The sequence below is a fragment of the Sphingomonas sp. UV9 genome, assembly GCF_004101245.1.
GTDB lineage: Bacteria > Pseudomonadota > Alphaproteobacteria > Sphingomonadales > Sphingomonadaceae > Sphingomonas.
On the sequence record NZ_SCIN01000005.1, the window covers coordinates 1 to 57,671 of the forward strand.

Genomic DNA, 57,671 nt, shown 5'->3' on the forward strand with positions numbered 1-57,671 from the left:
GGGGGTAGAGGCGGGGGTAGAGGCGGGGGCAGGCGTAGGGGCAGGGTTCTCTGCTGCGGACACCGCTTCCAGGATCGGCCCCTGGGCGGCGTGTCCGCGATAACCCGCGTCATGCTCGACCGAATTCGAAGCGGCCAAGCCCTGGCTTCCGGGCCTTGCCTCACTTGAACCTTGGGCGATGGTTCCGGGGACCCGGTTGGGACTGCGCATGGCGGCATCCTGAGGTGAAGGCGTGCAGGTGGCGAGTGCCGCGGAGAGAGGTAGCAAAATGCGGAGCATCGCGTTTTTCCGTCGGCTTGAGCGGCCTTCGATACGCCAACGGTGACATTGAGTCACGGCTGTTCCGGACGAGGGGAGGGGGACGCCCTACGCGGTCGAACAGAGCCAGGAAGGCCGGAATTCGCCAGCAATTTAGCCTTTATCTGCAACAGCTTCCTCAGTTCGCCTTCTGCCGGAGCGCTTTGTGAAAAATTTATGTCGCTTCTGCGTCGACAGCGCGATCTTGCGCTTGACCAACGTGAACATACAATGACAGAATTGAAATAATTAAAGCCAATTACGAACGAATCTGCCTGCCTAAGTGCACATTGCACAGCATGAACGATGCGATCGTGTCACAAAGGGGGAGTCTTCATGAATATTTCCGGTCTGAGCGGTATTGCACCCACCGATGGCGTGGTTAACGACGTGGTAATCGGTATCCGGGAACCGCTGACGGAAATAGACTCCCTGCCGACCGAGAATTTCCTGGCCGGATCCCCGGATCGCCTGGCAGGTATCGATCGCACGCCGAGTGGCGACATGGGTCCGGGCTCGTGGGATCCACTGGCGGAACTTGCTCATACGACGATCGTCGCAGGATGCGGTTGCGCCGCGTGCCAGGGATTCAGCGATGCGGATGGGGGCGTCAAAGGCGTCAACCCGATCGATGCCAATCCCGAAGGCAATAACATCGGCGTGCTGCTGCCGCTGGTCACCAATCCGGACGGAAGCCGCTCGTTCACGGGCAACCGCAACATCGACGCGACCCTGATCGGCGCCAAATGGGGCACGCTGAACCTTACCTACAGCTTCCCGACGTCCGGCTCGAACTACAACGGCAGCGGCTATGACAGCAACGGCGTCAGCCTCTACCACATAGACCTGGGCACGCAGCAACAGGCCGCGGCGCGCGCGTCCTTCGCCCAGCTCTCGGCCGCAACCGGCCTGACGTTCACCGAAATCACCGACACCGACACCGTCCACGCCAACATCCGCATCTCGCAGAGCGGCGATCAGGACGTCGGGTCCGCCTATGGCAACTTCCCGTCCGACACGCGCGGTCTGTCGGGCGACATCTGGTTCGGCCGTACCAACCAGCCTTATTACGATCTCGCCTTCAAGGGCACATGGGGCTACGCCACCATGATGCACGAGATCGGCCACACCATGGGGCTGAAGCACGGGCATCAGGACTACACCAACAGCGACCTGTCCTTCTATTTCGGCGGTGCGCCGCGCTTCGGCACCCAGTCGCTGACCCCGGATCGCGACGGCCAGGCCTGGTCGCTGATGACCTATACGCCGGCGCCCGGCACCGGCGGCTTCGCTGGCGAGAAGATCAACCAGCCGCAGACCTACATGCAGTATGATCTGGCCGCGCTTCAGTACATGTACGGCGCCAACTACACGACCAATGCCGGCGACAGCGTCTACACCTTCAGCCAGACGACCGGCGAGATGTTCATCAACGGCGTGGGCCAGGGCGCACCGTCGGGCAACAAGATCTTCCTCACCGTCTGGGATGGCGGCGGTACCGACACGATCGACGCCAGCAACTATTCCAACGGCATCACCATCGACCTGCGGCCGGGCGAGTTCTCGACGTTCGACCAGTCGCAGCTTGCGAACAACCTGGCCTATCAGGGCCTGACGTCGCTGGCGCCCGGCAACATCGCCATGTCGCTGCTCTACAACAACGACACGCGGTCGCTGATCGAGAACGCCACGGGCGGCGCAGGCAACGACATCTTCGTCGGCAACGTCGCCAACAACGTGCTCGACGGCGGCGCCGGCAGCGACACGGTGATCTTCACCGGCACCACTGGGGTGAACGTCACGCTGAACGACACCGGGGCAGACGTCGTCGTCAGCCACGATGGCGAGACGGACACGCTGCGCAGCATCGAGAATATTCAGGGCACCATCGCCAACGACGTCCTGATCGGCAACAGCCAGAACAACACCCTGAGCGGTGGCGCCGGTGGGGCGGATACGCTCTCGGGCGGGGCAGGCGACGACCGCCTTATCGGTGGCGGCTTCACCGCCATCACGACCGTCTCGGCCCCCTCCCAGCCGGATATCGCCAAGCCGCAGACGACCAACAATGACAGCATCGCGACGGCGGTGAGCATCGCCGGCGCCTATGACGTCGACGCCAATGCGAACATCACGAACGCGACCAGCATCCCGCATGCAACCATCAACGCCGTAGCGGCCGGCGGCGCGCTGGAATATTACCGGATCGATGTAACTGTCGCCGGGTCGCAGGCGATTTTCGACATAGATGGCGCTGGCACGCTCGATGACAGTTTTATCGAACTGGTTAACGGCGCAGGTACCGTGCTGGCCAGCAACGACACGGGCACGGGCGATCCGACCTACCCTGGGCATGACGATGCCTATCTGACCTACACCTTTGCAGCAGTAGGAACCTATTACCTTCGTGTCGGACAATGGACTGGCTCTGCCATTGCCCAGCCGCTGACCGCCGGGCAGAGCTACCAGCTGAACGTGTCGCTCCAGAACGCGGCCGTGGTGACCACCACGGTTACCGCCACCAACACCAGCAGCATCGTCGCGGACGGCGGCGAGGGTAACGACTTCCTGCAGGGCACGATCGGCAACGACATCCTGAACGGCGGCACCGGCAACGACACCGCGTCGTTCGCCACCGCGTTCAGCGGTGGTTCCACGACGGGTGTGACGGTTGACCTGAACGCACAGGGCGCCGCGCAGAACACGGTGGCGGCAGGATCGGACACCCTGACCGGCATCGAGAACCTGATCGGTTCGCAGTATAACGACACCCTCATCGGTGACGCGAACGCCAATATCATCGAAGGCGGCCTGGGCAACGACACGCTGAGCGCCGGGGCCGGCGATGACACCGCGTCTTATGCGGGTTCCGCAGCCGGGGTGACGGTCAGTCTTGCTCTACAGGGCGCGGCGCAGAACACAGGCACCGCGGGCACGGACACGCTTACCGGGTTCGAGAATCTGGTTGGCTCCGCGTTCAACGACACGCTTAGCGGCGATGCTGCGGCAAACACCGTTTCGGGTGGCGCAGGCGACGACACGCTCGCCACGGGCGGAAACGTGGGCGGCACCGTGGATCTGCTGGACGGCGGCACCGGGTCGGATACGGCCTCGTTCGCAGGCTATACCGCGGGCATTACGGCGCGACTGAACGGTGCGAACGACGGGGCTGCCAATATCGCCGGTGCGGCGATCGCCACGTTGCGCGGCATCGAAAACCTGACGGGCGGTGCCGGCAACGACATCCTGATCGGTGACGACAATGCCAACGCTCTCGAAGGCGGCCTTGGTGATGACGTCCTCGACGGCGGCGCGGGCATCGACACCCTGCTCTTCACGGGCGCGACCGGGGTAACGGTCAACCTCACCGCGCTGACTGCCCAGGGTCTGGGCAACGACACCGTTATCAACTTCGAGAACGTCCGGACCGGCTCGGGTGCCGATAGCGTCACCGGCGATGCGGGTAACAACATCCTGTTCGACGGCGGCGGCAACGACATTTACGACGGTGCGGCAGGGGCGGACACGGTCGACTATTCCGCTTCCACCTCGTCGGTTACCGTCAACCTCAACACGACCACTGCCCAGACGGTCGGTGCGTTCGGCGGTAGCGACACGATCACCAACGTGGAGAACGTGATTGGTGCGGCGAACTTCGCCAACAGCCTGACCGGCGGCAACACCACGGCGAACCGGTTGGTCGGCGGCGCGCTTGCCGACTTCGTCATCGGCGGCGGTATGTCCGACACGCTGATCGGTGGTGCCGGCAACGACGTCATGTTCGGCGACTACGTCAACACGTTCAACACCGGGGCAACGACCGCGGACGGCGACGACGTCCTAGAAGGGGGTGCCGGCAACGACACCCTCGTCGGCGGCATGGGTAACGACACCCTGCGCGGAGGCGACGGCGACGACGTCCTGGTGGGCGGCATCGCCAACGCAATCGCAGCCGGGCTGACCGCGGTCTACACCAACGACGGTGGGAACGACACGTTCGATGGCGGCGACGGCACCGATCTGGCCTACGCCTATTACACGGATCGCGCGGGCGGGGTCAGCTTCGATCTCGGCAATCTGGTGGGCGATAGCGCGATCACGATCGACGGCATCGCCGCAGGTTCCTTCACAAGCGTCGAACGCGTCGTCTTCCGCGGCGGACTCGGCAACGACGTCGTGCGGGGCGGCGGTACGCTGGACACGCTGGTCGGCAACGCCGGCGACGACGTGCTGGACGGCTGGTACGGCAACGACACCCTGTCGGGCGGACTCGGCAACGATACGCTGATCGGGGGCGAAGGCCTGGATACCGCAACCTATGTGAACTCGACGGCGGGCGTGAACGTGGATCTCCGGATCAAGGGCGTCGCGCAGGATACCGGCGGCGAGGGCACCGACACGTTGGTCGGCATCGAATACCTGACCGGCTCCGGCTTCGGCGACACGCTACGCGGCGATGACGATTTCAACCTGATCACCGACAATACGGTTGCCACCACGACAGCGGCGCTCAGCCAGACGGATTCCCTGTTCGGCTATGGCGGTAACGACAGCATCCTGGTGACGCGTGCGAATGCGACCACCGCTGGCACCGCGACCGCAGCGACCAACATCAACATGGACGGCGGTGACGGTAACGACTTCATCGAACTGCGCGGTGGTACGCTATCGACTGCGCTGGCGACGAACGCCGCAGGCCTTTCGGGCACGACCTATCTGGCGCTCGGCGCGACCTCGAACGATCGAAACGTCGATGTCGTCACCGTCGATGGCGGTGCGGGTAACGACCGCATCGTCCTGACCGGCGTCGCCAGTGCCACGGTCAACGCCGGGGACGGTGCCGACATCGTCAGCATCAGCATGCGCGGCGCATCCAGCGTCAACAACTACCAGCTCGCGCTGGGGGCTGGCGCGGACATCATCCAGTTCGGCGTCGGCGCCACGGCAGGCACATCGACGGACGTGGCGACCACGGCTCGTACCAACCGCGTGGCCGACTTCGAGGGCGGCAACGCCGGCGACAAGTTCGAGATGACGGACTTTCTCAATCGCGGGCTGACCAACTACACCGCCAACAGCAACGCCTTTGCCAGCGGCCATCTGCGGCTGGTTCAGCTGGGCGGGGACCTGCTGATGCAGGTCGATCGCGACGGCGCGGCGGGCAACGTCAACGGCTTCGTGACCATCTTCGCGATCGGCAACGGCTATACGGGCGGGTTCACCGCGTTCAACTTCGACGGGTTTATCGGCGACCTCACCCTGTCGGGCTTCTCCGCCGATGAAACCATCACCGGCGCAACCGGCAACGACGTCCTCAACGGCGGTGATGGTAACGACACCCTGATCGGCCTGGCCGGCAACGACACGCTGGATGGCGGCAACGGCAATGACATCCTGCGCGGCGGCGCAGGTAACGACACCCTGATCGGTGGTGCCGGGATCGATACCGCAAGCTACAGCGAAGCGACGTCCGGGGTACGCGTGAACCTCCTCGTCAGCGGCGCGCAGGTCACGGGCGAAGGCACCGACACGCTCGTCGGCATCGAGAACGTGACCGGGTCGGCGTTCAGCGACGTCATCACCGGCGATGCAGGGGCCAACGTCATCGACGCGGGTGCCAGCAACGACGCGGTCGACGGTGGTGCCGGCAACGACACGATCTTCGGTGGCGCGGGCGACGACATGCTCATCGGCAATCTTGGCGCCAACACGATCGATGGCGGCGACGGCATCGACACCGGCGTGTTGCTGGAAAAATACGCCGATTACACCGTCACCCAGACGGGCGCAGGATCGGCGACCATCGTCCATAACGGCGCGATCGAGAGCAACAGCTTCACCAATGTCGAGCGCTTCCGCTTTGTCGACGGTGTGGTGCTGACGCTCGGCGGGGGCGGCAACGACCTGTTCGACCTGTCGCAGAAGACGGGCGCGGTGGCGCTGGCGACGGGGGCGGGCAACGACGCGATCCTGGCAGGCGGCGCGCTGATCGCTGCAGACCGGATCGACGGCGGGGCCGGCACCGATCAGATCGGTCTCAAGGGCGACTATACCGGTGCCAATCGGCTGGTGCTCGACGCAGCCACGCTCAGCAATGTCGAGGTGTTGGCCGTCTTGGCGGATGGCAGCTACGACATCACCAGTGCGGACGCTACGGTCGCGGCCGGCCAGGTGTTCACCGTGTTCGGCGGCAACCTGACCAGCGCCGACAGCCTGAGCTTCGACGGTTCGGCAGAGACCGATGGCTCGTTCCTGATGTTCGGTGGCCTTGGCACCGACGCGCTGACGGGCGGTGCCGGCGACGACGCGTTCTTCTTCGGCCCGGGAGGGTTCGGTGCGAACGACGTGGTCGTGGGTGGCGCCGGGACCGACCAGCTCGGGCTTGACGGCTTTGCCGGCAACCTGTCGCTGCGTGCCGACAATGCCGATGTCGAAGTGCTGGCCCTGCTACGCGAGCCGAACGGCGCAAACACCTATGGGACGCTGTTCGTCGAGGACAGCTGGGTGGCAGCCGGCGGGACCAAGACGATCACTGCGGTGACCAGCTTCCAGGGTCAGGCGGGCTCGGTCATGGCCGATCTCGTCATCGATGGCAGCCAGGAGACGAACGGCAACCTGCGCATCCTCGCAGGGTCGGGCAACGACACGATCTTCGGCGGTGCCGGCGACGACACGCTGTTCGGCGGTCTGGGTCGCGACAAGATTTCGGGTGGTGCGGGTTCGGACACCTTCGTGTTCAACGCCGCAGCGGAATCGAACGTCACGGTCGGCAATAATGGGGCTGCTGTCCTGAACTACGACACGCTGTTCGGCTTCACGCAGGGATCCGACGTGATCCAGGTAAACGGCCAGACCTACGGCACCGCCACGGCAGGCCAGAACGGTCGGCTGGACGATGCCACCTTCAACGACGATCTTGCTGCAGCCTTTGGTAACATCGGCGGCAATGCGGCCGTGACGTTCACCGCAACCTCGGGTAATCATGCAGGCGAGACCTTCCTGGTCGTCAATACCGATGGCGTCGCCGGCTATCAGGCCGGCAGCGACCTCGTCCTGCACCTTGCCCCAGTGGGCGACCTGACGCCGCCTTCCGTTATTCTGTAAGCATCACCAAGGGAGATCAATCATGACCATCACCACCAAGACACCCGTCGCCCGCAAGCCCTGGGTACGCCCCGCAGTCCAGAAGATCGCGGCAGGGCAGGCCGAGGTCGGCACCCGCACCGCGGGTGACGGTACGTTCACCACGTCCTGATCAATCCACATCCGCAAGAAAGGCCGGCGCGATACCCATCGCGCCGGCCTTTCTCGTATCTGCGTCCAAACGGGTCGCGGTGCGCGACGGATGTCGAAACCGCGGTTTGTACGTTCGGGACGTGCGTGCGGACACGGCACAGAGCCTAAATGGTCCGGTCGGCAGAGACGGCCCGGACCTATCAGGGGTGACGCCGTTTCCGCTTCCCAGTGCAGACGTCGATGCCGGACGACTCCTGGCGGACGGAGCGCCTCGTTCTGACCAAGAGACCACAATTGAGGATTCCCCGGTTCTCATCCGGCTTGATGCCGAGTTTCCGGCGGTAACCGTACAGAGCAGACCTCGAACGCCATGACGGGTTCGTGGTACGCGGTGAGAGTCGAATGGCCGTGCGCGCGCCCGACGGCACCAAACAACCAGCAGCTATTCGGGATCGCCAAAATCGCTATTTGTGCCTGTTTGGCAGCCGACAGCTCTCCACTTTCGTCGCTGACCAGCGCGCGCCAACAGATCGAGCATCTCGCGAGCGCCATCGATGCTGTGCATACCGCTGGGGCTATTAGTTTTATGCCTGCCCCCGTTAACTCTAGTACTCCGGGTAAAACCCGGATACAAATGTGATAACGAGCGAGTTACGTAGCAAAACTAACTGATAAGGCGCGTTATTCTATATATTCTAGCGTGTCTAAATAGGGTTTTTACTTTTGACGACGATCATATCTACTACGATCATGGCAGGCGCGCTGGTCGTTGCTGGCGCCGGGTATCGCATATTCGTTATCAAGCGGCGGCGACGCCAGAAGGAACGTTGGCTGCGCTGGCGTGCGGAAGTCCAGCAAAACTGGGACAATCGCCCCGGCGCCTAGTGACGCGTGCCGCTCCACGGCCTCGCGCCCAAAGCTGCCTCGCCTCATTTGCCTCTGCCTTTGCCGGCACCGCAATCCTGGCGGACGGAATGCCATGTTCCGCAACGTCACTTCGCCGTTCAAAGGTGATCCATCCGCCATCCACCGCCCCGGCAGCCCGCCATCCCCCGGCGATGCTCGGAAAATGCCGAGAAGGCCCCCATTGGAGGATTTCAGGTAGAGTGGACGACACGCCGAGCAAAATGTTGCCAGCAAAGCGTCGTCAAACCTTGTCGTCAATACCGATTGAAACAGCTCACAGACTAAATATCATACCACCTCTGTTTTGCGGCATCATTGGTATTGTTTTGATATTGCGAACGTGACAGCATGTGCCTGTCCAGGGGTCGGGATGGTACTGCCGAGCAATGTCAGCGAGGTCACGGGGCGTTAGATCCCGATGAACGAGCGACGTTAATGTTCACGAATGCTTCCGGACAGGGTCGGAGGTAGTCGATGTCGCGCAGCATCATCCATGTGACCCTCTTGGCAACAGAGGGGGTGATAGAATGGTTTCGTTCAAGGGGTTGATGACCACGACATGTTGCGCGGCTGCGTTGGTCGCGTTGCCGACCTTGGCTCAGGCCCAGTCGTCGGATACCGGCGCTTCGAACATGGGCGCTTCGAATATAGCTTCGGATACAGGCGCCGGCGACGGTGTACAGGATGGCGTTGCGCAGGATGACCGGGCCGCGATCGGTGATCCCGTCGCTTCCGCCAAGCTGGCCGCAGACACGGAACGGGCCGGAAAACAGCGCGAAGGCGGGAACATCGTCGTGACCGGTACGCGCATCACGCGCCCGAACAACCGCTCTGCCGCACCGATCGTCACCACGACGGCCGCGGAGATCGCCGCACAAGGCGCCACGACGATCGAGGAGGTGCTGAACCGTCTGCCGCAGGTGCAGGTGAACTCGGAACAGAATTTCAGCGATTCCGAAGGTCGCCAGCGCATCAAGCTGCGCAGTCTGGGCTATGAGCGGACGCTAACGCTGATCGACGGCCTGCGAGTTGGTCTCGCCAATACGGTCGACGTCGGCATCATCCCCAACGCGCTGGTCGAGCGGATCGACGTACTGACCGGCGGTGCCTCGTCCGTTTACGGCTCGGATGCGGTGTCGGGCGTCGTCAACTTCGTCCTGAAGAAGAACTTCGAAGGCATCCGGCTCGACGCGAACTACAGCTTCTTCAACCATGACAATGGTAGCAATGACGTCACCGACGCGGCAGATCGCGCCGGTTTCAACGCCAAGCGCGGCTTGACCAACGATGGCGGACGCTCGGACGTGAGCTTGGCGGCGGGCGCCAACCTGTTCAACGACCGCGTGAATATCACCGGCTTCGTCAACTATCGTCAGTCCAATCCGGTCGAGCTGGTCGATCGGTCCTATTCGGTCTGCGAGGCGGTCCAGCCGTCCAACACCTCGCCGCTCGGCTGCTCCCGCGCGAGCTTCACGCCGGCGGGTACGATCATTCCGCAGTCGGGGCCGCGGGCCGGGCAGATCCTGGTCAACAATCCCAACGGCAACGGCACCTTCATTCCGATCAACAGCGGACCGCCGGGCACCTCTGCCAACCCCTATGACAATTGGGCGGTGCAGCGCGCCTTCAATCGCATCAACGTTGGCGGTTTCCTGACCGCGAAGATCAGCGACGATATCGAGCTTTATGGCAACGGGCTGTTCTACCGCGACAAATCCTACAACACCCAGCTCAACCGCACCTTCAACTTCGGCGCGTACGGCACCGACCCGTTCCGGGTGAATTGTGACAACGCGTTCCTCTCGAGCGCACAGGCGCAGGATTTGTGCGGCGCCAATGCAGGCGTCGCCGGGCAATATGCGCCGATTGACGTACGCTATCGCTTCGACGGTCTGCCGTTGACGCGCCAGCAATTCACCAACGAAGGGTATCGCATCGTCGCGGGGCTGCGCGGGCGTGGGCTGAACGACGTGTGGTCTTACGATGTCGCTGGCATGATCTCCCGCGCGCGGCTCGACACCATCGACGTACCGTTCGCGCGCTTCGACAACATCAATCGCTCGCTCGACGTCGTCCGCGTCAATGGCACGCCGACCTGTCGTGCGGTCGTCAACGGCACCGATCCGACATGCGTGCCCTTCAACGCATTCGCACCGTTCAACCAGGATACGGCGCTCAACCAGTATCTCTATGGCGGCGCAACCGGTGGGATCAGCACGCGCATTCCGCGGCTGCTGCAGTTCGTCGGCACCGTCAGTGGCGATCTGGGCAAATACGGCATCACTTCGCCGCTCGCGGAGCAGGGCATCGCGATCGCCCTGGGGGCGGAATATCGCGAGGAGATGGAACGGACGATCGTCAACGAGATCTTCCAGCAGAACAATGGCGGCGAGAACCAGCGCTTCACGCAAAGCATCCTGGAAGCCAATGCCGAGGTGCAGGCACCGTTGATCGAACACCGCCGGTTCGCAGAGCTGTTGCAGGTCAATGCTGGCTACCGCGTGTCGAAATACAACCGGCTCGACGGCAAGTTCGACACCTGGAAGGTCGAGGGCCTCTGGTCGCCAGTGGCCGATATCACGCTACGTGCGTCCTACAACAAGTCGCAGGCCGCACCGGGCGTCAGCACTGCGCAGGGTGCCGCCAACATCTTCTGGAACCAGGGATTCTATTCCGACCCTTGCGCGCCGCGGATCGATCCGTCGAACCCCAATGGTGGGCGTCTGGCGCCGTCCGCGACGTTGCAGCAGTGCCGCAACACCGGTCTTCCTGACAATCTCTACGGTAGCGCCTCGCTGGTCTGCCCCGATGATCGGTGCACGGTGCGCGAGGGCGGCTTCAACCTGACGCCGGAAAGCGCGTATACCAAGACGTTCGGCGTCGTGCTGCGCCCGCGCTTCCTGCCCGGCCTGACGGTGTCGATCGACCGGTGGTTGATCGACCTGAAGGACCAGCTCGACTTCCTCCAGCCGCAGAACATCATCGGCGAGTGCCTGGCCACCGGGAACGAGTATTTCTGTCGCGGCATCGTCCGCAACCCCGGCACCGGCACGCTGTCGAGCTCGCCCGCGACCAGCCCGGCGACGGGTTGGGTGGCCCGCGGCTCGGCCAACGGCTACAAGTCCCAGTCACACGGTTGGGATTTCCAGGGTCAGTACAATGTCGGCCTGGGCGGCGTCGGGCGGCTCGACATGAGCTTCAACGGTACGCTGATGACCCGGGTAGGCTCGCAGTCATCGCCGACCATCGAGCCGCGCAATTGCGTGGGGTATTTCGGCAATCTCTGCGGAGAGAGCATGCCGCGCTGGGCACACCAGTTCCGCACCACCTGGACCGCACCCGACCGTACGACCAGCCTGTCGATCAACTGGCGTCATCGCGGCGCGATGCTACTCGACATCTACGCGCCCGAAGATACCGGCATCCCCGCACAGGACGCGAGCGCACGACGGGATCAATATCCCGGCGCCGGCTCGTACAACTGGATCGACGTCGCGCTCAGCTTCGACATCAACAAGCAGATGACGTTCCGCTTGGCCGCGAACAACGTGTTCGACCGCGATCCGCCGCTTATTCCGGACAGTCGTTCGCGGATCGGGCTGCTTCGCGGCAATACCGTGATGGGGTATGACCTGCTCGGGCGGCAGCTCGTCGCAGGCGTCTCGCTGCGGCTGTAACGTCTTCGGATGATGTCCGATGCCGGGGTCCCGATCGATGTCGATCGGGACCCCGGTCATTCCGCTACCTGGCGTCAGCGCCCACTGCACCGATATTGGCCGTCATCGTAGCACAATGAAATGCGTGTTGGCATCCGACCGCATTAGCGGCTCGAAGCCGGATCAGCCGATAGGCAGGTGGACCGCAACGAGGTCCAGCATCATCGGGTGGGGAGCGATCATTTCGACTGGTGCCGCGGCCACCTGGAACGCGGCGGATGGGACGATCTGCATGACAAGGTCCTGTCCGGCCTGATAGCCGTCGATCCCATTGGCATCGACCACCAAGAACGTCTCGCCCTGATGATTGCCGGCGTTGGCGTTGAAGAACACCGCAGACCCGCTAGTCAGGCTGCCGCGTACCGCGTTGCCGAGGTCGGTGTCGAAGCTCGCATCGTCGAGCTGGCCGGTGACATCGGTGCCATACGTGTTGCGAACGACGCCCGCGGCCTGGACGACGTCTGCACCACGGGTGAAACCGACCAGCGTGTCGTATCCCGTGCTCGAGGACTCGCTGGCGGCATTGTAGACGAAGACGTCGTTGCCCGCTCCGCCGGCCAGCGTGTCGCGACCGGCTCCGCCGAACAGCAGGTCGTTGCCGCTGCCACCCGTCAGCGTGTCGCTGCCCGATCCCCCGAAGATGTTCAAATTGCCCTGCGCGACCGCGCGTCCGTCGACGACCAGATCGGTCGTGACCGGCAGCCCCCAGACCGTCTTGGTCGCGCCCCCGGTAACGAAGCTGTCGGCAATGGTGATGGTGTAGTCGTTCGCGGCATTGCCCGGCTGTGCCGGCCCTGCAAGCAACGCCACAGTCTCGACACCCGCACGGTTATCGAGCGTGATGGCGTAGTCGCCGTCGAGCGCCAGCTGATCGTTGCCGGCGCCCCCGACCACGACATCGGTCGCGCTCCAGCGATCCGCCCCGAACAGAAAGCCGTCATTGCCCGCCCCCCCGGTGAGTGTGTCGACACCTAGACCACCATACAGCGTCAGCGATCCCGACGCGACGGCGGACCCGTCGACGGTGAACGCATCGCCCGCCGCCAGATTGGTCCCGAACACCGTGAAATTGCCCGCAGCGCCGATGACGCCGTCATTGAGGACGATATCGTAGCTGAAGCCCGACAGAGCAGCGAGAACCTCGACATCGTTCAGCGTGGTGGCGGTCAGCACCAATCGATTGGCACCGGTATAGTCGCCCTGCAGACCGACCTGATCGATACCCGAACCGCCGTCGATCCGGTCCGCCCCGGTCAGCGCCGAACCGAAGAAGAACGCATCCGCCCCGGCTCCACCACTCACGCGATCAACGCCGCCATTCGACAGATCGAAATAGTCGGTGCCCTGCGTGCCGCCATACATGTCGTTGCCGGCAGTCCCGAGGATATGGCTGGCGCCATCCGGGGCAGGGGTCGCGATCCCGCCGATCGTGATCGTCGCGGTCGCGGTCGACCCGCCGCTGATCGTGTAGGTGAAGCTGTCGGTGGTCGTCGCACCCGCTGCCAGCGTGCTGAACGCGCCATCCGGATTATAGGCAAAAGTACCGCCCGACAGCAGCGTGATGAGTGCACCCGACGAGAGGCGTACGGCTTGGCCGATGCCCGCCGCGCTGCCGTTCAGCGCAACGACGCTGAGCGACGCATCGCCACCGGTGTCGTTGGCGAGCACGGTGCCGCCATAGACCGAGATCGCGGTGATCGCGAACCCGTCGGCGACCGCGACGGCCGGACCGGTGCCGCTCCGCACGATCCCGATCAGCGCCAGCGCCTGGTCGTGATCGGTCGTCGACAGCCCGTCGTTATAGCCCGCATTGTAATGGACGATGTCGAAGCTAGATCCGGCATACAGCCCGGTCGACACGATGATGTTGTCGAACGACTGATAATAGCCGTCGAAATAATAGGTGTACCGCTCTTCGACCGGCAGTTTGTAGATCAGGTTGGACAGCGCGCCGGTGTTACCCGCGGGTGCCAGCGTCTGAAGCGCGGTTTCGTAATAGAAGCCGTTGAAGTCGCCATTGACGACGAACTGGTGCGACGGATCGCGCGCGAGGATCGCATCGACATAGGCCTTGGCCGCGGTCGCCTGCGCGGTGCGGGCGGCGTCGCCGGCATTATTGGGAGGCTGGTTCGCGCCGTACAGCGCGTCCGACCCGCCGCGCGAGGTCGAGTGCAGGTCGATCGCGGTGAACACCTGACCGTTGAACACGAAATCGGCGACGGCGGGCTTGCGCGTGCCGTTATAAGCGTCGGCCTGGATCGCGGTCGCCGATCCCTCGACATAGCTCACCCGCTCGGTGTTGAAGAGGAAGCCGTTGCGGATGTTGCCGTTGGGCGCCCCGCCGCTGATGTTGGTCGCGGTCGGCGCGACCTCAACATAGCGATAGGTTGGACCGCCCGCCGCGGCGATCGCGTCGATCAGCTTCTGTGCGGTCGCGGCGCCCGACAGGTCGGTGCCGGCATTCTCGCCATCGGCGTCCTGGACTTCCTGCACGCCGATGATGTCGGGATTGTGCAGCGCGTTGACGATCTCGTTGGCGTGGATCGTGAAGCGCGCATCGACCGCGGCCTGCTTGACGGCATAGGTGGCGTCGGTATCGCCGGTCGCTCGCGTTGCCACGGGCGCCAGGTTTTCCAGGTTGAAGCTGGCATAGCTCAGGCCCGATGCCGTCCCGACCAGATTGGTAGTCTCGCGGGGCAGGGGGGTCGCGGTGGTCGCGGCGCTGACCGGGCCGGTCGGGTCGACCTCGTATTCGCCCCCGAAGTAATTCACGATACCGGTCACGTCGTTCAGCGTGTCGCCTTGGTGGTAAGCGCCTGCTGCGGAAATGCCCTGGTAGATCTTGATCGTCTCGGGGTTCACGTCGCCCGCCGAGATCGTCATGCCGCCCCGGCTGTTCAGACCCGTAGCGCCCACGCCCAGCGACGCGACGACATAGGTTTCGCCATTGGCGTTGGTATCGGCGACGACCCGCGGCGCGCGGACAGTGACGCGCATCCCCTCGAGCGATTCATAGAAGTCGGCGCCGTCGGTGGTCGGATCGTAGCTGGTGAGGCGATCGTCGTCGATCACCTGGGTGGGCGGCGCGCGACCGGTGCCGTCGGTCGCGATCAGCACCGCGGCCGGCAGCGCGACCGACGGGTTGGTGACCGTGATCGCGGTCGGGCTGTTGAGTTGCGTGATCGTCAGGTTGGTCGTCGCCGACGCGAATTCGGCGACCGTACCCGACAGCGTGATCGCATTGCCCACCGAGACCGTCGGCGGGGTCGTACCGGTCGAAACGAAGATCGCGTCCGACGTGCCGTCATTGCCGTCGCCGTTCGGATCCTGAATATAGAAGCCGTTGCTGCGCACCGAGGTGACGACGCCGCTGGTGGCGACGACCTGACCGGTGAACAGCGAGCGGTGACCCAGCCCCTGGATATCGTAGATCGCGATCGGGCCGGTATCGTCGTTGAGGATCGTCGCGGTCGCGCTTGGGGCGGGAACGACGAAGCCGACCGGATTGGTCAGGTTGACGACGAAGGTCTCGTTGGCCTCGTTGACCCGGTCGCCGTTGACGAGGATCGTGATCGTCTTGCTCGTCTCGCCGGCCGCGAAATTGACCGTGCCGGTCTGCGCAACATAGTCACTGCCTGCCTGCGCGGTGCCGTTCGCTGTGGCGTAGCTGACGCTCGCGGTACCGACGCCGCTGGAACGCGTGACCGTAAAGACCGCTGCGGTGGCGCCGCCATCACCTTCGAGAAGGCTGATGTTGCTGATCGCCGCGGTGGGATCGGTGCTCAGGCGCGCAGTGACCGAGACATTATCGATGCCGACCTCGTCACGGCTGCCGCTGCCGACCGACGAGACGTGGATCCAGCGCAGATAGAGATAGCCGCCATCGGCGACCGTGCCGGCAATGCTGACCTGTTCGTTCTGGCTGGTGAAATTGGCGGTGGTATTGTCGATCGCCGTCGGGGTCGTGAAGCTGGCCGCGGCCACGCTCGTGAAGGTCGTGCCGTCGGTCGAATAGGCAAGCTGCATGTTCTCGCCGCGCGTCGCATTGTTGCGATACGCCCAGTCGAATCCGATGTCGAAGCTAGTTGCCGTCGCGCCGCTGGTGTTCTGGATGCGCGCCTCGATGAAGCCGCCTGCTTCGAGCTCGGCACCGGTCGGCTGGAGGATCAGCGCACGATCGTTGACCGGGGTGTACACGCCCGCGGTCACGGGATCACCGCTGATCAGGCCACGACCAAAATCGCCTCCCGATGCGCCGGTGAAGCCGTAGGACGGGTTGGTCTGGTCCGACAGGCCGACGACGCGCCAGACGTTGGAATCGAGCTGTCCGCTGCTCGCCGCGGCGCCGGGCGCGAAGCCTGATGCAGAGAAATCGGCAAAATTGGTCGTGAAGATCGAGGCGGTCGCAGGCACCGCGTCATCATTGGCGATCGTGCCGGTCGCCGCACCGCCCGCGATGATCGCATTGGTCGGGTTGGTCAGCGTCACCAGCAATGTCTCGTTGCGCTCGAACACCGTATCGCTGTTGATCACGACGCTGACGGTGGTGCTGGTAGCGCCGGCCGCGATCGTGAAATTGCCCGCCAGCGCGACATAGTCGCTGCCCGCAGACGCCGTGCCGTCCGACGTCGTCGCCTGGAAGCTGATCCCGCCGGTCGGAGCAGGCGCGCTGGCGGTCACCGTGAAAACCAGAACGCTCGTGCCTGCATCACCCTCGATGATCGAGGCGTTGGCGATCGACAGCCCGGGCAGGTCGTCGTTGAGGATCGTGCCGGTCGCGCTCGCGGTGGTGATCGTCTGGCCTGCGCCGGCGCCCGACAGCGTGACGGTGAAGGTCTCGTCGGGTTCGCTCACGGCGTCGTTGTCGACCGGCACCAGGATGGTGGCCGTGGCTGCATTGGCGGCAAACGTCACTTGGCCCGCAGGCAGCGTTCCGCCCGCGAAATCATTCGCCAAGGCGGTGTCGTTGCTCCCCAGCGACACCGCATAGGACAGGGTCGCGGCCTGGCTGAGATCGCCGGTGCGGGTGACGATCAACGGGATGCTGCCGGTCGCTTCGCTGGCGCTGCCCGCAGCGATCGCGAACGCGGAATCGTCGTTGAGGACCGTGTTGGTCAGCGTGGCCGGGCTGACGTCATAGCCGGCGCTGGGGGAGGACAGGGCGAGCACGAACGTCTCGTCGGTCTCCGTCAGCGTGTCGCCCGCGACCGTGATCGTCACCGTCGTGCTGCTTTGCCCTGCCGCGAAAATCGCAGTGTTGGTCGTCGCACCGACGAAATCGGCCGCGTCCGCGGTACCGCCCGCGACGACCGCATAGGTCACCGTAGCAGCCGCGGCGGTGCTGCCGGTCCGGGTCAGCGTGAAAGAGTAAACGGTGTCGGTGCCGGTGCCTTCGCTCTGGCTGACCGTCGTCGTCTGCAACGCGATCGTCTCGTTCGCGACCGGGGCAGCCTGCGGTGCGAACGCGACGCCGCGAAAGGCGGTGTTGGTCGCGGCGGTGGCCAGGCGCGTGCTGCCCCCTGCCAGAATGCCGTTATAGCCCGTCGCATCGCTGAACAGATCGAGTGCAGTGGCGGTCGTCCCGAACAGCGTCACGGCGCTGCCGTTGACCGATCCCGTCAGACCGGTGAGCCCGCTGTCCGCGATCGAGCCGTTCGACGTCCACAGCCCCCCGACCAGCGAATATTTGAACAGCCCGCCGCCCGACCGGCTGTCGGCAACGTACAGCGTATCGACGCCGTCGACCGCGGCAGTCAGATCGGCGAAGAAGAAGGCACCCGGCGCCGATGCGGCGATACTGGGCGAAGTCGACGAGCCATCGCTCGCGATGTTGGTGACGATCTGACCTGCGGTCGTCGGCGTACCGGTGCCGACAGTCGAAATCCGGAACGTACCGGACATCGCGCTTTCGTAGAGTTGGCCGTCATAAAGGCTAAGCCCGCGCACGTTGACGGGGCCGGTCGCACTGGTGTTGAGCTGGGTCACGGCCGCGCTGCCGAACGTCCCGTAGGAGACGCCGGTCGTCGATGTGCTGACGTAGAAATTCGCGCCGTCGTTGCTCGCAATACCGCGCACGTTGCCCGCACCGATTGCCACCGAGGTCGACGTGTCGACAATGCCGTCGACACCCACGCGACCGATGACGCGGCCGGTTGCGCTCGACAGCGCGGTAGCGTTTGCCGTCGCTACCGCCGTGTCATAGCCGGTCAGCATGAGGAAGCGGCCGTCGGCGCTGCGGGTAAGGAGGCCTTCGAGCGCCGAATTGCCGATCGCGGTCAGCGTCTGGTTGGTGATCCCGCCAAGGCTGATATCGGCGGTCGGCAGCGCGATCGACTGAACCAGGATCCCGGCCGACGTATATTCGTCCAGGAACACTGCGGCGGTTGCGTTCGACAGCGCGGAGCTACCCGATCCGACCCGATAAACAACGACATTTCCTGCGACAAATGCACCCACGACCGATCCCCCCGATTATGTCACGCGATTCGCGCCCCTGTGCGCAAAATCTCGTAATTTCATGCACCTATTGCCGTTAAATGACGGCGCCATGACGAACCTGTCGGATTTGCCGGCGGAGGAAAGACAAAAGCGCGCGTGAGCACGCTGTCACACGAAGTATTTGCTGCCGTGCGTTAAGCGCCGCCTTCGATCATGCGGCGCCATCGCATTATTCGCGCAGCGCCTCTTCGCGCAGCCGGGTGAAGGGCGTCAGGATATAGGCCATGATCGAACGCTTATCGCCGATCAGGTTGACGTCCGCCGTCATGCCCGGACCGATCACCAGACGCCGGCCTCCGGGTCCGCGGAAGTTCTGCGCATCGGCGCGTACCCGCACGGTGTAATGGCTCTCTCCGGTGCGCTCCTCGAGCGTGGCGTCGGGCGAGATGGTCAGGACGCGGCCGTCCATGCCGCCATAGACGCCGGACTCGTACGCGGTGATGTTGACCCGGGCGCGCTGACCGATGCGCACGGCGGCGATGTCCTTGGGGCTGACGAGCGCCTCCACGGTCAGCGTCTCGGCGCTCGGCACCACTTCGACGATCGGCTGGCCAGCGCCGATGCTGCTGCCGACCGTCGACACGAGCACGCGATTGACGCGACCATCCACGGGGGAGGCGACCGTCGCGCGCCCGAGCTTGGCGGCAAGCGCCGGCATCGAGCGCTGGCGCGAGGCCATCTCGGATTGCGCGGCGGCCAGATCCGTCCCCGCCTGCGCGCGCCAGCTGCTCCGCACCTGGGCAAGGCTCGCCCGCGCTTCGGCGACGGCGGATTGCGCGCGGGCGATCGCTGCCGAGGCCTGGGCGGCATCGGTTCCCGCGACCGCGGCACTGTTCTCCAGCTGGATCAGTGTCAGCTGCGGCTCGATCCCACGCTGGACGAGCGGACGGATCATCTCGAGCTGGCGCTGCGCGGAATCGCGCGCCGATACCCGCGAGGCATAGGCCGATCGCGCTTCGGCGACCGCACGCTCGGCTTGCGCCGCGCGCGCGGCCCCCGCTGCGCTGAGGCTGGCGAGATCGCTCATGCGTGCCGCGTGGAGCGAGCGTTCGATGCCGATCTGCTGCGCAACCTCGGGCGTGGTCGCCGCGGGATAAACCGGTTCGCGGCCGGCGATCTCCGCCTGCAACCGGGCGATCTTGGCGTTGAGCGCACCGACCGTGATCTCGCTACTGCCGAATTCCGCCCCCGCCTGGGTCTGGTCGAGCCGGACGAGCGGCTGGCCGCGCTTCACGAGGTCGCCGACATGGACCAGGATCGCCGAGACGACCCCGCCTTCGAAGTTGCTGAGCACCTGCAATCGGCTGCTCGGCACGACGCGGCCGGGCGCGTGGACGGTGCGATCCAGCTTCACGATGCTGGCCCAGACGATGAAGACGACGATAAAGCCCAGGATCAACCACAGCAGCAGGTTCGACACCGCCTTGGGCTTGATGCGATCGGCGAGGTCTTCGAGATGCGTGTCGGTCATGGGTTCGGTACTCAGGCCGCAGTGCGGGGACGCTGGAGCGATTGCAGGACGGCGTCGCGGGGGCCATCCTGGACGACCTTGCCCGCCTCGACGACGACGATGCGGTCGACCAGCCGGACGAGGGCAGGGCGGTGCGTGATGAGCACGAAGGTGCGGCCCTGCAACTCGGTCTGAAGCCGATCGATTAGCTGCATTTCGGTCGTCTGGTCCATCGCACTGGTGGGCTCGTCGAACACCAGCACCTGCGGACGTCCGGCAAGCGCGCGCGCAAGGCTGATCGACTGGCGCTGGCCGCCCGACAGGCCCTCGCCGCGATCTGCGAGCATCAGGTCATAGCCATTGGCGATCCGCCCCATGAAACCATGCGTGCCGGTCAGCTCGGCGACGCGCAGCATCTCGGCATCGTCGACGCCGGGTCGGCCGAGCGTGATGTTCTCGCGCACCGAACCGCTCAGCAGCACGCTTTCCTGCAGCGCAGTGCCAACCAGCGCGCGCATCGCATGTGGATCATATTGGCGGATGTCGGTGCCATCGATCATCACCAGCCCCTCCTGCGGCGGGTAAAGACCGAGGATGAGGCGCGCGATCGTCGACTTGCCCGATCCGACCCTGCCGAGCAGTGCGACGCGCTGCCCCGCCGGAATGACCAGATCGAGCCCGTCGAACGTCTTTTCCGCAGCACCCGGATAGCGGAACGAGACCCCGCGCAACTCGATCCGGCCATCGAAGCGGGCGGGCTTGAGCGCGGTGCCGCGAGGCTCCTCGGACCCGGTTTCCATCATCGCGTCGATCTGCTTGTACGCCGTGCGCGTCGCCGACAGCCGCGAGAGCAGTGCCGCAATCGTCGCCAGCGGCTGCACCGCACGGCCCGACAGGATCGAACAGGCCACCAGCGCGCCGGTGGTCAGCTTGTGATCGGCGATCAGGAACACGCCGACGACGACGGTACCAGCATAGGCCAGCGTGTTCGCCGAGGCCGCGACCGTGGTCGCGATCGTCGAGACCAGGCGTTGGCGCGTCGAACTGTCCGAATGCTGCTGGTTGGCCTTTTTCCAGCGCTGGCCGAGCAGGCCGCTGGCACCGCTGGTCTTGACCATTTCGAGCGCGCCCACGGTCTCGACCAGCACGCTCTGCTTGGTCAGCCCTTCGCTCATCGAGCGCGCCGACAACCGGTCGAGCGCAGGTCGCGTCAGCCACCCCGCGCCGATGACGATCGGGATCGCCGCCAGCGGCACCCACACCACCATCCCGCCGAGGATGGCGATGAAGATCAAGGTGATGACGATGAATGGCACGTCGACCAGCGCGGTCATCGTCGCGGACGCGAAGAAGTCGCGCAGCGTCTCGAGCTCGCGCATCATGCCGGTCAGCGCACCGGTCGATCCCTTTTTCTGGTCGAGCCGGATCGCGACCAGCCGGCGGAACACGCGTCCACCGATCTCGTGATCGATGTCGGCGCCCGCCAGATCGGTAAAATAGGCGCGCAGGACGCGGAGTATGAAATCGAACACCACCACGATCGCCAGTCCGATCGACAGCGCGACGAGCGAGGAGAAGGCATTGTTGGGGACGACGCGGTCATACACCGTCATCGTGAACAGCGACGTGATCAGCCCGAAGATATTGATCATCGCAGCCGCCAGCGCGACCTTCAGATAGGTGCCCTTGTTGCGCAGCATCGGCTCGACCAGCCACGGCGCGAAGCGCGGCCGCGGATGCTCGATCATGTCGTGACCGGACCTGTCATGGGGCAGGGCATGAGGAGGGATCATCGGGGTTCCAGCGCGGCAGGTTGAATGCCCAGTGCCGGCAGCAGCCGGCCGGTCCGGGCGAGAAGCGCGTAGCGCGCGGTATCGAGTTCGATCACGGTCTGGACGTAGCGGGCGGCGACCCCGAAATAATTGCTCTGCGACGCGAGCAGGTCGAACAGCGTGCCGCGCGAAACGCGGAACCGCTCCGCCAGCACGTCGCGCGCGCGCCGGCTCGCCAGGTAATTGGCTTCGATCGCGGTCTGCGCATCCTGCAATGCGGCGACGTCGGCCAGCGCAATCTGTGCATCACGCTGTGAATCGAGGCGGGTACGCCGCAACCGGGCATCGGCACCGTCGGCGCGCGCCTGCGCCTGGTCGACGCGCTGCGGCCCGCCACCACCCAGCCGCATGCTGAGCGTCAGGCTGCCGCGGATGTCATAATCGCGTGCCGTCTCGATGATGCCGTAGCGGCCGGCATCGATCCCGCCCGATAGCTGCGGCAACAGATCCGACTTCACCGCGCGCACGTCCGATCGTGCCGCATCGACGCCGAGCTTGGCCGCGCGGATCGCGGGCAGCGTATCGATATCCGCGACCATGGTCGCAGTGCCGATGCCGGCGAGCGACGGCTCCGGCGCACGCGCCAGCCCGACCGGCGGCGCATGACCGATCACCGCGGTATATTGCGCTTCTGCGCCGGCCAGCTGGCGCCGGAAATCGGCAAGCTGTGAATCCGACGATGCGATATAGCTGTCGACCTGGGCTACGTCGCCCGCTGCGGCCGCGCCCTGAAGGATGCGATCCTCGATGCTGCTGCGCAGGCTGCGCTGGCTGATCGCGAAGGCCTCGCCCAGCCGGACGAGAACGCGGTAGCCATAGACGGTGTACCAGGCCGAGACCGCGCTCAGGGCGACCTGCGTACCGATATCCTCGACATTGGCGCGCGCCGCGTTCAGCCGGGCCTCGCTCGCGCGGATCCGACCGAGGCTTGCGCCGAAATCGATCAACGGCTGCTGGATGCGGAGCAACCCATCGGTGCGATGGCTCGGACGCGAACGTTCGAGGACGTTGTTCGGATCGTTCGAAAACGCCCGGTCGATGATCCGGAAGGTCGAGATCGACAGATCGGCGACGGGCAGTGCGCGCGCGCGCGCCTCGCCGCGTACGCCCTTGGCCTCGTCCGTCTGCGCGATCGCCTCGTCGAGCGAGGGATTGCGTGTAACCGCCTCGCTGATCACCTGCCGAAAGATCGCAAGCGAAGACTGCGCATGCGCCAGTTGGAGGATCGGGTCGGCCGTCGGATCGATGCGCAACGGATCCCCGCTCGGTGCCGGCAGCCCCCCGGGTACGCCCTGCGCCCAGGCGCCGAGCTGCGGCGTGCTGCGAAGCGGGGTCGGCGGGCCATAGGCCGTGCCGGACGGTCGCGCGAGCGGCTCGCTCGGGATCGCCAGGTCGATCGTCGGTACGGGCGTGGGCGACACGGTTACCGGCGTCGGAACGGACGCTTGGGGAAGGGAAGGCGATGGCGGCAGCGGTCGCGGCGTTGCGCCCTGCTGCGGATCGACGACCAGCGACCCTTGCGTTGCCGACGGCGCGCGCTGGGCATGGACTGAGGGCGTAACCAACGTCAGCCCGGCAGCGACGACCGCACGGCACCCGGCGGAACGGCGTACGCGCACCATCCGTTCTAACGCCTGCATCGTGACGCCGAGCGACAATGACCGTCGCCCCGTACCCGCATGCAGCCATCGCGAAGCACGATGGCCGTCGAACCTGTCATGTCGTCTTACCCCAGCCCCGCACTCGGGTTCGGCTGCACCCACCGCGCTCGCGGTCAGGACTGCCGACGCCCTTGCTCCCCTAATATGCGGCGGTTACCCTTGCAGGCCCGCCCCCCTGCATTCCCATTCTTCTATTTCGTGGCTCACGACAAGGGCATCGCGTCATCATACGCGCGACCGTTCCGTTGCCGATGCAGTAGCTTGTGCGGATCTGACCTGGCCGGCGATGATCGCTTGCGCGGCCGTCGCGATCCACGCCTGTGGCCGGCCTGTCCCGTAGGGGTGCTAGCGATCTTCAGGTGATCGACCATGGACGCCTGTGGTTTCAAGCGACGCTGCCATGACGCCCGGACATTCGACGGACGTCAGCGCCAGTACGGTGGTTGACCCGGGCGGTCGTCGCTATGCATGTCTCGGCGATCGTTCGATAGCGCGACCGTGTTCAGCTCAGCATGCGACATCCTTCATTCCCAGGCAGACCAAATCGTGATGCTTCGCAACAGACCTGACGACCGCGAACTGGCGCTGCTCGCCGCCTGCCTGTGCCCGCTGACCCTGCCGGACCGGACCGCGGGCATCGCCCGGATCGCCGCACTCCCCTTCGACGCCGACCGGCTGGTCGATCTGGCACACCGACACCGTGTCAGCGGCTTCGTCGAGGAAGGTCTGAAGGCGATCGGCTACACGCTACCGGACGCGGCTGCGGCCCTTCTGGCGCGGCGCGCGGCAGCGTCGCGAATGCAATCCCTGCGCAATGCCGGAGAGGAGATCCGCGTCGGCCAGGCACTGGCCGCAGCCGGGATCGATGCGCTGTTCGTCAAGGGATCGACGCTGGCGATGCATGCCCACCGCACGCTGATGCTCAAGACGTCCTGGGACGTCGACGTCCTGGTCGCGCGCGACCGGCTGGATGCGGCGTGCGAAACCCTCACGGCGCTTGGCTATCGCCTTTCGATCCTGGGGGGGATCACCGATCCGGTGCACATCCGTCGCTATCTGGCCGCGCACAAGGAGTCCGAATGGTATCATGACGAACGCGGGACCGTCGTCGAATTGCATACCGAACTCGGCGACAATCGTGCGGCCATCACCACGATCGGCCTGGACTCGCCGCGCATGCCGGTCGAACTGATGCCCGGCACGTCGCTCGCGACGCTCGCGCCGGCACCGCTGTTTGCCTATCTGGTGTTCCACGGCGCCAAGCATCTGTGGGCGCGGCTGAAATGGCTCGCCGACGTCGCCGCGCTGCTCCACGACGCGGATGTCGAGACGCTGTACCGCAAAGCGGTCGCGCTGGGTGCCGGGCGTTGTCCCGGGCTGGCGATCGTCCTGGCGCACGACATGTTCGGCATCGCCGTACCGCATGCCTTGCTGGAGGAAATCCACCGCGACCGCGTGACGCGGCGCCTCGTCCGCTTCTGCTACACCGCGATCGTGGCGGAGGAAGACGCAGAAGGCCGGCTGATGCGTCCGATGCGCGAGTTGATCGCGTTCGAGCGCGCGCAGCTCTGGCTCGTACCCGGTCTGGCCTATCGCTGGGGTGCCGTCCGCAGCCTGCTTGGCCGGCCCAATGCGGTCACGCATCTACAGGTACCCAACTGGGCGGTTCCCGCCGCCATCCTGACCGGATTGCCGCTGCGCCTGTTGCGGCGTCCGGCGCGGTTGCGGCCGCAGAGGGCGGGAGAGCCTGCCAAGCCCCTGTAGCGTCGGTGCGGTCGATCACGACACCAGCTTGCTCTCGGTGCGCCAGCCCCGCATGCTCCGCTGCATGCCGTTCCTTCGCAATCCTACCACCGCCCCTGCGGCCGATGGCCCCACGGGATCGCTGGTCGCGGACGGGAAGGCGCTGGTCGGCGATTTCGTCCGCTATGGCGGGCGGCGACTGGGCGCCGCGCTCGCGCTGATGCTCGCGGGCGGCATTCTCGAAGGCGTCGGCCTGGCGTTGCTCGTGCCGATCTTCTCGCTGCTGGCACCGCAGACCGGCGGACGCTGGCGGGCGATGATCGTCGATGCGCTGTCGTCGATCGGGCTGGTCACGCGGCTCGAGCAATTGGCGGCGGTGCTCCTGGCGTTCTGCCTGCTGGTCGGCGTGCGCGCGGCCGTGCTGTCGGCACGCGACCGGCTGGTGTCGGACCTGTCGCTGGGGTTCGTCGATCATCGCCGGCTGATGGTCGTCACCGATCTGGCGCACGCGCGCTGGTCGTCGCTGGCGCGGCTGCGGCATGCGCGGATCGCGCACATCCTGTCGAGCGAGATCACCCGGCTGGCCTTTGCCTGCTCGGTGCTGCTGCAGATGATGACGGCGAGCATCATGCTGGTGACCCAGGCGATCCTGATGATCCTGCTGTCGCCGGTCGTCGCGGTGCTGATGGTCGGGTTCGCGCTGCTCGGCCTCGTCGTGCTGGTGCCGTTGTCGCGGCGAGCGGCCGATGTCGGCCGATCGACCGCACGCTTCGCGTTCCGCATTGCCGGCGAGACGGCCCATTTCCTCGGCGGTCTCAAGATCGCGGTCGCGCACGACATGGCGGATGCCTTCGTCGCGCAGATCGGTGAGGAGGGGGCACAATTGCGCTCGCAGCTGACCCTCCAGCAACGCTTCCAGTCGCGGGTTGCGATCGTATCGGCGAGTATCGCCTCGCTGGCCGGGGCAATGATGATCTTCGGTGCGGTGCTGTTCGACATCCCGACCGTGACGCTGCTCGCCGCGCTGGTCGTGCTGGTGCGGATGAGCGGCCCGGTCCGGTCGCTCCAGCAAAGCGTGCAGCAATTATTCGGCGTGATGCCCGCCTTCACCGCGTTGCACGATCTGAAAGTCGATCTCGGCCCGCCGGTTGCGATCACCAGCGGCGCCGGCGCGCAGACGGTTCGGCACGGAACGATCCGGTTCGACCGCGTGACCTTTCGCTATCCGGACGCGAGCGCGGCGGTCTTTATGGGGCTCGATCTCGTGATCGGCGCGGGCGAGCTGGTCGGGCTGTCGGGTCCTTCGGGCACCGGCAAGACCAGCTTCGTCGACCTGCTGACGGGGCTGCTGGAACCGAGCGAGGGCAGGATCACGATCGGCGACACCGTGCTGGGCGCGGCCACGCTCGCAAGCTGGCGGCGTCGCCTCGCCTATGTCGCGCAGGACTCCTACCTCATCAACGACAGCATCCGTCGCAACCTGACCTGGGGGAGCGACGTCCGCCCCGATCCCGACCTCTGGCAGGCGCTGGCGCAGGCGGGAGCGGCCGACATGGTCGGCGCGATGCCGCAGGGCCTCGATACGCCGATGGACGATCGCGGCACGCGGCTGTCGGGCGGCGAGCGCCAGCGGATCGCGCTCGCCCGCGCGCTGCTGCGCGATCCGCAGCTGCTGATCCTCGACGAGGCGACCAATGCAATCGACATCGCGACCGAACAGGCGGTGATCGCCAATGTGCGCCGGGCGCTGCCCGAGGCGACGATCCTGATCATCGCCCACCGCGAGGAAACGCTTCGCGCGTGCGACCGCGTGATCATGCTGGAGACCGCGCAGACCGCCGATACGTAGCCGTAGAACCCAACATGTCGACAGATCGACAGTAAGGGTCGAACCCTGGATCGGAACGCATCGGTAGAGCCCTGTGCCCGTCTTCCCGATAGCAATTCTCCGGATCGGCTTGCGACGACAGGGCAACCCGTTAAGCGTCATGGATATTGCCGCTTTATCGGAGCCTTCGATGCGCCTCACAATTGCTGCCGCTCTCCTCGTTGCGTCCGCGGCCCCGACATCGGCCCAATCGCTTCACCAATATGGCGCGCTTGCCCTGTCGCCTGCCGGCGATCGGATCGCGACGGTCGAGAATAGCGGGGCGCGCGGCGTGGTGACGATCCGCAGCGTCGCCGATGGGCGGGTGCTGCGAACGATCGATCCCTGCGCGACGTGCAGCTATTCGGGGCTGACCTTCGCGCCGGGCGGCGACCTGGTCTTTCTGGTGCGCGACGGTACCGCGGGCACTGTGCGGCTGACCTATGCCGATGCCAGGACGACGCGCACGGTCGCCACGATCGCCGGCATCGCGCAGACGCCGCGGGTCTCTCCCGACGGCAAGCGGATCGCGTTGCTGGTGACGCTGGGCGCTGCCAAGGAATCGGGTGCGACGCAGGCGGGCGTGCGGATGGTCGGCGAGATCGGCGAGAAGAGCGACGAGCAGCGCCTCGCGGTGTTCGACATTACGAAACCCGCCACGACGGTGACGCCGCTGTCGCCGGCGGGTCGCTATGTCTACGAATATGCGTGGACGCCGGACGGTCGCGGTTTCGTCGCGACGACGGCGCTCGGCAATGGCGACAACAACTGGTGGGTGGCGACGCTCGACGCGATCGATGCGCAAACCGGCGCGGTACGCTCGATCGCGAAGCCCACGACCCAGCTCAACCAGCCGCGCGTGTCGCCCGATGGACGGACGGTTGCGTATATCGGCGGGCTGATGAGCGATTTCGGCTCGATCGGCGGCGACGTCTTCACCGTGCCGCTGGCAGGCGGCAGCCCACGCAACATCACCGCCGGCGCGAAGTCGACCGTGACCACGATCGACTGGACCAAAGCTGGCCTGCGGACGGTGACGCTGGCGGGCGATCAGGTCCAGCTCGGCACGCTGACGCCCGGTCAGCCGGTGGTGCCCGGTTTCGCCAAGCCGGCAAGCGTGAGCGCAGGCGACGGTCGCGCGGTATTCTCCGCCGATGGTCGCATCGCCGCAGCCGTGGTGCAGGATTACGAGCATGCGCCCGCCATCTATGCCGGGCCGATCGGCGCGCTGCGGCAGCTCACGCACGACAACGACGCAGCCCCCGCGCTCGTGACCGCGCGCAGCATCACCTGGAAGAACGAGGGGTACGACGTGCAGGGCTGGCTGCTTGCGCCTCGGATTACGCCCGCGGGCAAGGCGCCGATGATCACGCTCGTCCACGGCGGGCCCTCCTCGGCATCGATGCCGGGTTATCTGTCCGAGACCTCGCTGAATGCCGCGCTGCTGAAGGCGGGCTATTACGTCTTTCTGCCCAATCCGCGCGGCAGCTATGGCCAGGGCGAGGCGTTCACCGCCGCCAACAAGCGCGATTTCGGGGGCGGCGACCTGCGCGACATCCTCGCCGGCATCGACGCGGTCGAGCGGCTCGCACCGATCGACGACAAGCGCCTGGGGCTGGGCGGATGCAGCTATGGCGGCTTCATGGCGATGTGGGCGAATACGCAGACCGATCGCTTCAAGGCCATCGTCGCTGGCGCCGGTCTGTCGAACTGGGTGAGCTATTACGGCACCAACGGCATCGACCAGTGGATGCTGCCGTTCTTCGGCACGTCGATGTACGACGACATGAAGGCCTATGAGGACGTATCGGCGATCTACCAGGCCAAGCGGGCGAAGACGCCGACCTTCATCTATGTCGGCGAGCGCGATATCGAGGTGCCACCGACCCAGTCGATCGAGTGGTGGCATGCGCTGAAGGACCGCAACGTGCCAGTGAGCCTCGTGATCTACCCCGACGCGGGCCACTGCGTGACGGGACCGGAACAGTCCGCGGACGTGCGCCGACGCGCGATCGCCTGGTACGATCGCTACGTGAAGACCGCGCGCTGAGCATTGCCTGAACCCCGTGCGCCGGCATAGGCGCCCGGGGTTCAGACGAAGCGTCCGACCTCGGTCAGTGCCGGATCGACCGGATAGCCGGTGACGTTGAGCCCGCCGGCGTCGAGCCAGGCGTGCGCTTCCAGCGCCGTCCCGGTCGGATCGCGCACGCCCAGATGCAGGACGCTGTCGATTCCGCGGCGCTCCAGCATAGCGCGCGCGGCGATCGCCTGCTGGAGGCACAACGTCCGGAACGGCAGCCACGGCGTGACCGCGCCGACCGACCAGCGGATCGCGAATATCATGTCCGCCTCGGCTTGGGAGAGCGGGGCGGGCGGGGCAGGTGGGGCAGGGGGGCCCGTCCGGCTATGCGGTGCGAGGATACCACCCAGATGGCGGACAAGGACCCTGAACGGCAGCAGGCTGCGGAGCCGTGCGACCAGCAGCGCGACACTTGCCTCGACGATCAGGCGCCGGTCGGCATGGCTCATGCTCGACGCGGTAAGCAGCTTGCGGCGTAGCGACGACATGCCCTTCTCCGGCGATCCGGGCGGTCCCGCATTCGCACGCCCCGAGGCATACCGGTCGCCGTCACCGCGGTCCAGCCGCGCACTTCACGACCCGTTACCGCGGAATTCCGATCATGGCGCCTTCCCGATCATGTGACGCGCAGCCGGTGCGCGCAGCCTATGCAATGGACCTGCCGCGATCCAGCAGGTCTTCCAACCACGGGTCGACGATCGCATCGATCACCAGATGGACGCGGGCGGTCGTGCCGGTGTTCACGACCGAATGCGGATCGGCCAGCCGCAGATACCAGACGCTGCCGGGCGCCATCCCGACGCGCGTCCCGTTGAGGCGGAAATCCACGCCGGGGTTGGTCGCGATCGGGATATGCAGCCGCGCCGTGCCGGCCTCGGCTGCGAGATCGATATCGCGGTGGTCCTTGATCACCGATCCGGGCGCGAGCCGCATCAGGCGGACCGCCTCCAGCGGGCAGGCAAAACCGTCGAGCACGTCCGCGATATAGGGGCACAGCCCGAGCAACGCGGTATCCGCCCACTCGCGACACATCGGGTCGGGCGCGATCTGGAGGATCGGATGAACGGCGCCGACGGGCGCGCGCAGCGGCAATACGCTCCAGTCGCCTTCGTAATGCTGCGGCACGAAATGCCCGGTCCAGGTGCGATCCCCGAGCTGATCGAGATCCGCCGCGAGGCGGGCGGCGTCGAACGACAGCGGCAGGCGCAGCCGATCGGGCCATCGTGCAGTTGTAGAGGCGCCAGCGGGCAGGTCGCCGCAAGGGCCGACGGGGAGCGCGTGTTGTCCGATAGGCTCAGCCACGATACGCTTCCCCGGGTTCCGAGGTGCAGCGTAAGACGTGCCCGACGCGATGCCAAGCGACCCGGCCGCATCGGTGAACCAGAGCGACCGATACCAGGTACCGATACCAGAGCAGCCGGTACCAGAGCAGGGGGGGGACAGAGCATGACCGATGCCACGATGCACCATGGCCATGATACGCCGGGCGATCCGTCGGCGCACGCCGGGATGGCCGCGTTTGCCGCGCTGGTGCTCGCCGACGAGGCGCTCCAGGCCCGGCTCGGCGCGATCGAGCAGCCCGATGCCTATGTCGCCGATGCCGTCGCGATTGCGGCCGCGCACGGGATCGCGCTCGGCGTGGAGGCAATCCGCGCCACCATCCGGCCCGATCCGCTCGGTATCAGCCGCTGGATGCCCAGCCCGGTGACGCTCGATCGCTGGCCGTCGCGCGGCTGGCTGCCCGCGCGTGCCGTGCAAACCGGTGCGAAGCCGGCGTTCGACTGGGCGTGGTTCGGGCCGGGGCAGCTCGACGCGCCGTTCTACGAGGATTCGGTGCGGCGGTTCGCGCCGCGGCCGTTCAACCTGATGTTCCGGACACGTACCAGCCTCGAGGCGATGATCGCCGACGCGGATACCGCATCTGCGCCCGCCGGCTTCATCCATCATATGTCGCGGTGCGGATCGACGTTGGCCGCACAGATGCTTGGCGCGGATCCAGCCCATGTCGTGCTGTCGGAGCCCGAGCCGCTCGATGCGGTCGTCCGCTGGGCAATGGAATCGCGCGCACCGCTGGACGAACAGGTCGCGGCCCTCCGCGCGATCGTCGCCGCGCTCGGGCGAGACCGATCGGGGCAGACGCGGCGCGTCTTCTTCAAGCTCGACAGCTGGCACGTGCTCGCGCTGCCGCTGTTCCGTGCGGCCTTTCCCGAGACCCCCTGGGTGTTCCTGTACCGCAACCCGGTCGAAGTGCTCGTATCGCAGCGACGGCAGCGCGGTATCCATACCGTGGCGGGCCTGCTGCCCGTCAGCATCGTCGACATACCGGGGGCGGAGGGCATGGCGGCAGACCGCTATGCCGCGCTGGTCCTGAAACGGATGGGCGAGGCCGTGCTCGAGCATTGGCCGTCGGGCGGCGGGTTGCTGGTCGATTATACCGAAATGCCGGACGCGCTCATCGACCGGATCGCGCCCCATTTCGGGTTCATGCCCGATCCGGTCCAGCACGCCGCGATGCGCCACGTCGCGACACGCGATGCCAAGGCACCCGAGCAGCTTTTCGTGCCCGACACCGCCGCAAAACGGCGGGATGTGCCTCTCGAAATCGAGACCGTGCGCGGCTTGGTCGATCCGGTTCATGCGCGCCTTGATGCCTTGCGGAAAAGCACGATGAAACAAGCCGAGCCTAACACATATCAATCAGAACACTAGAACATCGACAATGAACATATCTGTTGTTCATCTATAGTTCTCACCATAATCGCCATGTTGACTCTTCGGTGCAATACTTTGATTATTGCATGGAACAACAGGGGGGTGCTGGCATGTCGAACGCATCGTATATCGGTGAAATCAGAACGTTTGGTTTCAGTTTCGCACCAGCAGGCAACGCCCTGTGCAACGGTCAGATTCTTTCTATACAACAGAACACCGCGTTATTTTCGTTGTTAGGCACGACCTATGGCGGCAATGGAACTACCACGTTCGCGCTTCCCGACCTGCGCAGTCGCGTACCGATCCATTACGGACAGGGACCGGGCCTGGCGGTCTATACCATGGGTCAGCTCGGCGGTACCGAGACCGTGACGCTCACCACGAACCAGCTCCCGGCGCATACGCACACCTTCGCCAACAACGGATCGACCATGACCGCGCTGCCGGTAAAGGCCACGTCGCAGACGCCTGCCGCGGGTTCGCTGCTCGGACGGTCGAACGATCCCAGTACCGCGGCAAGCCAACCGCTGGTCTATCTTCCGGCAGGGACGGCGGGCACCGCCGTACCGCTGGGCGGTCTCAACATCGCGGGCACCATCGCGTCGACCGGTGGCAACCAGCCGGTTCCCGTGTTGCAGCCCTATCTGGCGCTGAACTACTCGATCGCGCTCCAGGGCATATTCCCTTCGCGCAACTAGCGTCGGCGGGCAGGCTTCGTTGTGAACACAGCGCGCTCGGCTCGGGCCTGGATGCCCCCTGCATCATCCAAGGACCCGCGCCTTGGGGAGATCCCCGTCCCGAAGGCTGTCGTGCGCCGAGCGCGGATCGCTCCCGGCCGATGCAAAACCCAGCGGTTCGAACGCCTAGTTGAACACCGCCTGGTAATAATGCCCGGGTTCGCCGGCGAGGGGGCGGGCGATCCGACCGATGTCGATCAGGTCGGGACCAAACCCGCCACCACGCAGGACATAGCTGCCCGGCATCAGCATCGCGTCCGGCGCAGAGCGGAAGATCAGGATGAAGGGCGGTCGATCGAGCTTTGCGTGATTGATCAACGGCGAGGCTTCCACCAACTGCAACGCGACCGGTTGCGGATCGCAGTCGGCCATGAGCGCATGACCGACCAGCGGCGTAAACTCGCCGAGATGGATCGGGCGGGGGAGCGGCACGCTGTTAATCATGGCGCAGGGGTATCATCGGAGCCGGCGCGGACGAAGCGCAGGTCGGTCCAAATCGTACCGATCGCGAACGGGGTCGCCTCGCCGGTACCGAACACGCGCCACGTTGATACCGTCTGCCTAGAACAGGTCGGTTGGACGAGACGCTGCAGGGCGACACCCTGCATGGAGGATAGCGCAACAACGATAGAAGCGGCCCCAGCCACCTCTCCAGGCGATGATTGCCGCGCCGGGATCGATCGAGCCTGCTGCATCGGTTTCGACCGCATCATCGACACCGACCTGCCGATCGAAGGAACCCGTACCGCGCCCGAACCCTTGGGCGGAAACGAAGACGAGGCCATCAGGATATGCTGGGGTCGGGCGATCCCCGTTCCCACCAGCGCCCCACCGATCTGGTCGCTGGCCGAGGATGGGCTTCACTTCGCCGCACCCGGCGTCGCCGAATATCGCTGCACGCCGACCCGCATCGACGTGATCCCGATCGAAGGTGCGCCGCAGGACATGATCGAGGCGCTGCTGATCGCCACCGCGCTACCGGCAGCGCTGTGGTTGCAGGGCGACTTCATGATCCACGCCGCTGCCGTCATCCCGCACGACCGGACCGAAGGCGCGCTGGCGATCGCCGGTCCATCGGGCAGCGGCAAATCGAGACTCGCCGCGGCGTTCATGGCGAGGGGTGCATTCCTGGTCGCCGACGACAGCGTCGCCGTCCGCCAGGCCGGTTCCGAAGACGCCTCGCGGCAAGGCTGCGCGGGGCTCTCCGGCGGATATCATCTGTGGATTCAGGGCGGGGAGGGGACGCGCGCGTTTCACCCCGTTGCCGACGCGCGTGCGCGACGTTCGGCTCGATTGGCGGCGGTCGTCGTCCTGGACGACGGTTCGCGCGCAAGCCGGACGCGGCTGGGCGCGATCGAGGCGGTCGAAGCGCTGCTGGCAAACCGGCACCGTCCCAGCGTGCCACGCCATTGCGGTCTCGAGCCGCGCTCGCTCCGCGACGCGGTCCGGCTTGCGCAGAGGATCCCGGTCTACCGATGGCCGCGCGATGACGCGGATGCGTTGCTCGACGACGCCGTCCGACGGGCGATCATGCCCGACCACTCTACAGGACAAGGGGGGACGCGATGACCGACACGCTATGGCAGCGGACCGACAAATGGGTCGGCACCGAGGTCGAGGACAGCTTCGTGATGATCAACCTGGAAACGGGGACCTATCTGACGCTGAACGCTACCGCCAACGCGGTCTGGGACGTGCTGGAAACACCGCAGACGCAGGATGCGGTCGAGGCCGCGCTGCTCGCCCGGTTCGACGTCATGCCCACGGACTGCACGACCGCGGTGACCAGCCTGTTGGCCAAGATGCACGACATGAAGATCGCAGGCCCGGTGTGACCGCAGCCACGGCCTGATCGGGGGGAGGCTGCATGCAGATACGTCCCGAGCCCGCCAAGGCGTTGAGCGCGCGCCAGGAGTGCGAGGTGGTGCGCGCTGCGGTCGCGCGCAATCCTGCCTCCGCACCGTTGCGGCTGCGGCTGGCGAGGTTGCTCAACCAGCTCGACGCGTTCGACGAGGCGATCGCGGTGCTGACCGCGCCGGCCGCAGGGATGCTCGATTGCGCGGGCTGCCTTGCCCTGGCAACCGCCCGTTTCGCGCGCGACCAGCCGGGCGATACCGCGCTGGCATGCGACGCCGCGACGCATGCGGAGGCGCTCGCGACGACCGATGCGGAACGCAGCGCGGCACTCGCCGAACAGGCCAAGGCGCTGTTGCGGATGGACGGTCACGGGGTCGCGCGGGATCGGCTGAGCGAGGCGTTGCGGCTCGATCCCAGCAACGCCAATGCGTGCCGGCGCCTCGTCACCGAGCTGCTGCGGACCGGCGAGGCCGAGGCGGTGATCGTGATGACCGACCGGCTGGCGGCGCAGGGCATCGGCCACGCGCGGCTGTTCGCGGCGCGGATGCTGGCTTTCGCGCGGCTCGGCCGGATCGAAGAGGCGCGCGCGACGACCGATCTGCCTGCGTTCCGCTATCGCCAGCCCTTGGCTCCCCCGCCCGGCTGGGCCGATATCGGCACCTTCAACACTGCGCTTGTCGAGGAGCTGAAGACGCATCCCGGCCTGCGCTACGAGCGTCATGGCACGGCATCGCACGGCACGTGGCGGATCGATGCGCTGGCGACCGGCGCGGCGCCGATCGCGCGCGCGCTGCTGGCGCAGATCGCCGAGACCGCGGAGCGGCATGTCGCCGCGCTGTCGGATAGCACGCATCCCTGGCTTGCGGCGCGCGCCGATCACGGCGAGCTGCGCAGTTGGTGCGTCATCACCGAAGGCGACGGTTTCGAGCAATGGCATGCGCATCCGTTCGGCTGGATGAGCGGGGTCTATTATGCGCAGGTCCCCGACGCGGTGATCACCGGCAGCGATGCCGGCGGGTGCATCGCGTTCGGCCTTCCCGATGGGTTGATCGGCCCGGAGATGGCGGCGCGCTTCGGCGAGGATCTGGTCCGCCCGCAACCAGGATTGCTGATGTTGTTCCCGTCGCACAGCTATCACCGCACCTTCCCGCACGGCGCCACGGATCGCCGGATCTGCGTATCGTTCGATATCTGGCCGGCTTAGGATCGCGAACGCCACCAGGTCAGGAATTCGGCGGTGATCGCGGTCAGTTGCACTTCGTAGGATTCGGCGAAGTTCGCCGGTCCCCGCGCGGCAATCTGCGCGAGCGTCTGGTCGAGCCAATCGAGATCGATCCACTCCTCCACCTCGGCCTTGCGGAACGCGGCGATCCGCCCGCGCGCGGCGGAGGCCTGTCGCTGGAGCCGCGCCATGTGATCGGGCGATGCGGGCCTGCCCGAGCGCCGCAACCGGATCGTGTCGGGCAGATGACCGGCGAGCATGTGGCGGACGGGCGCACGATTGAGACCGTCATGGACGAAAAAGCCTGCCGGAAAGCCCGCGAACAACCGCAGCAGCCGGACGTCGCGGAAGGGGAATTCCATGCGCAGCGCCCCTGGATAGAATTCGTTCGGGTGCAGCAGCGCCTTGTCCGCGCCGGGCAGATACCCCCACGGGTCGCGCGGACGCCGGATCTCGTCCTCAAGCGGCGCCGAGGGTGGCGTCCGCATCGCCTCGGGCAGCGCGGCGAGACGCGCCGGCGACAACCGGACATGGAAGGGGCCGTGCCGCACCGGCTCCTCGACCGCCCCCGCCAGATAGCGCCGCAACCGTCCCGCGGTCCCGCGCATGCGTTGCCGCATCGTCGTCAGCGGAAACTTGACCGTTACCGTCGCCTCGCCGAACGACCCGTCGAACAACGCGGTCGCGCCCAGCGCCTTGCCCCTCGCCTGGAACGTTTCGGTCAGGCAGTGGCGCACGGGCATCGGCGGGCGGCTGGCACCGCCCAGGATCAGGTCGGACGGGCGATAGATGTCGGCGTCCTCAGGCGGCGAGACATGCTCGGCCATCAGACCGATCCGATCGGCGACCGCATCGGCGAACGCGGCTTCGTCGGGGAACCCGCTGCCGGGCGGCGCGACCGAGGTCAGCAGGATCATGCGCTGCTCGGCCGCCCGCTCTTGCGCCGCCAGCCACGCGATCGTCGAGGAATCGAGCCCGCCGCTGAGCAGCACCCCCGGAACCTGCGTCCGCGCGATCCGCGTGCGCAAGATCGTCCGCAACGTCTCTTCGCACGCGACGACCGCATCGTCGAACGACCCCGTCCACCGCGACTGCGGTACCAGGATCGGCGTGGCATCGCGGCGAATGCCCTCCGCTTCGATCGTCAGCCGCGTGCCAGGCTCGAGTTGGCGGACCTTGGCCAGCATCGTCCGATCGCCCATCTCCTCGCGCAGCGCGGCCCGCAGGTCGGCGCGCCCGATCGACACCAGCAAGCCCGCCTCGTCGAGCCGGTTGCCGATCCACGCAATCCGCGACAGCGCGAACAGGTTGGGAGCAACCGCGACGCGGGGACCGTCGACCGCGAAGAACAACCGGTCGCGACGCGCGGCCGACATCATCAGCACCAGCCGGCGGTCGCGACGATCCCAGTGAAGCAGCGACCACTCGCCGATCATCTCGGCCGGGGTGTCGCGTCCGAACCGCTCCAGCGCGGCGCGAGCGAGCAACGCCGAGGGCAGCGTCGGCGCGACGTTCAGCCGCGCCGCCAACGCCTGCGGTTCCTCGATATGACCGACGAGGATCGTCAGCGCATCGTCCACCTCGATGCGGTGCAACGCAGCGCGATCATGCGGATCGACCGCATGCGCGAACGCCGAGCCCGGCGCACCCGACACGGCCGCGCCATCCAATCCGAGCGCGTCGACATCGCGCGGGTCGACCGGGCCGCCATCGAGGCGGAACAGGCCGTAGATCCCGCTGCTCAGCATCCCGCTGCTCGCCATTGTATAGACCTGCGATTGACGCGCGCGTCGCGACGGATAGACCATGATGGATGCCCGACATCGACCGTTTTGCCGCAAAAAGCGCGCTGCGTGAGGCGATGGCGCGCGACGCCTATGCCCGCGGCGAAGTCCGGATCGCCGATCCCGATCTTGCCGGACAAACCTGGCTGGTCGCGTCGCACCGCGGCCTTTTCGCGATCGCACATGACGGCGGGGCAGGGGGCGAACCAGGGGACGGGCACACCGCGGCGGGAGCCAGCGTCAAGACGGTGCTGTACGGCTGGTTCTTCGGGCTGTGCCGCCACGGCGACGCGCTCTATCTGTTCGAGAATTGCGGGCATCGCGACCGCACTGTGCCGATGGGGCGGATCGTCCGTTTCGATCTTGCCGGAGACCGACTGGCCGCGCCTGACGTGCTCGTCACCGGGCTGCACACCAACTGCCACCAGATCGCGGTCGTCGACGGGCTGTTGTGCGTGCTCGATACCGCGAACCAGGCGATCCTGCGGTTCACGCTCGACGGCCGCGCGGTCGACGTCCAGCGCCCGTTCGCCGCAGCCCCGCCGCACGACACCAGCGGCGCCTATCTGCACATCAACGCGATCGCGAGCGTCGGCGACCGCACCGCGATCATGCTCCACAACGGCAAGGCGATCCCGGAAAAGACCAGCGAGCTCGCATGGCTCGATCGCGACTGGCAGCTCATCGAGCGTCAGCCGCTGCCCGGCCATAGCTGTCACGATATCGTCGCAGACGAGCGCGGGATGCTGTGGCACTGCGACTCGATGGCGGGCGACATCATCGCCTCCGACGGCACGCGGGCGCACATCACCGACACGCTCATGACGCGCGGACTGGCGATCACGCCCGCGGCGATCATCGTGGGGATGTCCAGTTTCGGCCCCCGTCATCTGCGCAGCAAGCTGCATGGCGGGGTCATGATCCTCGACCGCACGCTCGAACGCCGTGCGACGATGATACTCGGCGGATCACCGACGGATATCATCGCCCTGTAACATCGTCCTGCAGCGGCGCAGCGTCGAGATCGAGCGCCCCAGCTTGCGCTGGAAGCGATCAGGATCTCTGGCAATCCGGGGAAGGGTTTCCCCCGGCATCGTTACCCGTGCCGGGCGACAGCGACGTTTCGCGGACGTCGAGTTCGCGGATCTCTGGTGCGATCCACGCCTTGCGCTGGCCCGTCTGAATGGTCTGATCGGTCATCATGATATCCCCGTTCACTGCATCTAAGATCAAAATAACGCTTTACGGAACGTAAGCTATGCCATTCGCTCCTCAATAAACAAGAGTTTCTATTATTCGCGTACTTATACGCCAGCCTGCGAAGCTCGTCTTCGTTACAATCAAAAACAGTAACTTAATCTAGGTTATAATCACACACGGCGGTTTACGTTCTCAGTTTTGCATCGATAATGAACTATTCAATCGGCGATGATTCCATGCTTTTACTGCGAGCAGGAATTAGATTCGCGTTCTAGTGAGTCTACTGAACGGCAGGCAGTCATGTTGCAGCGCACTAGAATCGATCTCGAAGTCGCCAAGCAATTGACGCTTCCCCAGGAGCTGGCGCTCGTACGCGCAGCGTATGCGCGCCATCAGGGGCTGGTACTGCGCGGTCGATTGGCAACGCTGCTGCTGGTCTGCGATGCGTTCGACGAGCTTGTCACCTTGCTGTCGCCGCACGACGACCTGACTTTTCTCGAAGAGATGCTGCTTGCCCAGGCCTGCCTTGCCCGCGAGACCGCGGACGATGCCAAGCATGCGCGGATCGTCGCGAACCGGGCACTGGCATCGGCGACCAGCGACGCACAACGTGCGGCCGCACTCGCGATATGTGGCAAGGCGGAGACCCGGCTCGGCAAGGACGATGCGGCGCGGGCGACGCTGACGCACGCACTTCGGTACGACCCGCACGAGAAGGACGCCTGCAAGCGCCTGGCCGCGCTCGATCTCGCCGCGAACGATCCGGCTGCGGTGTTGACGATGGTCGACGACCTGACGGCGCAAGGTGCGGCGCACGCTCGATTGTTCGCCGCACGGGCCCTGGCGCTGGCGCAGGCCGGCACGATCGATGCAGCCCGTAGCGCGGCGGGGCTGGACGATCTCGCCGACATGACCGTTCTCACACCGCCGCCCGGCTGGGACGATATCCACGCGTTCAACGCGGCCTTGGCAGAGGAGCTGCTTGCACATCCGGGGTTGCGGTACGAGCGCTACGGCACCGCCTCCGCGCTGACCTGGCGGATCGACTGCCCGGCAAAGCGCGAGGCGCCGCTCGTCCACCTGCTATTGGCGCAGATCGCAGGAGCCATCGATACGCATCTGCAGCGGATCGCGGTACTCGACCACCCCTGGGCAAGGGCCCGACCGGCGTCGGCGATGCTGCGCAGCTGGTGTGTCATCACCGAAAGCGACGGATTCGAAACCTGGCACGTCCACCAGTTCGGCTGGCTGAGCGGCGTCTATTACGTCCGCGTACCGGACTCGATCGCACAGGGCGGCAGGCGCGATGGGGAAGGGGGCGATGGAACGGACGGCGCTGGACATGGCGGATGCCTCGCCTTCGGCATGCCCGAAGACCTGGTGGGCGACGACGCCGCGGCCGCGTTCGGTACGCGGATCGTGCGGCCGCATGACGGCCTGATGCTGGCGTTTCCGTCGCACACCTATCACCGCACGTTCCCGCACGGCCTGCGCGAAAAGCGGATCTGCGTCGCGTTCGATCTCAGGCCGATGTGACCGCGTTTTACCGCGCATCGGCCTTCGGGCTGACGTGGCACTCGGACATCGCGCTCGATGGCTTCGACCAACTGCCCCCGACCTTGGATAGGGGACAAGGCGGCGTGCGCGTCGCGCGGGTCACCGCACTTGCCGAGCGCGGGATCGGGCGGCCCATCAATCGAGGACGCCTCTATGGCGATGGCATTCGGCTCGGCTGGGAGGACGAGGTGACGTTCGACATGATCGACGGTACCCGGATCGACTATCTGCCCGGCCCCGACTGGCGCGGCACATTCCCTTTCAGCTTCTATGCCACCATCGCCGCGTTGACGCTGGCCTGGCGTGGCGCGATCCCGTTCCACGCGTGCATGGTCGAGGTCGACGGGTACGCCGTGCTGATCGCGGGGCCGTCGGGGGCGGGCAAATCGAGCCTGACCGCGGGGTTGCTCGGTATCGGCACACGGCTGGTGGCCGACGACATGGCGGTCGTGCGTATCGAGGACGGACGCATCGAGGCGTCCCGCGGCCGCCCGACGATGCGTCAGCACCGCGATACCGCCGCGCGGGTCGACGCCGACCTGCGCCTGCCGATCCCCGGCGACCTGCGCGACAAATGGCTGGTGCGACCGCGCGCGCGCGCCGACGATGCGATACTGCCACTCGCCGGCCTGCTGGTGCTGACCAAAGGGTCGATCATGCCTGACGCGAGCGCGAAACTCGCGTTGCTCTCGGCGCACCTCTTCCGTCCGCAATGGCTTGCCGCATTGCCCAACCACGCAGCGCGGAGGCGCGACCTGCTGACGATCGCTGCGGCGATACCGGTCCTGACCTTTCCGGCGATCGCGACGTTCGATCCGCACGATCAGGAGGAAAGGGCATATCGCGCGCTCGCGCGGATCAGGACGATGATCGCGGCGCGGCCTGCACGAACCAGCCGGTAAACACGCGCCTCGGCCCGCCGCTGGCAAGCGGCAGGACGCGGTGCTCGAGGTCGCCGGCAATATCGAAGATCAGCGCGGTCCCGGTACGATCGTGACGATAGCGGGTCAGCACCTCGTGCGTCGCGGTGGTGCGCAGCTCGAAACCACCCCCCTCATAGGCAGCATCGGACAGGTTGACGGTGATCCCCAGCCGGCGCGCGCCCGCCGCGTCGTCATGCGTGTCGTTATGCCAGTCGAGCGCATCCAAGCCGTTGGCGCGGGTCTGCACCAGCCGCCCTTCGACGCGGTTCAGGGCATCGCAGCCGGTAACCGCCTCGACCCAGCGCAGGAAGGACGGACGACTGAGCACGATGTTGAGCGCGGCGCCGACCCGCTGCGGGGCCTCGACCTCACGCGACCCGAGCCGGTCGACATGGTCGGCCACGAAGCTTCCGCGACGGCAGCGATCGAGCAGGCTGGCCAGCAGATCGGGTTCGAGGAGGTCGCTACATTCGATCGCACGATAGCACTGGAAGACTCGGGCAGGACCGTCGGGCGCCGCGAGTATGTCGGTACGCTGCGCACCGATCGCGATCGGACGGGCGTGGTGGCCCGGCATAGTGTCGTCGGAAGCTACTGTAGGGCCGGAAGATGGGGTTCGGATCGATGCGGACATATCCGGCTCCTCTGCCAGGCTCTCGGGGACAACCAAGGCCCGCAGCACGGCCCCGTCAAGGCAAGACCGATCTAGATCTTGGCGAAGACGAACGCGGCATAGGCGTCGTCGGGCAACAGCCGATCGTCCGGACCATAGAACGGGCCCGATTGCGGCTTTGCGCCCGGCGTCGCGACCGTCCGATAGTGCGCCGAGGTGGCGGTATCGACGAACCGGAAATGGCAACCCCACAGGATGAGCAGGCCGCCCGGTCGCACGCAGCGGTCGAGCGCCTCGACGGCTGCGGCGAACCGGGCGAACGGCAGCAATGCGGTGCAGCGTTCGGGGCGCAGCACGTCGAGATCGCCGTGCCGCAGCACCGAGAGGCAGAACACCGCGTCATATCCCTCTGCCGCCAGCGCGTCCGGCGTATCGGCGCAGGCGAAGTCGATCCGTCCCGACGTCGAGCGGGGCCCCATCCGGGCGACGGTCCGTCGGGCCTGCGCGATACAGGCAGGGTTCGCATCGATCGCGTCGATCCGCGCGTGCGGCATATGCCGCGCCAGCGTGACCGCCTCCTCGCCCGTCGAGCACCCGAACGACAACAGGCGAGGTGCCGTAACCTCCGCCAGTCGCGCCGCCACGAGTGCGAACAGCACCGGATGCCGATCCAGCCGTGTCACCGTAGCAGGCTGGAACAGCAAGGCACCGCGACGGCCGGCATCCAGTCGCCCACGGCCCAGCGGCGTTGCCACTGCCCGGACGAAACGGACGAGCGCGACCAGCGCCGCGACCCGTTTCAGGCGGTTGCGCACGCCGCCCATCACGAGCGACAGGTCATTGGGGGTCGCAACCATGTCCGCATCGCGGGAAAGCGCGGGCCCTTCTCCCCCGAGTGCGCCGCCATCCGCCAATATTGCAGCATCGGCAGCCCGATAAAGCTTCCCCCGGCAAACGCCGCGACCAGATAGTCGGGGCCGCCCTTATAGGCGGCATGGAACAGCGTGGCCGTCGGTATGCCGATCGCCATCGCCGCGGCATAGGACCAGGCGATCGCCGCCATTTCCTCGGCCGGATCGTCGCCGACCTGCGACAGCGTATCCCGAAGCGCCGGATCGGTGACCGCGAGATGTCCCGCCTCGTGCAGCAGGTCGCCGACCCGGCCCGGTTGCGCGGGGTCGTACACCAGCGCGCCACGCTGCACCGTCATCGCCGACAGCACCGCATCGACCGGTACCGTCCCGGCCACGACCTTGAGTCCGATGCCACGCAAGAAATCGACGATGGCGTCCAGTTCCGGAGCATCGCCCAGCAGAGGAGAATGCCCAGCCTTCATGTCGACACGTCTACGCGTCTACGATCATACCGGCAAGGCGCTCCGTAGAATGCGGCAGACGGGACCAAGACTCCGGCTTGTTAAACGCCCGCCGATGGCCGACCCTTGGTCCGCACGCGTCGCTGTGCGGGTCGACGTTCTCTCATCAGGAACCGCGCATGACCAGGATCGTGCTTTTCGCGACATCGGCGCTCACGCTCGCCAGCCCTGCCGCCAGCCCTGCAGCCGCGCAGGTCGATCCGGTCGCGCGGGAGATGGCGGCGCAAGCGCTCTCGGTCGCGACCGCGCCGACGACGATGAAGACCACGATCGTCGGGGGCGAGCAACCGAACACGCCTGCCGTGTCGGGGGCTTCGGGGACGATCGGCAACTCCCCGATCCAGGTCAACGGCAGCGCCGCCAACGACACCGGCTATCTCGCATTCAAATACGGCGCGGATGGCAAGGGGGTGACGAATTACTGGGTGAAGACGCGCAGCCCGGTGATGAACGGCTATGCCGCGATACAGAACGGCGACCGCATCGTCGTCGACCTGTGGCAGGCAGGCACCGGCGGGCAGACCGGGCATGTCGGCGGAACCCGCGTCACGGTCGACAATGCGGTCTTTTCGGCAGGGGAGGTGGCCGGCCGCTGGGCGTTGTTCACCGGCACCGGGGTCGCGTCGTCGCAGGTCAGCAGGCAATATCCGGTCCGCTACGGCACGATGAACGCGATCGTCGCCAACAGCTATCAGCAGGTGATCTTTCCGGGCGGCGTGAACCCGGCGCTGCCATCGGCGGGGAGCAATTTCGGCGGATGGGTGGTGATCGGCGCGGGCGCGGCCTCGCCTGGCTTCGGCGCCTTGAAGTTCCTGCGGACGGGCGCCGCATTGCTCGCCACGCCGGAAGCGGGCGCGTTCGAGGTCGATGCGAATGCGCTGCCCTATTTCACCGCGGCCGACGGCGTCCGGCGCGGCATCATGCTCGCCGAGACCACCGACCCGAGCGTCACGGTGCTGCCGGGCGCGGGATCGGGTGCAACCGCCACGATCGATGCGAACGGCAATGCGGGGATCGTCCTGCTGGTCACTGGTGCGGGAATAGGGCCGAAATCGGGGGCGGGAGCAGGGGACCTGTTCACGGTCACCTATGCGCACCCCTATCCGTCCGCGAGCTATCCGGTGATCTCGGCCGCCAACGCAGCCGCGGTCGCGCTCGTCCGGAACGGCTATCTGACCGCCACTGCGACCGGCTTCACCGTCAGCCAGCCTTCCACCGGCGATGCGGCGCTTCCCGCCGGGACCTATGCCGTCACCTTCAATGCGCCCGGCGCTTGACCGAAGCCGTCTCTCTCCACGCCGCATATCATCCGAAGATATCGGCCGAGTTCGCCTTCGTCTGTGCCTGCGCCGATCCTCTCCACCCACCCCGGACCGACGACCGACACGATGATCTCGACGGTGACAGGGTGGCCGCGATCGCGCACCGGCACCAGATCGTCCCGCTGGTCGTCGAGGCGCTGAAGCGGTGCAACCGGCCGATCCCGCCGGCACTCGCCGTACGCCATGATCCGCTGGCGCCGCTGCGGTCCGCCCGCGAGGCGATCCGGTTGCACACGCTGCTGGCGGCGGACGGGATCGAGCCGGTTTTCCTCAAGGGCAGCACGCTGGCGATGCTGGCGTACGGCGCGATTCAGCGCCGCCAGTTCAGCGATATCGATCTCCTCGTGCGGCCGACCGACGCCCGCCGCGCGGCGAGGCTGCTGGAGGAGGCCGGCTACCGGGCGCCGGGCGGAGCAGGGGATTTGCCGGAACGGGTTACGCGCGCGATGCCGCTCGCCAAGGACATGGCGATCCGTCACCCCGGCAACGGCCAGATCGTCGAGCTTCACTGGCGCATGACCGACGCTGCGTACGAGCGCCCGGTCCGGGACCACGAAGCGATCCAATGGGTCGAGCTCGCCCCCGGCGCAGCCATCCCCACGCTCGCGACCGACGCGCTCTTTGCCTATATCTGCAACCACGGCGCCGCGCATCTGTGGGCGCGGCTACGCTGGCTGGCCGACGTCGCCGCCTTGCTGGCACGCGAACCCGATGGCGGCGACCGGCTCTGGCACGCCGCGGTCGCCCGCCGCCAGACCCGCGCGGCCGCGTCCGCCATCCTGCTTGCCGGGCACTTCTTCGGCACGCCCCCGCCACCATCCTTCTCCGCCCCCCGATCGCTCCGCCTCACACTGCTCGTCGCGCTGTCGCGGCGCACGATCGAAGCGGGAGGCGGGACTGCCGAACTCGCGCGCTCGCGATGGCGCGGCTGGGCGGAGATGACCGGCAAGCTGCTCGTCGCCTCGAGCGCCGGCGATCTTGCCGGCTGGTCCAGGCGCCTGCTGTTCTCCGCCTCCGACGAAGACGTCACCGACCGCTCGCGCTTCTGGTTCGTGCTCCACCCCCTGCAGCGCATCCCGAAACTGTTGAAGCGACGCCGGCTACGGCGTCACCGCAAGCGAGCATGAGCGGCCGCATCGCAATATCCGATCGCTTCCGACGCCAAAGCTCTCCCCAATAAATGCCGTCCGCACATCTAGCCTCGCTAAATAAAAGCACGGTCTTTCAAAATTGATCGGTTTCCGGTTACCACGGGATCAAAGGCGGGATCACGCGGGGGAATGTCGAAATTATGAAGATAAAACAATTGCCTGAATGCCTGTTCGGCCGTCACTTGCGTGATGCTCACGGGGTTCGGTTCCGAGACGATATGGCGTTCAGTCGGTGCGTCGGCTGTCGCGTTGCGATGGTGAAAGTACAAGGCCGCTGGCGAGCGGTCGGTCGCAGTCCATTATGGCAATACCTCGCCTTGGCCGCGTTGCTGCTGCTCTTGGCCTTTGGTTTGCAACGCTGGTACGCCGCGGCTCACCCCAAGCACGACATGGTGGTCTTCGTCGGAGACAGCATTACCGAGGGCGTTGCCGCGAGCGATCCGCTGACGACCTCCCGTCCGGGCCGGTACCAGGTCCATGCCGGCAACGACGTGATCGTCGCGAACGAGGGCGTGAACGGCATCACGCTGGGCTCGTTGGCCGGGCTGGTATCGCTGAAGGATTACTACAAATCGGGACGCCGCAACGTCGTGGTCCTGGGCGGCGGTTCGAACGACTTCGCCCAGAACGCCAAGGCGGTTCCGTTGTTTAAGACGCTGCAAGACTATGCCATGCGACTGAAAGAGGATGGCTGGATCGTCGGGGTCGGCACGGTGATGGCGCGCAACGGCCTACCGCCGGAACAGGAACGCGAACGGCAGGCGTTCAACCGAATGATCGTTCACGGGCCGTTGAAAGGCCAGGGCATCGCCGTGCTCGACTTCGACGCGGAGCAACGGGCAGGGCGCGTTCCCCTGGCAGACGGTGTACATCCAACCGATGAAGGCTATGCGGGCATGAGCAAGCTCGATGTCGCATTCGTCGACAAGGCGCTCGAGAAGCGTTGAACTCTCCGAGCCGGGTGGACACGACGACATGACACTGACCCGGCGCGCGGCCGTAAGCGGCATCGTCAGCACTGTAGCGCTAGCGGGATGTGGCGGCGAGGGCGGCACCAGCGATGGCCCTATCGCCGTGGTGCCCGTAACGCCTGCACCTGCGCCGGCACCGTCTCCAACGCCCACGCCCCCGCCCACGCCCACGGCGCCTCCGCTCCAATCGCGCAGCACGCTCGGTATCTTGACGTTGGGCATGTCGGTTTTTCTGGGCGATGATCTGGTAGGCTTCGGCAATCCGGATCGATCGGCGATCATTGCGGATAACACGCCGACCCGATACTTCACCAAGGCGTTGATGGCCGCCCGGCCAGCCGACAGGACGATCCGCGAGGTCAATGCAGCCGTCGGCGGTTCGTTCGACGATCAGACCCCGAACCAATATGCAGCCGTGGCGGGCAAGCCGTACGACGTCGTTATCCTGGGTCTCGGGATGAACAGCGGATCGGCGTATGGCGTGCACGGCCGCGGACCGAACGCTGCTTTTACCAAGGAGAGACTCCGACCTCTTCTGCGGGAGATCAAGACGACCGGTGCCGTGCCGATCGTCTGCAACACGATGCACCCCTGGCCCGAAAGGACTACGCCAGCGTCAATTCGTGCCGTACTTTCCGAGGGAATCGCCTGGCCAGCCGAACAGGAAACCCTGCTTTACGGCGGGACATTGGCGTTTGATCGAGAGGCTAACACGTTCGGCTCACCCATTCCGGGCGAAGCCGGGCGCGGGGTGTTCGAGCGCGCCGGGGGACAGTCGATACGCGCTGGCAGCAAATTACGCATCGACGATGGTACCGGGCCGAATGCCGGCATCCTCATGACGGTGACCCACAGGGTTGGCGGCAATACGGTGCAGGTCGAGCCGGGATCGATCCAGGAAAGTGGCGTGTTCAATAGTGTCGTACGCCACTTCGATCCGCCGGTAGACGAATTCCTGGTCCCGCCCTCTACCCAACAGGTTCAGAAGCGCGATTGGACGGGCGGTGGCGTGATCGTCGATGGCCTGGCAAGCTATGCGACATGGAACGGGGTACTTGCGGACCTTGCTCGCGAGGAGGACGTCAAACTGCTCGACTTCGAATATCGCGGGTTCAAATGGGTAGAGCGGCGCGGTTGGCACAGCGTTTATACATCGACCTACCAGGGCGTGGTGTTCGAAACATATAATCATCCGCAGTTGGCAGCCCAGAGCGTCGTCTACGGGGAAATGATGACGTGGCTGGCACGCGTGCTCGATACCAACGGGCTGAGTGGCGGCTTCGAACGGCTCGTAGGCCCGCCCATATCCTGAAGCACGATCGGATCCGGTAGAGCCTGCGTGGACCCCGATCAGGCGGCCCGTTGCGATACCCCACGCATCTGATTGGTGTTGTCGCAGGAACCCTTGGCGGCTGTAATCGTTTGGACGGGGCAGCCGTACTGGCTGATACCTGGGAGTGACCTATGATTAAGAAACTGACCCTGGCCGCATCGGCCTTTGCCTTGACTGCACTGCCAGTTGCAGCAAGCGCTGCTCCTGTCGCTGTAAGCTCGGCCGGGTCGCTCTCGTCGGTTCGTGCAGGCACGCCTACGTCGAAGTCCAGCAACCTCGCTGGTCTCCAGGATTCGAGCATCGCTCCGATCGTCATCGGTATCGGCATCCTCGCGGGTGTGACGTACCTGATCATCGATCACGAAGACGATGACAACTCCGACAGCAACTAAGTGAAGTGGGCCGGTAATTCCGGCCCATTTTTACATTCGGCCCATTTTCAAAGGGCACGGGTTTCAAAAGCGGCATCGCGCATCGCGACCGTTCCTAAATCCTGGTTTGAGCGATCGATCGCCAACCGTGGCCTGCCTTCAGGTCAGAGCAAACTCGATTTAGAGGTTTGCTGTTTAGCTTGCCGAGACCCTTCGGGTTTCGAACCCGATCGAGACGTTTGACCAAGATCGGACGTTGTTTTTCCCAACGGCTTTCCCGGGGCAGATACATCGCCGCCAACCTTGGCCTCCAAGGCCTCCACACGGTTTGTCAGCAGGTCGAGATCGAGCTTTTCCGGCGTTGCCTGCAACGCGCCGACCTGTTGCTCCAGTTCGTCGATCCGCTTGTTCGCGGCGGCGATCCGTATCCCAGCCTCCATCCGGTCGACGTCCGCCTTTATCGGATCCTCCGCCACCTTCGCCGCTTTGGGCGTGGGCGTTGAGGACTGGTCGCAGCCTGCCACGAGGATCAGGCATGCCAGCGACATGATGCTTTTACAGAAATATGTCATGCTCTCCGCCTACTCCTTCGCCAGCGCGTAATCCTGCACCAGCACTTTTTCGGGGACGTGCCACGCTCCCGCGATCTTGCGGATCATCGGCAGGGTGAGCGCACGGTGACGCGCCAGTATCTCGGTGGCGCGCGACTGCCCGATCAGTGCGGCGAGTTCGGCGCGGGTATAGCCGTTCATCTCCATCGCCGCCTCGATCGCGCGCACCGGATCGAGCGGTTCGATCGGCCAGCGCCGGCTTTCATACGTCTCGACCAACGTCGCCAGCACGTCGAGCCGATCACCCGCCTCGGTGCCGTCTTCTGCGCCCCACAGCGCCTCGATCTCGCGCAGCGCCGTTTCGTGATCCTCGTCGGTCCGGATAGGACGAATGTGCATCGCACCACCTCCATTGGGCATAGTCAAAACAGGCTCACCGTCAGCGCATCGATCTTGTCATAGTCCGCATGCGTGCCGACGAACTTGATGAAGGCGATCGACCGCTTCCAGTCGAACGCGACCACCATCCGATAGTCCCCCCCGGCAACCTCGAACCGCACCCGCTCGCCATCGAGCGACTTGGCTTTCGAGAAGTCCGCGACGACCTCCAGCGGACTGTTCCACGAGGCCGCGCTGGCGACTTCATGCCAATGCCGCAAGGAAGCTTCGGTCGTCGGATGCCTCGCCCAGAACGCGATCAACCTGTTCCTGGCGATGATCCTCATGCCTTGGCGAGCTAACATTTCCCGTCATGGGAATCAAGGCTATTTTCCCGTCACGGGAAGTATCGACCTCGTGCGCTATATATAAGGCCTGATCGCTATCGCTTCGCCGCTACAGGAAGCGCTCGCCGGCATGGTCGCGGAACAGCTCGTGGTTGCGGACATAGTCGGACAGGATCTCGAGCGACTTGTGCCGGCTGACCTCCTTCATCTTGAACACCGTCGCGCCCTGCCGCGCGGCTTCGGTCAAAAAGCCGGCACGCAGCGAATGCCCGGCCACCTGCGCCGGATCATAGCCCGCGGCCGCGGCGCGCGCCTTGACCACCAGCGCCACGCCGCGGTCGCTCATCGGCTTGGCCGTGATCCGCCCTTGCGGAGTCAGCTTGCGGAATACCGGGCCGTCACCGAACCCGGCGCAGGCGATCCACGCCAGCAGCAGCGCCTTGGGCCGGATCCGACGCCCTTCCGGCACCGCGATCGTCGCGCCTTCGCCCTCCTGGTCGGTCTTCGATTTGCGGATCGTGATCAACAGCCCATCGGGCGTGATCGCGACGTCGTCGATATCGAGCGCGACCAGCTCGGATCGCCGCAGGGCGGCCGCCATGCCGATCGCGAGCAGCGCGCGATCACGCACCGCCCGCACGCTGTCGCCCTCGCAGCCACGTAGCATGTCGCGCAGCATGTCGCCGTCCGCGGCCCGCTTCTGGACCTTCTTGATGCCGTGGGTGCGGCGGATCCCGGCCACGACATTGCGGATCGCGACCGCGCCCGGTTGTTGCTGCGGCGGATCATACCCGGCCTGCGCGTGCATATAACCGATCGCCGCCAAGCGCCGCCCGACCGTCGACGGCCGCGCGCCCGCTTCCGCTTCGGTCGACAGGAAGATCGCCACCGCGCCCGGCGCGGCGGGCAAAGGATCGATCACACGCGCCGCGCACCAGGCAAGAAATATCCGCCAGTCCGATTCATACGCACGCCGCGTCGCCGGCGACCGCGCCGCGGCGACATAGGCGCGGGCCGCCTCGATCTCGTCCTCCAGCAGCAACGGGATCAACGGTGTCGACGCAACCCGCGTGAGCGCGGTGTCGTCGAGATCGTCGGTCATGCGTCGTGCTCCAGCAGGTCGGACGGCCCGATATTCGTGATGGCCAAAATTCGATCGGACCAAAATTCGATCGAACGGCGTGTGATGCACCGAACACCGCATGGCAATTCCGCCACGCCGAACCGATGATTCTTTATTCCGAGAATACCATTTATCGGAATAAACTGTCGATGCCGTTTTATCGGTCCAGGCTGTCGCACATTCAAAAGCGCCTGTTGCGCCATGACCGCGAAAATTACCGATGACGGACAATCTCCGTCCGAATCCGTTCGAACTATTTCGCGGAGCGATCAGCGATATTCTGTAATTAACGCAACTTGTCGTTACCGTGATTGGCGGTATGGAACCGATTTTGACGGAACAGCAAAAGGTGTCGAACATGGTCAGAGACAAACGCGTAATAGTGGTCGGGCTCGGCTATGTCGGGTTGCCGCTCGCTATCGCGTTGGCCAAGTCGTTCGAGACCTGGGGGCTCGATGTCGATGCCGGCCGTATAGCCGAACTCGAACGCCAGCATGACCGCACCGGCGAAATCGACGCCGATCGTCTCACCGCATCGACCTTGCAGCTGACAACCGATCCCGAAGCCTGTCCGGATGCCGATTTCTACATCGTCACCGTGCCGACCCCGGTCGATGCCGACAACCGGCCCGATCTCGGCATCGTGATGGCCGCGACGCGCACCGTGGGCCGCATGCTGAAGCCCGGCCGACGCTCGATCGTCGTCTACGAGAGCACCGTCTATCCCGGCGTCACCGAAGATCTTTGCGGCCCCGAGCTCGAACGCGTCAGCGGGCTCGTCTGCGGCGAGGACTTCTTTCTCGGCTATTCGCCCGAGCGGATCAATCCGGGCGACCGCGAGCATACCGTCGACCGGATCACCAAGGTGATCTCCGGCCAGACGCCCGAAGTGTTGGAGGCGATCGCCGACCTGTATAACAAGGTCACGACGGGCGGCGTGTTCCGTGCCGCCTCGATCAAGGCGGCCGAGGCGGCCAAGGTGATCGAGAACGCCCAGCGCGACATCAACATCGCCTTCGTTAACGAGATCACGCAGATCTTCGCGAAGATGAACCTGTCGGTGTGGGACGTGCTGGCTGCGGCCGGCACCAAGTGGAACTTCCTGAAGTTCGAGCCGGGGCTCGTCGGCGGGCACTGTATCGGCGTCGATCCCTATTACCTCGCCCACCGCGCGACCGAACTAGGCTGCGATCCGCGCATCATCCTGGCGGGTCGCGACATGAACGACGGCATGGCGGCATGGGTAGCGAAGGACGTCCACGACTGGCACGCGGGGTCGGGAGCCGCGCGCGCCAGCAAGGTGCTGATGCTCGGACTGGCGTTCAAGCAGGACGTGCCCGACCTGCGCAACTCGAAGGTCGCCGACCTGGTCGCCGCGTTCCAGGGGCTGGGCCATCAGGTCGACGTCCACGATCCGCTCGTCTCCGCCCCCGACGCGCTGCACGAATATGGCCTCGAGATCGTCGCAGCTCCTGGCGATATCGCTTACGACCTGATCGTCCTTGCCGTGCCGCACCGCGAACTGGTCGTCGATTTCGCGCGCTTCACGAGGCTGCTGGCACCGGGCGGCGGGATCGTCGATCTGAAGAACGCGCTGGCGGGGTCTGGACAAGTGCCCGTTGGCATGAAGCTATGGACGATGTAGCGAACGCGCCTACAGGCTGTCGGGACGGTCATCGTGCGGCCGCCTGGGTTTGCGTTCGAGGGTTTCGTGTTTTCCAAGCTGTTCCGCCGCATGTCGGCCAACATATCATCGACGCGCAGCTTTGCCGGCCCCAGCGGCAAGCGGCTCTACGCGATCGGCGATGTTCATGGTCGCCTCGATCTCGTCGATGAACTTCTCGGCCGCATCGAGGACGACATCGCCGAGCGCCCGGTCGAGACTGCAGCGGTGGTCTTCCTCGGCGACCTGATCGATCGTGGTCCCGATTCCGCAGGCGTCGTCGAGCGGTTGCAGACCCTCCGGCATTATCCCGCCAAGACCTTGTTCCTGCTCGGCAATCACGAGGAATTCCTGTTGCGCGCGCTGGCGGGAGAACCCGGCATCGCGCATGACTGGCTCGGCTTCGGCGGCGATGCCTGCGCGGAAAGCTATGGTATTGCGCCGTCCGCGTTGCAGGCGATGGACGAACGGCGGATCGCCGAGGTGCTGCACGCGGCGATCCCGCTCGCGCATGTCGAGTTCCTGAAGACCTTCGGCGATACGTTCGCGTTCGGCGACTATCTCTTGGTCCATGCCGGTATCCGGCCGGGCGTGCCGATCGAACAGCAACAGCCCCGCGACCTGCGCTGGATCCGCCAGCCCTTCCTGTCCGATGCGCATGATCATGGCTGCATGGTGATCCATGGCCACACGATCAGCGACGGCGTCGATCAGCGGTCCAATCGCATCGGCATCGATACCGGCGCCTACCGGACCGGGATCCTCACCGCGGCAGTCATAGAAGATGCCGATGTCCACTTTCTGGCAACGCAGCGCAGCCAGCGCTAGCGTAGCGCGAACGCGAGGATGCCCGCCAGCGTCGTCTAAAACAGTTGAAGTGGAACGAGTCCCGCCTTGCGGCCAGCACGACTGCAATCGGGGCAGCATCGTCAACGCAATATCGACAAGGGATAGAGCTAGGCACCCATAGATAGCTACCGACCTTATATCGACTGAAGTCGAACGTCGTTGATCAGTTCAAGGATGAGGACGGTCAGTAACGGCAGCCAGAACCTGAGAGGACGGCGCAGCGCAAGACCAGCAGAAGATGAAAATCATGATGCGCCAAATCGAGCGTGGCGCTCAGCCAGCCCTCGAACATTTTCTAGTGAGAACGAGCGCGATGCAGACTCAGTCAACCACCTCGACGGGAGCCCTCACGGAAGCGCTGTCACCCACCAACGCATCTGGCATGTCGACGAATTCGGCCCGCGTCACGCCGTGATCGTGGAGCTTGAACATAACTTCCGCGAGACACTTGGTCCGCGCCGCGCGCGGAACAATAATCCTGACCGGTCGCCCTGCTGCCCACTCTACCGCGTATGCCTCGAGGTCAGCATTCCGCAGCGTCCGGCCGTCACTCGACAAATCGCACTTACGCGATTTCGCCAAGACCACAATTTCAGTGGGGGCGTTGCTATTCAACAACAGCACGGCAAGGGCGATGATCGAGATCATGCTGCCGCATTCGCTCCACCAGCGAGAGTGTCAATCCGTTCTCGCCCGCTATTGTAGCGGAGGCTTGCAGTGTCGAAGGTATCAGCGGTCGACTTGCGACAGACAGAGGTTAATTGTAGGTGTGCGCACACGCATCACGGGGATGCGGGCTTGGCTTCAAGGCAGTGACATAATGAAAATCGGATTGACGAGCCAGATGGCCGTCATCGGTCTCGCCTTGCTGCTGGCAGCGTGCGCACCAACGCGGGGTGGAACCATATCCTATGACTCCAGTAAATTCGGCACACCTGATGGACCAAAGATCGTTGCCGTCGACGATACCTACAAGCTGGCCCCACTCGACACGGTGAGCGTCATGGTATTCCAGGTCGCCGATCTCAGTCGCGACTACGAGATCGACCAGAGCGGGCGCATCACCATGCCCTTGCTTGGTCGCGTCGACGCGGTTGGGCTCAGCACGACCGAACTGGGCGCTGTCATCGGTCATCGACTGGATGAAAAGTATCTGCGAAATCCGAGTGTCACGGTTTCCTTGAAATCGTCCGCCAGCCGGGTCGTCACGGTCGATGGATCAGTACGCCAGCCCGGCATTTATCCGGCGACCGGGGCACTTACGCTCATTCAGGCGGTTGCCCTTGCGCGCGGTACCGATGATCTGGCTAATCCACGCCGTGTCGCTATTTTCAGAACCATTGCTGGCAAGCGCACTGCCGCGGCCTTCGATTTAACCAGCATTCGTCGCGGTGAAATGGCAGATCCGCAAGTTTACCCCGGTGACACAGTGGTTGTAGATGGGTCTGGCGTAAAGAAGACGCAACGTGATCTCCTGCAGGCTTTACCACTTACTTCCATCTTCTTGGCGCTATAACGCCGTCGCCTTTAGGATTTTCGTAAATGGTAAGCCCCGGGGCCGTGGGTCCCACAAACCTAACCGTCCAACCCGACGAACGCCGTGTTATAGCTCCTTTAAATAAAGAGAGCGGTTACGGTGGCTACGGAACCACGAACAACAGTCGCGAACTTTCCTTGGCGCTCCTGTGGCGTATTGCGGTCGAATGGCGATGGCTGATTCTTGCTGCCGTAGGCACAGGACTGGCCTTGGCAGTGCTAATCACGTTGCTCACGCCGCTTAAATATCGCTCAACGACTTCAATCGAACTCAACCCGCCACAAGTCGAAATCATAGCGGATGAAGACAGCAAAGGCGGGCGGCAGAGTAGTGCCCGCAACGACACCAATTTTGTCGGTACGCAGCTTGCCTTGCTGGGTAGCCGAGCCCTAGCCGAACGCGTCGCGCAAAATCTCAATCTCGCTGCTGATCCGGCTATCGTCGGCCAAGGCACAGACCGTACTGCAAACACCGAAGCCGCGGCAAGATTCGTACAGGGCGGAACTCAGGTGAAACTGCAGCCGCAAAGCATGATAGTCAGCGTAGCGTTCATTGCGCGTGATCCACAACTCGCAGCAAAAGTCGTCAATGCTACGACCGATGCGTATATCGCAACAAATCTTGAACGCCGCTACCAGTCATCGTCTTACGCCCGCAACTTCCTTCAGCGGCAGATTGCGAATGTTCGTCGCGACCTGGAAAAGTCGGAGCGCCGGCTTACCGCCTATGCGCAACAACAACGGCTGATCAGTATCGGCAACAGCGAAGAAGGGGGTGACACCAATTCGCTGACTGGGAGTTCGCTGGTCTCGTTGAACACCGCGCTTGCCGCCACGCAGGCACGGCGGATTGCGGCCGAGCAAAAATATCGTGAAGCGGCCTTAGGCGGGGCAACCACTGAAGGAAGCTCGAACGCGGCACCGTTACGTGCGCAGATTGCTGCGCTCGATGCCGAATATCAGCAGAAACTCCAGACGTTCCGTCCCGAATATCCCGAAATGATGGCGCTCAAGGCACGCATCGATGCGTTGCGGGCGTCGGTGATCACCGAAACGCGCAATGCCAATTCCGATCGTATCGGCACACTACGCCAAGACTTTCAAGCAGCACGCGCCGAAGAAGATCGGCTTCGTGCACAGGTTGCTGGGCTCAGTGGCACGGTGCTCAATCAACGCAGTCGCCTGATCCAGTATAATATTCTCAAGCGCGACGTAGATACAAATCGTACGCTCTACGACGCGCTTCTCCAACGTTACAAAGAGATTGGGGTTGCTGGCGGTATCGGCACCGCGGTCGCCTCAGTGGTCGATCGCGGGCTGGTTCCCGGGGGTGCGTTCTCGCCAAATCTGTATCTCAATCTCATAATTGGTGTCGTACTGGGATCCATTGTTGGCATGCTCGCTGCGGTCGCGCTCGAATTCATCAACGACACGATTAAGACGCCCGACGACGTTCGTAACAAGCTGCAGCTTCCGTTCCTTGGCGGCATTCCCAACATTAAGAATTTAAAACCAATTGAGGAGTTAAAGGATACGCTATCGCCAGTTGCGGAGGCCTATCTATCTACTGCATCAGCGATGCAGTTCGTCACCGCAGGCGGTGCGCCCAAGACACTACTAATTACAAGCACACGTCCGGCGGAGGGTAAGTCGACGTCAGCTTGGGCGCTTGCGCACAGCTTTACGCGGCTGGGTAAATCAGTCCTGCTGATCGATGCCGACATGCGTCGCCCCGCCTTTGTCACCGGGCGCGAGAATGTCGGGCTGTCGCACATCCTCACCAACTCCGGATCGCTCAGCGAGCACGTGCTGCAGACCGATGTCGACGCCTTGTGGGTCATGCCGTCGGGTACCATCCCGCCAAGCCCGCCCGAGCTGATCGCGTCGGCGCGGTTCGCCGCATTGCTCGCCGATGCGTCCGCGACGTTCGACGTCGTCGTCATCGACGGTCCGCCGATCCTCGGCCTTGCCGACTCCCCGTTGCTGTCGTCAATCGTACAGGCGACACTGATGGTGATCGAATCCGGTCGCACCCGGACGCGCGCGGCGGTGGAGGCGCAGAACCGCATGCGGACCGCCGGCGCGCACATGGTCGGCGCCATCCTGACGCGCTACCAGCCGCAATCGTCCTATGGGTACGGCTATGGCTACGGCTATGGGCAGAACAAGGACCAGTATCGCTATGTCGCGGACGGCAACGAGAAGAAGCGCCGGATCATGCTGACGATGCATGATGAGCCCTAAACGATGAGCCGTAAGCGGCGCGATCCCAGTAACAGCGCAAGCCGTAGCGGAAGCGGTAACCCTCGCCGCGGTGGTCTGGGCAGCGTTCGCGGTTTTGCGTCCGCTGCCATCCTGGTGGTTGCCGGCGTGTCGGTGGGCTGGCTGTCCTTCCAGGCGGCGATGGTACGGACGTTGCCGGCGACCGCGCCGGTAATCGTGCGGTTCGCGCCCAATTACCCCGACGCCGTGCTTGCCAGGACCGCGGCCCTGCTCGTCACGCAGCGCGGCATGCTCGATGCCGCGACGCTCGGCGCCGTCCGGCGCGCGGCTGCGGCTGCGCCGCTCGATGCCCGCGCCTATCTGATCCTCGGCCACCAGCAGTTGCTCGATCGCCTGCCCGACCGTGCCGTCGCGACACTGGAAGCCGGACAGCGGCTCGACCCCCGCCAGCGGCTGATCCACCTGCTTCTGCTGGATCGCTATCTGCGCACTGCCCGCTATGCCGATGCCGCGGCGCAATTCTCGGTGCTGGCACGGATCCTCGGCGCGACGCAGGCGCCGATCGCGATCGCCATGGCGAAGATGAC

At 65.3% G+C, this 57,671-nt stretch carries 41 protein-coding genes (1 of these 41 running past the window's edge); 24 read left to right on the plus strand and 17 right to left on the minus strand.

Features of this window, described 5'->3' with window-relative positions; all coding sequences use genetic code 11:
* Nucleotides 1-633: 633 nt before the first annotated feature.
* The 3 genes from EQZ23_RS20525 to EQZ23_RS18350 all read left to right on the plus strand — a co-directional run bounded on the left by EQZ23_RS20525 (nucleotide 634) and on the right by EQZ23_RS18350 (nucleotide 12,116).
* Nucleotides 634-7,401, plus strand: a complete 6,768-nt coding sequence (locus EQZ23_RS20525) for a M10 family metallopeptidase C-terminal domain-containing protein (RefSeq protein WP_164913505.1) — start codon at nucleotides 634-636, stop codon at nucleotides 7,399-7,401.
* Between the two features lie 22 nt (nucleotides 7,402-7,423).
* A complete protein-coding gene (locus EQZ23_RS20530) occupies nucleotides 7,424-7,552 on the plus strand; it encodes a hypothetical protein (RefSeq protein ID WP_276318491.1) in 129 nt (42 codons plus the stop codon).
* Between the two features lie 1,435 nt (nucleotides 7,553-8,987).
* Nucleotides 8,988-12,116, plus strand: coding sequence for a TonB-dependent receptor plug domain-containing protein (locus EQZ23_RS18350; protein WP_240663678.1), 3,129 nt, complete (start codon nucleotides 8,988-8,990; stop codon nucleotides 12,114-12,116).
* 162 nt (nucleotides 12,117-12,278) lie between these two features.
* Here EQZ23_RS18350 and EQZ23_RS18355 read toward each other — a convergent pair whose 3' ends face one another.
* The 4 genes from EQZ23_RS18355 to EQZ23_RS18370 form a co-directional block, all read right to left on the minus strand.
* Nucleotides 12,279-18,530 (minus strand): Calx-beta domain-containing protein, encoded by a 6,252-nt coding sequence (locus EQZ23_RS18355; RefSeq protein WP_164913506.1) that lies wholly within the window; start codon nucleotides 18,528-18,530, stop codon nucleotides 12,279-12,281.
* Nucleotides 18,531-18,822: 292 nt separating this feature from the next.
* A complete protein-coding gene (locus EQZ23_RS18360; RefSeq protein WP_128455916.1) occupies nucleotides 18,823-20,124 on the minus strand; it encodes an HlyD family type I secretion periplasmic adaptor subunit in 1,302 nt (433 codons plus the stop codon).
* A gap of 11 nt (nucleotides 20,125-20,135) precedes the next feature.
* Nucleotides 20,136-21,851 (minus strand): type I secretion system permease/ATPase, encoded by a 1,716-nt coding sequence (locus EQZ23_RS18365; RefSeq protein ID WP_128455917.1) that lies wholly within the window; start codon nucleotides 21,849-21,851, stop codon nucleotides 20,136-20,138.
* Between the two features lie 41 nt (nucleotides 21,852-21,892).
* Complete coding sequence (locus EQZ23_RS18370; protein ID WP_128455918.1) at nucleotides 21,893-23,575, minus strand: TolC family protein; 1,683 nt, start codon at nucleotides 23,573-23,575, stop codon at nucleotides 21,893-21,895.
* A gap of 570 nt (nucleotides 23,576-24,145) precedes the next feature.
* Here EQZ23_RS18370 and EQZ23_RS18375 point away from each other — a divergent pair.
* From EQZ23_RS18375 to EQZ23_RS18385, 3 genes are all read left to right on the plus strand, one after another.
* Nucleotides 24,146-25,360 carry a nucleotidyltransferase family protein gene (locus EQZ23_RS18375; RefSeq protein WP_164913507.1) on the plus strand — a complete coding sequence of 405 codons (1,215 nt, stop codon included), beginning with the start codon at nucleotides 24,146-24,148 and terminating at the stop codon, nucleotides 25,358-25,360.
* Nucleotides 25,361-25,397: 37 nt separating this feature from the next.
* Nucleotides 25,398-27,188: an ABC transporter ATP-binding protein gene (locus EQZ23_RS18380; RefSeq protein ID WP_128455920.1), complete on the plus strand. Its 1,791-nt coding sequence runs from the start codon at nucleotides 25,398-25,400 to the stop codon at nucleotides 27,186-27,188.
* Nucleotides 27,189-27,357: 169 nt separating this feature from the next.
* A complete protein-coding gene (locus EQZ23_RS18385) occupies nucleotides 27,358-29,256 on the plus strand; it encodes a S9 family peptidase (RefSeq protein WP_128455921.1) in 1,899 nt (632 codons plus the stop codon).
* Nucleotides 29,257-29,297: 41 nt separating this feature from the next.
* Here EQZ23_RS18385 and EQZ23_RS18390 read toward each other — a convergent pair whose 3' ends face one another.
* Together EQZ23_RS18390 and EQZ23_RS18395 are read right to left on the minus strand one after the other, a co-directional pair.
* Complete coding sequence (locus tag EQZ23_RS18390; RefSeq protein WP_128455922.1) at nucleotides 29,298-29,774, minus strand: lasso peptide biosynthesis B2 protein; 477 nt, start codon at nucleotides 29,772-29,774, stop codon at nucleotides 29,298-29,300.
* Nucleotides 29,775-29,931: 157 nt separating this feature from the next.
* On the minus strand, nucleotides 29,932-30,588 hold the full coding sequence (locus EQZ23_RS18395) for an aspartyl/asparaginyl beta-hydroxylase domain-containing protein (RefSeq protein ID WP_206364318.1): 657 nt from the start codon (nucleotides 30,586-30,588) through the stop codon (nucleotides 29,932-29,934).
* Nucleotides 30,589-30,732: 144 nt separating this feature from the next.
* Between EQZ23_RS18395 and EQZ23_RS18400 the strand changes: the two genes are divergently transcribed.
* Together EQZ23_RS18400 and EQZ23_RS18405 are read left to right on the plus strand one after the other, a co-directional pair.
* Nucleotides 30,733-31,995 (plus strand): aspartyl beta-hydroxylase, encoded by a 1,263-nt coding sequence (locus tag EQZ23_RS18400; RefSeq protein WP_128455923.1) that lies wholly within the window; start codon nucleotides 30,733-30,735, stop codon nucleotides 31,993-31,995.
* A 113-nt stretch (nucleotides 31,996-32,108) separates the two neighbouring features.
* Nucleotides 32,109-32,696 (plus strand): tail fiber protein, encoded by a 588-nt coding sequence (locus tag EQZ23_RS18405; protein ID WP_128455924.1) that lies wholly within the window; start codon nucleotides 32,109-32,111, stop codon nucleotides 32,694-32,696.
* A gap of 165 nt (nucleotides 32,697-32,861) precedes the next feature.
* Here EQZ23_RS18405 and EQZ23_RS18410 read toward each other — a convergent pair whose 3' ends face one another.
* On the minus strand, nucleotides 32,862-33,179 hold the full coding sequence (locus EQZ23_RS18410) for a hypothetical protein (RefSeq protein WP_240663679.1): 318 nt from the start codon (nucleotides 33,177-33,179) through the stop codon (nucleotides 32,862-32,864).
* A 162-nt stretch (nucleotides 33,180-33,341) separates the two neighbouring features.
* On the opposite strand from EQZ23_RS18410, the gene EQZ23_RS18415 reads away from it, so the two are divergent.
* Genes EQZ23_RS18415 through EQZ23_RS18425 form a run of 3 tightly spaced genes read left to right on the plus strand, consistent with a single transcriptional unit; the run spans nucleotide 33,342 to nucleotide 35,796 of the window.
* On the plus strand, nucleotides 33,342-34,304 hold the full coding sequence (locus EQZ23_RS18415) for a hypothetical protein (RefSeq protein ID WP_128455925.1): 963 nt from the start codon (nucleotides 33,342-33,344) through the stop codon (nucleotides 34,302-34,304).
* Complete coding sequence (locus EQZ23_RS18420) at nucleotides 34,301-34,570, plus strand: PqqD family protein (RefSeq protein ID WP_128455926.1); 270 nt, start codon at nucleotides 34,301-34,303, stop codon at nucleotides 34,568-34,570. The genes EQZ23_RS18415 and EQZ23_RS18420 overlap by 4 nt, the downstream gene beginning before the upstream one ends.
* A gap of 32 nt (nucleotides 34,571-34,602) precedes the next feature.
* Complete coding sequence (locus EQZ23_RS18425; protein ID WP_128455927.1) at nucleotides 34,603-35,796, plus strand: putative 2OG-Fe(II) oxygenase; 1,194 nt, start codon at nucleotides 34,603-34,605, stop codon at nucleotides 35,794-35,796.
* Here EQZ23_RS18425 and EQZ23_RS18430 read toward each other — a convergent pair.
* Nucleotides 35,793-37,577 carry an asparagine synthetase B family protein gene (locus tag EQZ23_RS18430; protein ID WP_164913508.1) on the minus strand — a complete coding sequence of 595 codons (1,785 nt, stop codon included), beginning with the start codon at nucleotides 37,575-37,577 and terminating at the stop codon, nucleotides 35,793-35,795. The genes EQZ23_RS18425 and EQZ23_RS18430 overlap by 4 nt on opposite strands.
* 50 nt (nucleotides 37,578-37,627) lie before the next feature.
* On the opposite strand from EQZ23_RS18430, the gene EQZ23_RS18435 reads away from it, so the two are divergent.
* Nucleotides 37,628-38,593, plus strand: a complete 966-nt coding sequence (locus EQZ23_RS18435) for a hypothetical protein (RefSeq protein WP_128455929.1) — start codon at nucleotides 37,628-37,630, stop codon at nucleotides 38,591-38,593.
* Between the two features lie 58 nt (nucleotides 38,594-38,651).
* Here EQZ23_RS18435 and EQZ23_RS19955 read toward each other — a convergent pair whose 3' ends face one another.
* Entirely contained in the window at nucleotides 38,652-38,798 is a 147-nt protein-coding gene (locus tag EQZ23_RS19955) for a hypothetical protein (RefSeq protein WP_164913509.1), read from the minus strand.
* Nucleotides 38,799-39,101: 303 nt separating this feature from the next.
* Here EQZ23_RS19955 and EQZ23_RS18440 point away from each other — a divergent pair, with 303 nt between their 5' ends.
* Both EQZ23_RS18440 and EQZ23_RS18445 read left to right on the plus strand, forming a co-directional pair.
* The gene (locus tag EQZ23_RS18440; protein ID WP_164913510.1) at nucleotides 39,102-40,334 is read left to right on the plus strand and encodes a putative 2OG-Fe(II) oxygenase; all 1,233 of its coding nucleotides are present in this window, start codon (nucleotides 39,102-39,104) and stop codon (nucleotides 40,332-40,334) included.
* On the plus strand, nucleotides 40,331-41,257 hold the full coding sequence (locus EQZ23_RS18445) for a hypothetical protein (protein ID WP_128455931.1): 927 nt from the start codon (nucleotides 40,331-40,333) through the stop codon (nucleotides 41,255-41,257). The genes EQZ23_RS18440 and EQZ23_RS18445 overlap by 4 nt, the downstream gene beginning before the upstream one ends.
* On the opposite strand, the gene EQZ23_RS18450 is transcribed toward EQZ23_RS18445, so the two are convergent.
* From EQZ23_RS18450 to EQZ23_RS18460, 3 genes are all read right to left on the minus strand, one after another.
* Nucleotides 41,214-41,855 carry a 2OG-Fe(II) oxygenase gene (locus tag EQZ23_RS18450; protein ID WP_164913511.1) on the minus strand — a complete coding sequence of 214 codons (642 nt, stop codon included), beginning with the start codon at nucleotides 41,853-41,855 and terminating at the stop codon, nucleotides 41,214-41,216. The genes EQZ23_RS18445 and EQZ23_RS18450 overlap by 44 nt on opposite strands.
* Nucleotides 41,856-41,983: 128 nt before the next feature.
* Nucleotides 41,984-42,748, minus strand: a complete 765-nt coding sequence (locus EQZ23_RS18455; protein WP_128455933.1) for a methyltransferase domain-containing protein — start codon at nucleotides 42,746-42,748, stop codon at nucleotides 41,984-41,986.
* Nucleotides 42,715-43,227 carry a hypothetical protein gene (locus EQZ23_RS18460; protein WP_128455934.1) on the minus strand — a complete coding sequence of 171 codons (513 nt, stop codon included), beginning with the start codon at nucleotides 43,225-43,227 and terminating at the stop codon, nucleotides 42,715-42,717. Before EQZ23_RS18460 ends, EQZ23_RS18455 begins: the two co-directional genes overlap by 34 nt.
* Before the next feature lie 158 nt (nucleotides 43,228-43,385).
* Here EQZ23_RS18460 and EQZ23_RS19960 point away from each other — a divergent pair, with 158 nt between their 5' ends.
* The 5 genes from EQZ23_RS19960 to EQZ23_RS18480 all read left to right on the plus strand — a co-directional run bounded on the left by EQZ23_RS19960 (nucleotide 43,386) and on the right by EQZ23_RS18480 (nucleotide 48,435).
* Entirely contained in the window at nucleotides 43,386-44,543 is a 1,158-nt protein-coding gene (locus EQZ23_RS19960; protein WP_164913512.1) for a hypothetical protein, read from the plus strand.
* Entirely contained in the window at nucleotides 44,540-45,715 is a 1,176-nt protein-coding gene (locus EQZ23_RS19965; RefSeq protein ID WP_164913513.1) for a nucleotidyltransferase family protein, read from the plus strand. The genes EQZ23_RS19960 and EQZ23_RS19965 overlap by 4 nt, the downstream gene beginning before the upstream one ends.
* A 341-nt stretch (nucleotides 45,716-46,056) precedes the next feature.
* Nucleotides 46,057-46,686: an SGNH/GDSL hydrolase family protein gene (locus tag EQZ23_RS18470; RefSeq protein ID WP_164913514.1), complete on the plus strand. Its 630-nt coding sequence runs from the start codon at nucleotides 46,057-46,059 to the stop codon at nucleotides 46,684-46,686.
* A gap of 244 nt (nucleotides 46,687-46,930) precedes the next feature.
* Nucleotides 46,931-48,022, plus strand: coding sequence for an SGNH/GDSL hydrolase family protein (locus EQZ23_RS18475; RefSeq protein WP_128455936.1), 1,092 nt, complete (start codon nucleotides 46,931-46,933; stop codon nucleotides 48,020-48,022).
* Between the two features lie 152 nt (nucleotides 48,023-48,174).
* Nucleotides 48,175-48,435, plus strand: a complete 261-nt coding sequence (locus EQZ23_RS18480; protein WP_128455937.1) for a hypothetical protein — start codon at nucleotides 48,175-48,177, stop codon at nucleotides 48,433-48,435.
* A 143-nt stretch (nucleotides 48,436-48,578) separates the two neighbouring features.
* On the opposite strand, the gene EQZ23_RS18485 is transcribed toward EQZ23_RS18480, so the two are convergent.
* From EQZ23_RS18485 to EQZ23_RS18500, 4 genes are all read right to left on the minus strand, one after another.
* Nucleotides 48,579-48,986, minus strand: a complete 408-nt coding sequence (locus EQZ23_RS18485; protein WP_128455938.1) for a hypothetical protein — start codon at nucleotides 48,984-48,986, stop codon at nucleotides 48,579-48,581.
* A gap of 9 nt (nucleotides 48,987-48,995) precedes the next feature.
* Nucleotides 48,996-49,364 carry a transcriptional regulator gene (locus EQZ23_RS18490; RefSeq protein ID WP_128455939.1) on the minus strand — a complete coding sequence of 123 codons (369 nt, stop codon included), beginning with the start codon at nucleotides 49,362-49,364 and terminating at the stop codon, nucleotides 48,996-48,998.
* Nucleotides 49,365-49,387: 23 nt separating this feature from the next.
* Nucleotides 49,388-49,624 (minus strand): type II toxin-antitoxin system HigB family toxin, encoded by a 237-nt coding sequence (locus EQZ23_RS18495; protein WP_240663680.1) that lies wholly within the window; start codon nucleotides 49,622-49,624, stop codon nucleotides 49,388-49,390.
* 175 nt (nucleotides 49,625-49,799) lie between these two features.
* Nucleotides 49,800-50,792 (minus strand): site-specific integrase, encoded by a 993-nt coding sequence (locus tag EQZ23_RS18500; protein ID WP_128455941.1) that lies wholly within the window; start codon nucleotides 50,790-50,792, stop codon nucleotides 49,800-49,802.
* A 379-nt stretch (nucleotides 50,793-51,171) separates the two neighbouring features.
* Here EQZ23_RS18500 and EQZ23_RS18505 point away from each other — a divergent pair, with 379 nt between their 5' ends.
* A complete protein-coding gene (locus tag EQZ23_RS18505) occupies nucleotides 51,172-52,458 on the plus strand; it encodes a nucleotide sugar dehydrogenase (RefSeq protein WP_128455942.1) in 1,287 nt (428 codons plus the stop codon).
* Between the two features lie 33 nt (nucleotides 52,459-52,491).
* The gene (locus EQZ23_RS18510; protein ID WP_346427832.1) at nucleotides 52,492-53,304 is read left to right on the plus strand and encodes a metallophosphoesterase family protein; all 813 of its coding nucleotides are present in this window, start codon (nucleotides 52,492-52,494) and stop codon (nucleotides 53,302-53,304) included.
* A gap of 342 nt (nucleotides 53,305-53,646) precedes the next feature.
* Here the strand turns inward: EQZ23_RS18510 and EQZ23_RS18515 are convergent, their stop codons facing one another.
* A complete protein-coding gene (locus EQZ23_RS18515) occupies nucleotides 53,647-53,973 on the minus strand; it encodes a hypothetical protein (protein ID WP_128455943.1) in 327 nt (108 codons plus the stop codon).
* Nucleotides 53,974-54,145: 172 nt separating this feature from the next.
* Between EQZ23_RS18515 and EQZ23_RS18520 the strand changes: the two genes are divergently transcribed.
* The 3 genes from EQZ23_RS18520 to EQZ23_RS18530 form a co-directional block, all read left to right on the plus strand.
* On the plus strand, nucleotides 54,146-54,841 hold the full coding sequence (locus EQZ23_RS18520; protein WP_164913515.1) for a polysaccharide biosynthesis/export family protein: 696 nt from the start codon (nucleotides 54,146-54,148) through the stop codon (nucleotides 54,839-54,841).
* Between the two features lie 158 nt (nucleotides 54,842-54,999).
* On the plus strand, nucleotides 55,000-57,105 hold the full coding sequence (locus EQZ23_RS18525; protein ID WP_240663681.1) for a polysaccharide biosynthesis tyrosine autokinase: 2,106 nt from the start codon (nucleotides 55,000-55,002) through the stop codon (nucleotides 57,103-57,105).
* Nucleotides 57,106-57,108: 3 nt separating this feature from the next.
* Nucleotides 57,109-57,671, plus strand: partial view of a hypothetical protein gene (locus EQZ23_RS18530; protein ID WP_240663682.1) — the 5' portion only. It continues 775 nt past the right edge of the window; the window shows 563 of its 1,338 coding nt (coding positions 1-563); the start codon lies at nucleotides 57,109-57,111; its stop codon lies off the right edge, out of view.

What these genes read in the sequence shown, in the direction of transcription:
- EQZ23_RS20530 (WP_276318491.1), top strand. Translation starts at nt 7,424, where the DNA reads ATGACCATCACCACCAAGACACCCGTCGCCCGCAAGCCCTGGGTACGC.
- EQZ23_RS18410 (WP_240663679.1), bottom strand. Translation starts at nt 33,179, where the DNA reads ATGATTAACAGCGTGCCGCTCCCCCGCCCGATCCATCTCGGCGAGTTT.
- EQZ23_RS18385 (WP_128455921.1), top strand. Translation starts at nt 27,358, where the DNA reads ATGCGCCTCACAATTGCTGCCGCTCTCCTCGTTGCGTCCGCGGCCCCG.
- EQZ23_RS18425 (WP_128455927.1), top strand. Translation starts at nt 34,603, where the DNA reads ATGCAGATACGTCCCGAGCCCGCCAAGGCGTTGAGCGCGCGCCAGGAG.
- EQZ23_RS20525 (WP_164913505.1), top strand. Translation starts at nt 634, where the DNA reads ATGAATATTTCCGGTCTGAGCGGTATTGCACCCACCGATGGCGTGGTT.
- EQZ23_RS18405 (WP_128455924.1), top strand. Translation starts at nt 32,109, where the DNA reads ATGTCGAACGCATCGTATATCGGTGAAATCAGAACGTTTGGTTTCAGT.
- EQZ23_RS18505 (WP_128455942.1), top strand. Translation starts at nt 51,172, where the DNA reads ATGGTCAGAGACAAACGCGTAATAGTGGTCGGGCTCGGCTATGTCGGG.
- EQZ23_RS18420 (WP_128455926.1), top strand. Translation starts at nt 34,301, where the DNA reads ATGACCGACACGCTATGGCAGCGGACCGACAAATGGGTCGGCACCGAG.
- EQZ23_RS18415 (WP_128455925.1), top strand. Translation starts at nt 33,342, where the DNA reads ATGGAGGATAGCGCAACAACGATAGAAGCGGCCCCAGCCACCTCTCCA.
- EQZ23_RS19955 (WP_164913509.1), bottom strand. Translation starts at nt 38,798, where the DNA reads ATGACCGATCAGACCATTCAGACGGGCCAGCGCAAGGCGTGGATCGCA.
- EQZ23_RS18400 (WP_128455923.1), top strand. Translation starts at nt 30,733, where the DNA reads ATGACCGATGCCACGATGCACCATGGCCATGATACGCCGGGCGATCCG.
- EQZ23_RS18460 (WP_128455934.1), bottom strand. Translation starts at nt 43,227, where the DNA reads ATGAAGGCTGGGCATTCTCCTCTGCTGGGCGATGCTCCGGAACTGGAC.
- EQZ23_RS18515 (WP_128455943.1), bottom strand. Translation starts at nt 53,973, where the DNA reads ATGATCTCGATCATCGCCCTTGCCGTGCTGTTGTTGAATAGCAACGCC.
- EQZ23_RS18435 (WP_128455929.1), top strand. Translation starts at nt 37,628, where the DNA reads ATGCCCGACATCGACCGTTTTGCCGCAAAAAGCGCGCTGCGTGAGGCG.
- EQZ23_RS18450 (WP_164913511.1), bottom strand. Translation starts at nt 41,855, where the DNA reads ATGCCGGGCCACCACGCCCGTCCGATCGCGATCGGTGCGCAGCGTACC.
- EQZ23_RS18520 (WP_164913515.1), top strand. Translation starts at nt 54,146, where the DNA reads ATGAAAATCGGATTGACGAGCCAGATGGCCGTCATCGGTCTCGCCTTG.
- EQZ23_RS18350 (WP_240663678.1), top strand. Translation starts at nt 8,988, where the DNA reads ATGACCACGACATGTTGCGCGGCTGCGTTGGTCGCGTTGCCGACCTTG.
- EQZ23_RS18375 (WP_164913507.1), top strand. Translation starts at nt 24,146, where the DNA reads ATGCTTCGCAACAGACCTGACGACCGCGAACTGGCGCTGCTCGCCGCC.
- EQZ23_RS18475 (WP_128455936.1), top strand. Translation starts at nt 46,931, where the DNA reads ATGTCGGTTTTTCTGGGCGATGATCTGGTAGGCTTCGGCAATCCGGAT.
- EQZ23_RS19960 (WP_164913512.1), top strand. Translation starts at nt 43,386, where the DNA reads ATGACCAGGATCGTGCTTTTCGCGACATCGGCGCTCACGCTCGCCAGC.
- EQZ23_RS18485 (WP_128455938.1), bottom strand. Translation starts at nt 48,986, where the DNA reads ATGACATATTTCTGTAAAAGCATCATGTCGCTGGCATGCCTGATCCTC.
- EQZ23_RS18480 (WP_128455937.1), top strand. Translation starts at nt 48,175, where the DNA reads ATGATTAAGAAACTGACCCTGGCCGCATCGGCCTTTGCCTTGACTGCA.
- EQZ23_RS18370 (WP_128455918.1), bottom strand. Translation starts at nt 23,575, where the DNA reads ATGCAGGCGTTAGAACGGATGGTGCGCGTACGCCGTTCCGCCGGGTGC.
- EQZ23_RS18430 (WP_164913508.1), bottom strand. Translation starts at nt 37,577, where the DNA reads ATGGCGAGCAGCGGGATGCTGAGCAGCGGGATCTACGGCCTGTTCCGC.
- EQZ23_RS18390 (WP_128455922.1), bottom strand. Translation starts at nt 29,774, where the DNA reads ATGTCGTCGCTACGCCGCAAGCTGCTTACCGCGTCGAGCATGAGCCAT.
- EQZ23_RS18500 (WP_128455941.1), bottom strand. Translation starts at nt 50,792, where the DNA reads ATGACCGACGATCTCGACGACACCGCGCTCACGCGGGTTGCGTCGACA.
- EQZ23_RS18490 (WP_128455939.1), bottom strand. Translation starts at nt 49,364, where the DNA reads ATGCACATTCGTCCTATCCGGACCGACGAGGATCACGAAACGGCGCTG.
- EQZ23_RS18365 (WP_128455917.1), bottom strand. Translation starts at nt 21,851, where the DNA reads ATGATCGAGCATCCGCGGCCGCGCTTCGCGCCGTGGCTGGTCGAGCCG.
- EQZ23_RS18360 (WP_128455916.1), bottom strand. Translation starts at nt 20,124, where the DNA reads ATGACCGACACGCATCTCGAAGACCTCGCCGATCGCATCAAGCCCAAG.
- EQZ23_RS18455 (WP_128455933.1), bottom strand. Translation starts at nt 42,748, where the DNA reads ATGGTTGCGACCCCCAATGACCTGTCGCTCGTGATGGGCGGCGTGCGC.